The following is a 57,671-nucleotide window of genomic DNA, read 5'->3' on the forward strand; positions in this document are numbered from 1 at the left end:
ACAGAAGTAAGCAACCAATTCAGCGGGGTTGATAGCGTAGGACTCGGCAGGTTAAGACTGTCAGAGACATGTCCTGAAAAAATACCCAATTGATTAATAGCTTGGTTTGCACCGCAACCCACCAGCTCAACTGGACGGTCTGCCGTTAGCACCACCAGCTTTTCACCCGTTAGTTTTGCTTCAGCAATAGCAGGTAAAAGGTTAGCGACAGCGGTACCAGAGGTCACGATCAACGCAACTGGCTGTTTACTTGCCTTTGCAAGTCCAAGAGCCATAAAGCCTAAACCACGCTCATCAAAGTGCGTGTGGATAGTAAAATTTGGGTTATCTGCCGCCTCTACCGTTAAAGGTGTAGAGCGGGAACCGGGTGCGATACAAACGTGGTTCACACCAAAGCGGTTCAATTCTGTCAGGATGGTTTCAGACCAGATGCGATTCAATACAGCTTGATCTGCCTTCATGATGCAACCCCAAGCGGTGGGTGGTCTGAAATAAGAGATAGTAACGTCGACATTTTTTTATCTAACTCGGCCCATTCATGTTCTGCAATGGAGCCAGGAACAATACCCGCGCCAGCAAACAGTTGGACTTGATCGCCCAAGATCAAAGCACTTCTGATTGCGACACAAAACTCTGCACGCTCATGGCTAATGTAACCCATCGAGCCTGCATACCAGCCGCGTGCAAACGGCTCATTATCCAAAATAAATTGCATCGACTCTTTACGCGGTAAACCGGCTACCGCGGCGGTTGGCTGTAAAGCTGAAAGCAATTGAACACCGTTGATGCCTGCTTTCAGATCCGCACGAATATTACGCTTAAGATGTTGAACTTTTCTCAGACGAACAAGTCGAGGCTCTTTTTCTACTTCAACGCTCTCTGAATGTGGCGACAAGCGATCAACAATGTCATCCACCACATACTGGTTTTCGTTCAGGTTCTTTGAATCTTGAGATAACCAGTTCGCTAGCTCCATATCTTGCGTTGCATTGTCACCACGACCAATCGTGCCTGCCAATGCTTCAGTGTGGAGTTCATGCCCAACACGCGAATACAGACGCTCGGGGGTAGAACCCATGAAGCTGTGCTTGCTGTCTAAGCTCAGTAGGAAATGGAAACTATGGTGGTTATTGAGGTAACTCGCTTTCAGGAGTTGCGCAGCAGAAAGTGTCGAATCTAAGCGAACGGTTGATTTGCGAGCTAAAACGACTTTTTTAAAATCGTCGTTCTCAATACCTGTCAGTACTTTCTCTACCAAATCATTCCATTGAGGCTCTGTTGGCGCATGATCAATAGAACGAATATGAGAAGAAATTGGCGCAAGCATAGGCACATCACAAACCAGCTTTTTCAAGCCTGCTAATGTACGGGTTTTATCTTCTGAGATATTCACTGCAAGCGACCATTGCTGATCGAAGCGAATCAACTCGATTTGCGGTAGAAAGAAGAAAGACGGCATGCAGCGGCGGTTTTTCTCGTGCTGACCATCGAATGAACGCCCACCCCATACTCGTTGGCCTTCGCCAAGGATCGTATAGGCAGGTCCTGGCTCAACAAATGAATGGAGCTGACCTAGGGCAACAACTTCTTCACGAGTATCACGGGACTGCCAGTAAAACTTGGGAAAAAGTGGTTGTGCTTCAAGCCAGTCAATAAACGCGAAATTGGGTTTCTCGCTGAGTGGCTCGACTAAACGTGTTTGATTGCCTTCCGTTTGCTGAACTCGCTCGATAATTCTCTTTACGGCTTGATGGAACTGTGACAAATCAACCTCGAAGTCTATGAGGATAAGGGATAACTGACGGCTACTCTAAGTTTAGACCCAAAGCAAATCAAGGTCGTATGCGATCTTTTGCAAAATCCTGTGATACCAACAGAACAAAAGTTAGCCACTAAACGGATAATTTACAGATTTTTATTCTAATAAAAAACAAATTATTGTACTTTAATAAAGAAATTAACGATTTTTTAGGAATTATACAATGCAAAATATCGGGATGTCGTCAAAACTCGACAATGTCTGCTACGACATTAGGGGTCCTGTACTCAAACATGCTAAGCGCATGGAGGAAGAAGGGCATAAAATCCTAAAGCTAAACATTGGTAACCCCGCCCCATTTGGTTTTGACGCCCCTGATGAGATTTTAGTAGATGTAATCCGCAATCTACCAACTTCTCAAGGCTACTGTGATTCCAAAGGCATCTACTCTGCGCGTAAAGCCGTTGTACAACATTACCAACGTAAAGGCATCCGCTCACTCGATGTTGAAGATGTATACGTAGGTAACGGCGTTTCAGAGCTAATCGTGATGGCAATGCAAGCACTACTAAACAACGGCGATGAAATGCTGATCCCGGCACCAGACTACCCACTGTGGACCGCATCTGTTGCTCTGTCTGGTGGTAAACCTGTGCATTACATCTGTGATGAAGGCGCAGACTGGTATCCTGATCTAGAAGACATCAAAAAGAAAATCACCCCAAAAACGCGTGGTATTGTTCTGATCAACCCGAACAACCCAACGGGTGCTGTATACAGTCGTGATTTTCTACTAGAAGTTATCGAGATTGCCCGCCAACACAACCTGATCATCTTCGCTGACGAGATCTACGACAAAGTGCTTTACGACGGAGCAACACACACCTCAGTCGCGACACTAACAGAAGATGTGCTAGTGATGACTTTCAACGGTCTGTCAAAAGCATACCGTGTTTGTGGCTTCCGTGGCGGCTGGATGTTCCTAACCGGCCCTAAACATCTGGCGCAAGGTTACATCAACGGTCTTGAGCTGCTTTCGTCTATGCGTTTATGTGCCAACGTACCGATGCAACACGCGATTCAAACCGCATTGGGTGGCTACCAAAGTATTAATGAGCTGATCTTGCCGGGTGGTCGTTTGCTTGAACAACGTAACCGTGCTTACGAGCTTATTAATCAGATCCCTGGGGTTTCTTGTGTGAAGCCGAAAGGCGCTATGTACTTGTTCCCGAAAATCGACACCAAGATGTACAACATTAAGAATGACCAGCAGATGGTGCTCGATTTCTTGAAGCAAGAAAAAGTGCTGCTCGTGCAGGGTTCAGGCTTTAACTGGCCGAAACCGGATCACTTCCGTATCGTTACCCTGCCGCACGTAGAAGATCTCGAAACCGCGATTGGCCGCTTTGAGCGTTTCCTATCAACGTATAGCCAGTAGTAATTACTGCTGATCTCTCATATGCTTAGAGGAGCTCCTAGTGAGCTCCTTTTTTTGTATCAGAATCAAAATTGGAGACAGCAATGAAAGAAAGCCATTTTTTCGCCCACTTGGCACGAATGAAGCTAATCCAACGCTGGCCTTTAATGCGCTCAGTATCACCAGAAAACGTTTCTGAACACAGCCTGCAAGTCGCGTTTGTTGCTCATGCCCTTGCCCTAATCAAAAACAAAAAGTTTGGCGGTACACTGAATCCCGAACGCATTGCTATTCTTGCGATGTACCATGACTCCAGTGAAGTATTAACGGGTGACCTTCCAACCCCAGTTAAGTATTACAACCCAGAAATTTCTAAAGAATATAAAAAGATAGAAGCCGCAGCCGAGCAAAAGCTACTATCCATGCTGCCAGAAGAATTCCAAGACGATTTTGCACCGTATCTGCTTTCACACTCTGCACATGAAGAAGATGCCTTGATCGTTAAGCAAGCCGACTCCATCTGCGCGTACTTAAAATGTCTCGAAGAACTGAGCGCAGGTAACCACGAGTTTGCCTTGGCTAAAAAGCGCCTCGACATCACGCTGCAAGAACGCAAAACACCAGAAATGGAATACTTCCTTCATACCTTTGCCCCAAGTTTTGAATTATCGCTGGATGAAATCAGTTAGTTGATGGAGAGAAAAGTGTCGTTTGAATTAGATGCCTTGTGGCAAGAACGCCATGATGATGAACATAAAATCCGCCGTGACGATCATCGTAGTCCTTATCAGCGAGATCGCGCTCGTATACTGCATTCTGCGGCATTTCGTCGCCTACAAGCGAAGACTCAAGTCCACGGCAACAGCTTAGAAGATTTCCACCGTACCCGTTTGACCCACTCTCTTGAAGCGGCGCAATTGGGCACGGGCATTGTGGCTCAACTGAAAAAGAAGCAGCCGGAGTTCCGAGACTTACTGCCCTCAGACAGTTTGATTGATTCGCTCTGTTTGGCCCACGATATCGGTCAATATACGAAAAAATCCTGATCACATCACTTTTTTCTAATGTCTACTACAATACTCTATATGGAATTTACATATTGCATCACTAAATTGGATTGGGTGGATAAACCATGGCAAAAAAGAAGGCTAATAAGAAGATTACCAACATTGCAAAGTCATCCAATAAGGTGATATCTCTTCCTGTAGTTGAACGGTATAACTTATCTCCTTACAAACATTACGTTGATTCGCCAACAAATAGTTATCGTCTATTTTTTGAACACCCAAAATCTAAAGATGAAGTGAATAGCGACAAACATTCAAAAAAGAGCTTTTTTTATGCAGGGCAATACTCTAGACGAGTGGCTCAAGGCAAATTTTGGATTGTGGAATCAGGAAAAGAACTTGTAGGTGAAGAAATTGCTAAAAAATTTGCGCAACTACTAACTAAGAAAATCTTAGTATCTAATCTGGCCAAAGGGTCAATTAAAAAATTTCAATCAGTAATAAAGAGTTTCTTTGTATACCTCTCCTCTCAACCATCCCCTCCTGCATCCTTCACCGAGTTAAATATTAATCACTTCAGTCGATGGTGCGATACCTTTCCTTCCAAAAAAGCAGCTAGTTATCTGGGCCATATGAAAACGCTTTTTGAAGGTATTCCTTTTATTAATCTTAAGTCGATACGAATAAGAAAAGATGAGATTGTCCAACCCGCTCCATTAAGAGACATCAACTTTGACGAACTAGTTAGGCCAGCTGACTACAGTGACGTCGAGTTAATACAAATTCTTTCCTACGTGTTCTATGAAATCGAACGCTCAAGAGAACAATTTGAATTGCTTGAAAATGTCAGTCCGGAGGTGCTCGGTCAGGACTATCTACAACTCCATGAAATTAAGAGTCTTAATCCTACATTGACTCGTTTATTTAATAGTGGAGAGGATGGACATAGGGCTTTGATGGCAAACCTCACATTGTTGTTTAAGCACAATAACAATGACATAAGAATAGGTAGCTATGCCATTCCATCCTTATTCCAAAAAAAATTAAATTCTGTGAGTAAGACTAAAATCTGGAAGCACCTAGATCCATATGAAAAATATATGTCCTTTTTGTTATCTCAATGCTGGCCTACATCTACTGTAGCTAAAGGAATTACCCCGAATTACAAATGGCTAACATTGCAATCATATCATCATGAGTTTGCTATCCTTATTTATTTTATGATAACGACGGGAGTTAACCTAGAAGCAGCTTTAAGCTTGGAATGGATGGTAAATGGAAAGCCTTGGTATAAAAATTTTGATATCCAGATGGGAATCACTGAAGACACGGCACCTAGAGATCAATCAATTGTATTGGTTGGAAGGAAAATAAAGGGACAAGCCAGAAAACGAGCAGCTAAACCTATCAGCATCCCAGTAAGTGTTACCAGTCCAATATATAGTTATCTAAAATTTCTTGATAAAACTCGATCTCCTGAACGCAAGTTTATTTTCACGATCGGTGAATCATATGCGCATAGGTTATGCGTATCCTTTTGTTCCCACTATCCAATATTTAACAATACTGGGGAAAAGTTATCTTCACTACAAACACAGCGCTTTAGAAAAACATTTGTAGGACACGAATTGCTTAAGCTGCTGAAAGATGTCAAAAATGCCGATGAACTAGTCAGCCGATTGAAAACGGCCCTCAACCACGAACAATTTGATACAACATTTTTCAGTTACATAATGAAAAGTGGACTAAGTAATCTTACGATGGATAGTGCAATTGTTGCACTTACTACTGACATGCTCGAAAAAATGATGACTTTTCAGGGACAGATAAAGCTTGATAACGAGCGCGAGGCTGGCGCCACTCAAGTGTTTTTGTGCGACTGTTCAGACCCCAGTAAACCGTCACACAATCTAGCCGTTGCAGATCAATGTAAGACATATGACTTATGCCTTGGATGTAAACGCAGTGAGGTCTACGCAGAACATTTGCCTGCGATTTGCTACCGTATATTTCAATACGAACAGCAACGTAAATCTGATCCTGATATTTTTAAAGCAACACTAGATGATAGGCTTCATACTGCCTTAGATACAGTTAATCAATTCAAAATTCGTCACCCGAAAGGGAAAGAGTTGGTTGAACATGCCTATGCCACAGCAAACCTAGCGCTAAAAGACAATATCCCATTATTACCTCCTATTCTGCAAAGTGGTGTAAGTTCATGCAAATCATTGAAATAAATCAACCTAATAAACAATCTCTAACAGAATATGGTTACCAACAGTGGTCAGTATTACATGCTCTTGAGAAAGAATACGAAAATATTGATATGAGCAAAATATCAGCCACATCAACTTTCCATGATGATACTTGGGAGCCCCATGGTGGATCACTGTACAACTTTCGGTGGAATGACTGGTTTCCCGATGAAACAGACTTGCCACTAATGCTTGTTTGTAAGCTGGTTTGTTATCACCAATTGAGCTTTGCAAACTTAGCAATTTCAACGGTAAAAAACTCAGTAGCAGGATTTGTTACGACATTTCGTGATCTTTTTCGTTCGAAAAATATATTAATCAGCAAACGTAACCAACCATTTAATACTCTACTGCAATTAACTAGCAATGATATTTTGCTCACAGCTCTAAATCATCTTGCAAAAGAAAATGCACTTAGTCATGGTCCATTCGAGTTCTTAAATCGGATAAAACACATTTATTCAGAGGCATACAGCAATGCCTATTTTTTAACTTCTGGGCTAATATTGCCATGGAATACGCAGAATATTAGCGTGCAGACATGGGTAAAAAAGCTAAGACAAACACATGGCTTGGATACATCCGTAAAATCATACCCTCCCTTGGATTTAGCGGTTGTAAGCCAGTTGGTTAAAAATGCTTCTCCATTTATTGAAGAATATTTTGATCTTCTCTGTGGTGTCTTTGATGAAATCGAAATAATTCAGAAACATAGTACCCAAAATAAAAATGATCTAACTTGGAAAACAAGGAGGCACATAAAAATAAAATTTGGCGACGAACTTTCTAATATTCTTCCTCTTCAATTTGATAGTAAAGGTGGTCTGACATCAGATTGGTTTAGAAGATTGGAGCAACTTATTCAAGGGGCTGCAGCTTGGATAATTTTACTGACGACAGGCCTTCGCAACGTTGATATGAGAAATTTGGAAAAAGGTTGTTGTCAAAACTCCAAACGGCATGACTTGTTGCATTACCTAATTACTGACATCAAGAAAACGCATCTAAAGCGCTATATTCTACCAGTCCCAAATCAAACTCATAAAGCGGTGATACTTCTTGAACAATGTAAGCGCTTTGCTCGTGCGAAAGAAAGCCGCTATCTCATAACTTGTACCTCTTCTTTATCCAATAACAACCTTATTAATGAAACTGACGGTTATAAAATGGATGCCTGTGGTACTTTTAACCGCCTCATACGGAACTTTGCTTCTCACTACAATATTAAGTTGTTCACACTTTCGGATGACAATGATGAGGCCAGTTGTCACTGCGTACGGGCAACCTTGGCTGGGTGGATTGGTACTCACAGTGCTGCAGCTATTTTACTACTGAAAAAGCTTTTTGGTCACTCTAATGCGCTAATGCCTGATGCATACCTAGCCAACAATCCGGTAATTATTAAGGAACGTAACAGACAGATTTCAGAAGGCATCAACAAAATGTCCGAAGAATTATCTGATGCAATCGTCCGAGGGAAAGTAGCAGGAAAAGCAGGAGATCGCCTGCTAGCTGGTGCAGAAGACATTCGATTACAAATCGCAAAAGATAATTCTGAAGACACGGATGATACTTCCCAATCTAACCCAAAACCGATTACTTCCTCCGGTTCAGCTACTGCCACTTCAATACACCATCACCAGATTACGGAAATGGATATGCGAGTTCAGCTTAAGGAACGTATCAAGGAGTTATTACACACCAGAATAAAAGACCAACAGATATATGCACTCAAAACCCCGATGGCGGTGGTCTGTGTTAGAAATACTAGCAACAGCAGTGACGCTCCTTGTGCTATTGCGGGTAATCACAAAACACGCCAAAGTCTAAAGCTTAGTAAGCTCATTACTGATGCACTTGGAACACCACCATGTCCAGCCAACTGCGTGGGAAAAGCTTGTGGTGATGCACTGTTTGGCGATACCTGGAGCCGAGATCTACTTCTAAGCTTTGATTACTATATTCGTTATTTAGAAGGAGTTGGTCATCAATCTATAGCAATAAGAGACCAAGCCAAGAATTTCATATCAACATACGGCTCAATATTAAAAGAACTGTACTCTGATGAAAGAGAACCCGGATATTTTGAGTGATATCATGACAGACACACGAAAGCCCCGAGACAAACGTACTCATGACGAAAGACTGGAAGATCTTCGTAGTAATTTTGAACAACTCAAAGCTCAAGCGATCGCTAGCGGCAAAATCAACGATTGTTCAATCACAAAAATTTGCCACAAGGCATCAGTATCCACGTCATACATGGCTGGAAATAAGCTTAAAAACGATGGTTTGAATAAACGATATAAGCAGATCGCTAAGGACATTAACGATTTTAGAAATGACTTTGAAAAACTCCAGGCTGATTCTGACCTAACATTAATCACTAAAGAAAAACAAGCTTTAGAAGATCAACGAGATAAAGCTCAAACGGGCTACCTAGAAGCTCTCAAGTCAATTCAAGGACTCAAACAATTACTAGAAGACAAAAATAAACAACTCAAAAGTCATCAACAGCAAGCAGTTAACATTGCTTATCAAAATTTACAGACACAGTCGTTAACCAAAGACCCCAGTCAGTTAGCCAATTTTTCAACAGCGCAAGTCATTTCACCAGACAAATATTTGTTTAAAAATGGCAAATACACTTTTCATGATGAAAGAATGAGGGAAGCTGCTTGGATAAGTGCAAAAAATGAACTTGAAACACTACTGAAACGCCCATTACCTACACGAGTATATCTGTGCGTAGGAATGCCATGTTCAGGAAAAACAACTTGGACTAAAGGTTCCCACTACTATCCAGATCGACACCCAGTGGTAATTGATGCAACGAACCTCACTAGATCAGACCGAAGCCGGTGGTTCAACCTAGTTTATAAATATAAGTATCAAGCCGACATCAAAATGTGTGCTGTTTACTTTGAAGTCCCCTATATAGTAATACAAGAAAGGAACTGTCAACGAACCCCTGACCGACGCATCCCTGATGATAAACTTCAAGATATGCACCGCCGACTCGAGTCTGCAGATATATCTGAAGGTTTTGATGAAATAATAGTGATCCGATATGAGTGACATGAAATATATTTGATTCTATGAATCACAATCAATTGATATGTAAGTATTAAAAACCACCTCAATAACTAAACAGATTGAATGGTGCTCTAAATATGATCTACAAACCAACGAGACGAGTAATCCTTACTCAACTCAGATTTGATAGTTGGAGTATTGAAAGACACAATGAGACGTATTGAATTTAATCACAACCTACCAGATCCAGTACCGTTCCCATACTACAGCGACAATGGTGAAGTCCAAAAAGACCTACTTGGCTTTCTATTATGTCGGTACTATCACTACTCACGCTTGAATAATTTTAAAAGAATTACATCATTCGACAGTGTTACGCCAACAACTATCCGGCAAATTGCTCATCGCGTAGCTTTTCTATTAAACAGACTCGAAGAGAATCAGGACGACGTAGGCAATCCTGAACCTATCCATTACTTGGAGGCAACATATCAACACATAGCGCAATTAATTGAGCACCTGTATGAAAAAGAAAGTTGGAAGGGAGAGAGTCTTGTTAACTATGTCTCTTCATGGCGACTTTTTTACGAATTTCTGACTCTTGAAAACATAACACATAACTTAGTTTTTCCGGATAAAATTTTAAACTATCGTAAAGTGGATGAGGATGATTACTTTCTTTCCCACACAAGTTCTTTTTCATCTGTAGAAGAAGTTGAAATCGAAAGTGCCGTACCTCTAAGGTATAGAGTTCAAGTAGATGACTATAAGGACTCGATCATATCAATGAATGACTGGTTTAAGTTATACAATGCGTTATATGAAGACGATGTGGTTTACGCAACAATGGCCGCAACAATAATGCAAACATTCCTACGCATAGCTGGTATTTTACAGTTTCCGTTGAGCCCTACAGAAATGAATCCACATTGGAAACGCTATATTGAGATGGAACGAAATAGTGATGAATTCCAATATCTTTATTACATAAGTAAGGGGCAAAAATTAAAGCGTTGTCAAGTTCACCTCTGTACCATGAAGTTGAACCACGACGACTATATTGACAGCGTTTATGATGAAAGATTTAAATTGTATCAAGAAAATTACGTTAAAAGTAAACATGCTAAAAAACAGCAGCGTTCATCTGGGCAGCGCTTTACTTGGCTAAACAAAAATGGGACTCCTGTTTCTCGAAGGGAACTCCAAGCAGCCTTTCAAAGAGCGAGTGAAAAGATAGGGGTAAGTGTCCATCCTCACTCTCTGCGTCATACAGGTGCAACACATTTATTATATACATGGGCGGAGAAAAAAGGGATTGAAATCACAGAGGCAAATGCCACTGATATTCATTTATGGTTAAAGTACCAATTGGGGCATGAAAATATAAAAACCACTCTGTATTACATCAGAACCATTATGCGTCTGAGGAGCGAGAGATTAATCAGTGAACTCTTACCGCTCGCACTCCCTAAATCTTTAAATCACATCCCCCAAAGTGCCAGAGACGCCTATAAAAGGGGAATGCAAGCTCACGTCTGACCTAATACTCGTCAGCTCTATATGTAACCCTCGCCAAAAACCAGAGTTAGATTAGAACTGAAAAATACTTCCTGTATTGACTGACACTACTCCACCATCGTTTCAGCATATCTCTGCGTACTATGCGTCAAAGCAGTTTCAAACGCCGTATCTGAAGCAAATAGCTTGTAAAACTCCATGTCTTCTTTACGGCGGCGAAGCATGACTTCCTTGAGTATTCTTTTATACACCAACTCTCGGTTTACCGGATCTGGGTTATTTTTGTATTTAGACTCAAAATCAGGGTGTTGACGGACACTTTCGGCAATTTTGATAAACTTGATACGTTGCTCTTCTGGCGTAGCACTCCACCCTTGGAACCAGCGCTCGTTAAAGGTACGGATGATTTCATCAAGCTCGTCAGTTTCAGAGTCGCCCCCATGAGCACTTCTAGGGTTAGGGTTTTGAGGGTCAACTGGTGTTTCATCAGCATTTAGATGAATAGAGTGATTGAGCTTAACTCTCTGTAATCCATATGAACTCAAATCAACCGACTCCAAAAGCTTATCGAAAGCATCTGCATCTGGGTCATCTACCTTCAGTTTAGGAATCAGGAACTTGAGGAACCAGAACAGCTTTTCCCATTCGACAATTTCATATGGCATGATTGACGCCATCTGGCCGTAAATTTTCACAAACTGTTTGGCTTTAATCTTGAAATCAACCTGTTCTTCAGGCTCTAGGCCCAGCTCATCATCGAATCGAGCTACTGCAGTATCAATGATGGGGCTTAAAGTTTGTGCATCTTCGTTATTAAAATAGCGAGAAACAAAATCTTCAACTTCATACCATTCGTATACACCAACATCATCTAGGTCATCTTTCAACTCATGCAGGACATTAATATCAGTCGCCTGAGAGAGAGATGTGGCGGTATAGAAAGGATCAAATGCTGCTTGGATATCTTCTACGGCGTTAAAGAAGTCTAGGACAAACAAATCTTCCGTTTTCTTACCCCATTTAGGCGCACTACGGTTGAGTCGAGATAACGTTTGAACACACAGAACACCTGCAAGTTTTTTGTCTACGTACATAGAGCAAAGCTTTGGTTGATCAAACCCTGTAAGGTATTTGTTTGCCACTACTAGTAAACGATATTCATCCGTATCAAATTTGTCTTTTGTTTCCGTCTCAGCGAAACCATTCATATCAGCTTCGGTGTATTCAATACCGTCAACTGTTTTTGAGCCAGAAAAAGCAATCAGAACTTTGAAAGGATTACCCGACTCTTCGAGAATACGGCGAATAGCTCGGTAATAACGTATAACAGTCTCGATGTTCTGAGTAACAACCATACCTTTACCCTTCCCTTTTAACTTCTTAGCGTTAACGACTGAAGGAATAAAGTGTTCCAGCATGATTTCAGCTTTCGTATCGATCGTCTGTTGACTGCGCTCAACAAAAGCCCTCAGTTTCTTCTGAGCTTTCTTGGTATCAAACTCAGGGTTTTCAGCTATCGACTTTTCAATCTCGTAATAGCTTCTATAAGTCGTATAGTTGGCTAGCACATCCAGAATGAAACCTTCTTCAATAGCCTGCTTCATCGAATAAAGGTGGAATGGTTTAAACGTACCATCTGGTTGCTGCTGACCAAATTTCTCCAAAGTTGTGTTTTTAGGCGTTGCAGTGAAAGCAAGATACGAGGCATTACCACGCATTTTGCGTGATTTCATTGCCTGTAAAATTTTATCTTGTGCATCTTCTTCGGCTTCAACGTCTTGTTTACCCATTGCCCGGTTCATATTGTCATGTGCGGAACCAGACTGAGAGCTATGTGCTTCATCAATGATCACCGCAAAACGTTTGTCACTGAGATCTTCAATACCGTCGATAATAAATGGGAATTTTTGAATCGTGGTGATAATGATCTTTTTACCACCCTCTAAGGCGCGTTTAAGCTCGGAAGAGGTAAGAGCCGGCGCGATAATGTTTTTAACCTCGGAAAACTCTTTGATGTTATCTCTCAGTTGTTTATCAAGTAAACGACGGTCCGTTACAACGATAACAGAGTCAAACAAAGGTTGTTCCATTCCCTTACCGCCGGAAACGTCGTTATTTTCAGGATACGTTTCTATCAGTTGATATGCAGCCCAAGTGATAGAGTTTGATTTCCCAGACCCTGCGGAATGCTGAATTAAGTATGTATGACCAACACCATAAGTGGATGCATGAGCAATCAATTTACGTACAACATCAAGCTGATGATAACGTGGGAAGAATAAGGTACGTTTCGCCAATGGGGTTTTGCTACCGCCATCAAGACGTACAAAGTGTTGAATAATGTTAGCGATGCTATTTTTGGTAAAGACTTCTTCCCATAGATATGCCGTTCGATGACCGTTAGGGTTTGGCGGATTCCCTTTACCATGGTTATAACCTTTATTGAAAGGCAGGAAGAAAGTATTTTTCCCAGCTAATTTGGTGGTCATATACACTTCATCAGTATCGGCTGTCATATGGACCAGACAACGACCAAACGTCAGAAGTGGCTGAGTAGTATCTCTGTCTTCACGGTACTGTTTTTGACCATGGTAGCGTGCGGTTTGTCCAGTCCACGCATTTTTCAACTCAAGCGTGACAATTGGAATACCGTTGATAAACAGCACCATATCTATTTCTTGCAGTGGATTGGCTAATGAGTAACGAAGCTGACGTATACAACTGAAAATATTAGCTGCAAAATTTTGTTTTACCTTGTCACTGCTGCTCGCTAACGGTGCCGGATACATGAGGTTTAAATGAGCATCATCAACTTTCAGTCCCTTTTTAAGCAGATGCAACACACCATGTTTTTTTATCAGGCGATCATAACGTTCTAAAATCTTGCGCTGCCAATCACTCGGACTGTTCTTTTGTAGTTTAGCCAGCTCTTGTGCCTGAGAGTTTTCAAGAAACTGCCAAAAGAAACGCTCATCCAATGCGTACTGCATATTGAAATCAGAAGGGAAGCCAGATAGATAACCGCAATGTTGCACACCATAAGGCGTAACAGGATCATCAGAAATACCTATCTTTTGATCTTCAAGGCAATGGCCAGTGAGTGCTTTTTCAATACTAGCCTCTAACGCCTGCTCGTTAGTATTACTGACCATCGGTTACTCCTTGTGTGTAATGTGTTTCCAACAATGCCAACATGTTCTGTTGATGTTTTTCTATTTCATTGGCAGACCATTGGTTATCTGATTGAGTGTATGTTTCAAAAATATCTTTCAGCTTCAACGCGTCATAACGTGGTTTAGAATCGAAATCCGCTTTTTTCTTTGCTACCGTTTGGTTGCTGTATGAAGAGTTTTCTCCCGGGCTTAAAAGCACTAAATTACCAAAAGCATTTAATGGGCTCTTTTCAAGCTGGTGATGGTACTCTTCATTTTGAGGATGAACGTGCTCAACCGAGTTTTTCGAAGTGATCCGATAACGTCTTAACTTTTCATCGTTGGCTTTATCACCGTTTTTCCAGAGTAAGTACTCCAGCTTCTGGAACCAATAATGTTCGAATCGAGTTCCCAAAGAGCTTTTAAGATATGTGGCTTGTTCTTCCCAGGGAATTGTTTGTGGCGATATCCCCGATGCAAGTTTAAAACTGGCTTCTTTTTGCGTTTCACGGGTAAGCGACATTTGATTATCGATGCATTCCAGAAGCGCAACCACGTCTTCATCTTTCGTTTTCGGCTCCGCAACCAACCGACTTAGAAACGCTGTCAACCAATACTGGGCTGAACGATCACCGGTAAAGTTACGTACCGCTTGCAACTGTGCCAGTAAACCAAGTTCTTTGGCTTTACGGTTGATATAGGCTTTATTCTTACTGATCGAAGTTAAACGTAACTGGGCATCTTCTCTGTCATCATGCTCGACCCATTTTACAACCCAGGTATCGAACTGATAACGAACCTGCCATAACAACTCTATAAACGATTTAATGGTTCTCTCATCTTCTTGTAATAGCCGTTCAAAGCACAACATCAGATTGCTAGCGCGGATACGAGAGACAAGATCATCCCACGATTTCTGGATACAAAAAATTCTGAGCGTATGAATCAACAGCAATTCAAAACTGATAATTGAACGGCAATAAACAGTCTCATCATCAAAATCATCGCTTTGATTTTCAGGTTGTTCAGGTTCAATATCAAAGTCCAACGATCCTGATGCTATCTCTGCAATTGACTTACCAACTCGTTGAACACTATTACTAGAACTGACTAGAGGAAATCTATCTGCCTGATAATTGGCAAGATCTGCATACTCCAGTTTTTGCCAGTCGGCACTTTTGAATATCTGTCTGAGATTGCGCTCAAAATAGTTATCGGTATGTTCGCAGGCTTGCCAAATACTGCTGTATATAGCTTTGTCAGTTGGAGTTTTAATGTGTTTGAACAGTTTAGCCTTCAATAAATCGACTGGTTCTAGCTGTATACCCCCTGTATTTAAGCTCGAAAACAAGCGATTAAGATCCATGGATGCTGGAACAATATTGTTTACCCACTGCACTTGGTTAAAAATGTAGTCAGCAAAACCATGAATATCGAAGTCTGATTGCTCTGCCAACTTATCGACTTGCTGTCTCAGAATCGTAAGGTTAGCTTCCAGATGTACTAAATACTCATCCTTACGAATATCTTCTTCACCGGGTTTCGTAATCTTGTCCAGTCCCGCGTAGCTGCCAAGCAAGTTACGCACTGACTCTCTGATTTCGAACGTTAACCTTGGATTTTCACCTTTGATACTCACATGAGCCAGCTGAGTCTCAATCCCTACGGCCTTGAAGGCAAGTGATAACAACATCAATGTTGTGGTTCTTTGCTGCCCATCGATCAGCTCATATTCGCTTTTATCACCATTTAACGCACTCAAGACACTGCCAATAAAGTAATGGGGCTCTTTAGCTAAATAAGCATCTCGAACGTCGTCAAATAACTTAATCACTTCTTCTTCACGCCAGACGTAAGGACGCTGATAGCAAGGAATAACGAAGCCCAAATCTTTTGTCGCGATGGTTTGTAATGAAAGCAGCTCTGTTTCAACCTTTGAACTCATGCCGCCTCCGTCATTTCAGTGATATTACGGGTTAATAAGTTAGCAAATGAAGACGCGTACTGTTCTGCTGACAACCCCAGCTGGAAATGCTTAGTCACTTCTGCAATAAAGCGTTTCTTAACACTATTGGTATCGGATTCTAAATTGCTAGGATCGACGACCAAATCAAACGCATCAAAAAAGGCAAAGCACTGCTTTGGCGTATAGCTCAAAGCAATCCAGTCCAAAACGGGATAGTCCTTAACAAAACTTGAAATTGAATTTTCTCTCACTGCTTTCTGATTACTCACTCTGCGGGAGTAAACGACTCTGAATAATTTTTTCGCTGCCAACTCTAACTGGTATTCTCCAAACTGGCTGATGTACATCATCAGGCACGCTTCATAGAGACCTTGTAAATAGCCACAGCCTTCTAACCCTTTAAGCCAGCAAATAAAGCGGTTGTAACCTTCTTGATGGGGCAACGTCGGGTTAACCCAGTATTGCTGATATAGGTTTTGGAAATACGCCAGATAACGAATAGTGTTGATACCCGCATTAAGCGGCTGCCTGACTTCATACCCCTGTTGTGCGGCTTGTTGGACAACGTCGCCACCAATCCCAGTTAACCGCAGTACTTGACCATAAGCAATGTCATCACCTTCGGTTGTTTGTTCACCAAGTTCGGAGACAATTTGATCCCTCACCACTTTTGTCTGCTGATGTGGTGCGAGTTCTCTCATATTCAGCTGTTGCCAATAACGCCCTTTTAAAAGGGATTTGACTGAGTTGTCTAATTTACCCAATCCTTCCCATTGGAGCGCGAATCTTGATTGATGAACCTTAGGTACAGCTCTTAAGTGATGGGCTTTGATAATATCCGGACCACCAAGTCTCACACCGCCAGTGTTTTGCGTTTCAAAAAAGCGGTAAGCATCATCCTCTGATTCAGTGACCACCAATGAAAACTGAATACGCTCAAAATTGATAAGCTTCGCCCAATTGGATTTGCGGTCTGCTAACCAATCAAGATTTGTCTTAATTTGTTGTTGGCTAAGGGGAGATTCAAAACGTAGGTCAAGCTGTTGGTGCTGTTGAGAGAGAAAACTGAATAGCGCTAACGTAGTAATACGCTGTTGACCATCGATGATTTTCAATTGCTGTTCATCGTGGTGAAGAATTAGGCTACCCAAATAATACGGTAGCTCATTATGCTTATGAAAATGCTCTCTTAAATCTTCTAACAAACTATCAATTTGCTGACTTTCCCAGCAATAAGGGCGCTGGTATTCAGGGATGACTAACACTCCAGTAAGTAGCTTGCCATTACTCGCCTGTATTTTTTGGCCTTCAAAAAGTTGTTGTGCTGAACAAGTTGCGACACTTACCGTCATTTCACATCCTTATGTTTTAATCTTTCAGAAGCTTGCAGAAGTGATGCCTTAAGTGCCTTTTCCAGTTTAACCATATGCTCAAGATGCCAGGTAATATGATCATGCCAAATGTCTTTGTTAAAACCTTCCACTTTACAGGAGAACTGGATTCGAGATTGTTTCTTGTCATCTAGACGAAGCCACTCAAGATGTTCTCCAAATGCAGAATCAATCTGATCTTTTTGTTCGAACAATTGATCAAATAACCATTTGTTTTCTTCACCGTGGCTACGACTTAACCACAACTCAACACGAAGTTCCTTTTGATTAAAAATCAGGCTGAACGGGCAACCGGTTACACCGGAACCTGCGCATAGCCAGTGATCTTTGGTTGTGCTGATATTGTCATACAGGTTGCAATCGCTCTTTTGAAACACTTCTAAAGCCTGTTCCCAATACTCTCGCCTTACCGAGTGACGATTTTTCAAAACCACTTCTGTCGTTTTCTCTTCCGCTTCTTTGGCATTAATGCCAATCATCAGCTCTTTAGCTTCTGGGGTAGGAATAATCTGATCGATATTGATAAGAAGCTGTTCATCGAGGGCATAAGGGGTAACTTTAAAGCACTGGATACTGAGCCCTTGACCAAGTAACCACAACGCTGTACTGGTCACTTCTTTACGGAAATTGGCGGCCACTAACATCAGGCGCTGACTGTTACCCAAGTTGAGTTTGATTTCATCCAAATCAGGCGCATCTAAGAATTCACAGATACGCTGCACTGCGTTTTGTGGCTGGTTTAATAAATCACGTTCGCCTTGCAGCGGTTCATAGCGGTCCAAATACTGCTGGTAAATATCAACAATCTGTCCCTTAGTCAGGCTGGCACAGTATGAAGCATACTTAAGTGCCTGCCACACTACATCTCGCCCAGAGTCATCGAGTTTGTTCTCGATAATGACCAGATTGCCATCTTTATCCAGAGCCAATAAGTCAAGGCGTTCACGGGTATCATCAAAGCCATCGAACTCTTTTTGAATAATCAGGAGCTCTTCCCCTAACGCATCCGGCTGATGGGCCAGCCACTCCTGCAAATGCTTTCGTTCAGTAAAGCCCAGCTCACTAAATTTCTTTGTTTTTACCGGACTAATTCGGTTGGTTTGATGATTGACCGTGAACATAACGCCTCCTTTTAGCCTTCTACCATTTCAGGCGTTATTATGATTTTTCCGGTAACTACAGAATTAATTAAAGACGTTTTAAACTCTTTTAGCTTAACTATCTGATCATTCTGGACGTTAACTGCATCATCAATAAGTTGCGTTTGTTCATCTAGATAAGCAATAATTTCATTCTGTTCATCTATAGGTGGATATCCTATTTTCATTGCAAACAGCATATGACCATAGAAACGCAATCGAGAAGAGTGAAGACCAGTAGAAACTTTGTTGTAGTACTCTACATATTTGGTACTTTTTAGTAGGTACTCCAAATAAACCGGATTGAAAGTATCTTTCACTTTTTGTCTATAAACACCATACGATGGGCTAACGATTCCGACTTGGTTAGAGACTCCCAAAGCTCCCATCCATGCCCACATAATATTAATAACTAAATCATTTTCTCTACATAGCTTGGAGCCTGAGTAATCTTCGGCCATAAACATGTTTACATTTTTTTCAGAACGCGGGGTTACACCCGTCATATGAGAAACCGACAATAACTCTTCATCACCAGTTTTCGAACGTTCATCCACTTCATCGAAAATATACTTAGCCCGTTTTACTTCCCAGTGTTCGGGAATCATGCCAATCCAATCAATACCCGAGTCTCTCATTGATAGGTTTTGGTAAATACCTTCCGTAACGGCTTTCTCAATGACAATCTCTTTCTGCTCTTTTAAAAGGCAGACTTGCTTCTCTTTGATAGAAATCGCTTTATCAAGTAGCTTTATTTTTCTATCTAAGTATTTAACTATTAGTTCTTGCTCTTTTTCATCTGCAAACCAAACTTTTGTACCCTTCAAAATATTCTGCGTTATACTGAATACTTTGACACCTTTTACAGCTCTGCGAACTTGTAATCGAAAAGCCATCGATTCTAGAACATAAGCCAAATACCTTTCATTTAGATCCATTTTCAAACGAGCTATTAATGTATGGTACCCAGCAAAAACTTGAGCATCTGCTTTTAGATAAGTGAAATTTCCTGAACCATCAAAATCCTCAGAAGTATCTGCAAAAATAAAATCCCCACGTTTCAGTAGAGACTTTTCATTTTTATGTAAATACCCCTCATCCACACATTTTAATGGATGAACACTGGGATCAAGTTCAAATCCATACTTGGAATGTATCTCCCCATAATTTATGCAATAAATACCATCATCCTGTAGATTTTCTTTTGTTATATTTAGCCCTTTACCAAATTTAAAAACGTCATGAAAGCGAGCGATATTCCAATGCGATGGTATTGTCCCAAGCGTGTCAACTCCAGAACACTTAAAAGATTCATATTTAGGCATTTCAGTAATACTTTCCATATTAGCCTCTTATTCCTGAACCTTATCAACACGACTAACGTATTCTTTTGATACGCCAAGGATCTGAGCAATTAGACCTTCAGCCTTTTGCTCAAGATTAATAATGTCATTGGCAACGTTATCAAGATTGCGTAGTTTCTTATGGCGATAGAAATATTTATTAAAATTGATCTCACAACCAATTTTAACTGTCTCTAAATTGATCCAAGCTTCTGTTATATTTGGTTTTACTTCATCAAGAAAATATTGGTAGATACTCTGCTTAAGAGGCACAGATTCACTATCACGTAGGTCAGAGCTACTTTCGTAAGTCGTAAATTCGTGTTTTTTACCGGTTGGGTAATAACCAAAGTCAGGTAAATCTGCTTCTTCACATTCATAACGTTCAAGTAAATCTTGCAGTTTTTCATCATTCAGTTTTACAACTTTCTTGACCACTTTTTCGGCATTTTCGTCATACCAGCTGACGGCATTTAAAATGGCATTCTTCTCTGGTGCCGAGAGTTTCACTTTGCTAGCTTTAAGCTCTTGCTCTATTTTTGATTTAAACACGTTGTAATCATTAAACTCATCACTGCCAATCGTATTCATCAACTGTTCTGCTGTTTCAACCAGCGCTTTTAGCGATAGCCAATATTTAACGTCCAGTAGTTTAGTTTGTACCTTCTTATTAAGGTTGATATCGTTGTCTTCACACCAAGCGACAATTACTTTTTTCATCGATTTTAAGAAGCTCTGCTTCTGGTCATCGCCATAACCTTTGGCGTCATAGACATTGTCACCATACTTGGAATACAGATATTCCATTACCTCAGACAATTGCTTATCAAAACGCAATGTAGCAATTGCTTCTTGGGTAAACTTCGCTTTGCGACGGTCGGGGCGTTCGATCGTGACTTTGTAGTAGCCAAAATCGTCATTGTCGAATACCTGGCTAGCAATACCTATAGGATTGTTATGCTCATCTAATTGGCGTTTAACTTCGGTGCAATCCAGATAAGCTCGAGTAATTTCATCGATCTGTTCCGGTGAAAATTCACAGTTTTTCTCCCCCAGATTTTTACGCAGTTTCCGAAAGAGTAAGCTTGCATCGATGAGTTGTATTTGACCTTTACGATTATCCGGTTTGTTATTATTTAACAACCAGATATAAGTAGTAATACCAGTGTTGTAAAATAAGTTGTTTGGCAACTGGACAATAGCATCTAACATATCATTTTCAATGATATAGCGGCGGACATTACTTTCACCTCCTCCTGCATCACCGGTAAACAAACTTGAACCATTGTGGACAGAGGCTATACGAGAGCCGATCTGAGTTTCTGTTGACGATGGTTCTTTCATCTTATTAACCATCTCCATCAAGAACAGTAGTTGACCGTCACTAGAGCGTGGTATGGCGTCTTGTTCTGCTTCGTTACCCCAGAAATCTTTCAGTTTGACTTTAAAGCGAGGGTCAATCACATCCTTACCATCTTTGATGTACTTTTGCTCAGACGACCAGCTCTTACCATAAGGTGGATTAGACAGCATAAAATCAAATCTAGTCCCCGAGAACTCATCAGTTGAGAGTGTCGAACCCACTTTAATATTCTCTGGGTTATTGTTCTTGATCATCATATCCGATTTACAGATGGCATAAGTCTCATCGTTAATTTCTTTACCGTAAAGGTAGATGTCTCGATTAGCCCCAAGACTAGGGTACTTCTCTTCAATAAACTTCTGCGATTCGGTTAGCATGCCACCACTACCACATGCCGGATCATAAACAGTCATCACACTAGGTAGGTTATCTTTGATCGGATCAAAACTAGATGGGTCATTAGCTCAATCACTTCACGTGGCGTAAAGTGCTCACCAGCTTCTTCATTGTTCTCTTCGTTAAATTTACGAATAAGTTCTTCGAACACGTACCCCATACCAAGGTTAGAGAGTGCTGGTAGCTTATAACCGTCAGGATCAGTGCTTTCATTGGGGGTTAAGTTAATCTTAGGCGAGATAAATTTTTCGACCACATCCAATAGCACATCTTTCGATGCCATATGTTTGATCTGATCTTTAAGCTTAAAACAGTCAATAATCTCTTTAACGTTATCGCTAAAACCAAGCAAGTATTCTTCGAAGTTTGCCAGAAGGATTTGCTGGTTGTTCGTTGCTGCGTTATATAAGCTTCTTAACGTCCATTTCGACGTATTGTAAAACACATAACCTGACGCATCTCGTAATGGGTCGCCATCCAGCTCCACTGCATTCATTTCTTCTTTTTGGAAACGAACTTCTTCCAGTACGGCGTCTTTACTAGGTTCAAGCAGCGTATCTAAACGTCTTAACACTACCATAGGCAAAATGACATCGCGGTACTTACCCCGAACATAAACGTCACGCAGACAATCGTCAGCGATGTTCCAGATAAATGAGACAAGTTTATTATGTACGCTGTGGTCCATCTGTTTATCCTAATTCTGTTGAGCGTATGGCTCGAAATTCTTCTTGTTGTGAGTTCGTTATGCCTTTGGGGCAATATCGAGCTCTGCAATATCTTTTAACTGACTGGCATTACGCAGCCACAATAAATGTTCTCGCCCTGTCAGGCTGTGATCTTCCGTACAATCAACATTCCAGTAACGCAGATAATAGCCAGCAAGCGGAAGCCTTAACTTAATGCTGCGATGCCAATCCGGTGAGGATTCCATAGAGAAATCCAGGGCAATAGCATGATGGGATGATTGCGATGGATGGGGAACTAACTCAAGTTCAACCGACTGATTCCAACTATCATCGCTTTCTCTCAGTTCACTTTCTGGGACGTGTTCTTCTAGATTTTCAATCTGAGTAAACCGAGTACAGACAAAGTCCCGAAACTGTTTATGTTTGCGGTCAAACGCTCTGACATGCCAACGTTGTCCATTATTAACCAGTGTATGCGGTACGATAATGCGTTGTGTCTCGCCTGAACTTAAAGACCAATAAGTCACTTGAATTGGTTGCTGATGGACAATACCGCGCATTAGTCCCGCGACAATATCACTGCTCGGATTCAGTTGACTGAAAGACTGAATGCACACTTCAGAAGGCTTCACGGGCATAGATATACCGTCACCAAAACCTTCCACTAAGCGTTGTAGTATGACACTGCTATTATGCTCAAAAAGTGGCTGAAATTGTTCTGTGCGGTAGTAACGTTTATCTTCATGCTTGAGGATTAGGTTATCCGGCATTAACTCACGATAGAGAGTAAAGTCACGCGAACAAGACGCCAGTCCTGTTTTAAAATGCTGGATAAGGTCTGTTCTTGCAACATCACCAAAGTACTGCAAGCAAAAGTCGATAAAAGCCAAGCGCTCTTTTTGCGCGTAACTCAAATCAACCAAAGCTTTATTTTTCTGAGATTCCATGCCATACCTTGATATTTGCAACTTGATGGATATATTAAGGCATGCAACCTATAGGTGCAATCATTTTGATAGGATGGTTTTGATATTATCTGTGTCAGTTCAAAAAACAGGCTGTACTACTGTTTTCACAATACAAAAGGCAAGTAATGAAAGTTTACCTCGATGACGAACGACCAACTCCAGAAGGATGGCTCAGAGTTTACTGGCCTGAAGAAGCCATTGCATTACTCAAGCAAGGGACGGTAACGGAAATTAGTCTTGATCATGATCTTGGTGATGATGAACACGGCACTGGCTATGATGTGGTTTTGTGGATTGAAGAGGCAGTTGCAACTCAAGGTTTTCAACCGCCTATAATCCGGGTTCACAGTGCTAACTCATCTGCAAGGCAGAAAATGGAGTTCGGGATTGCTAATATCAAACGTTTGAATATGTTGGCTTGAATCAATATGATAAAAGAATCGCCACGCTCTATTTATCTACATAAGTTGAATTACATACACAGCACTGATGAATCCCCTAATGATTTTGGTAAAAATCATTAAGTTAAGGTGGATACACATCTTGTCATATGATCAAATGGTTTCGCGAAAAATCAATAATCAGACAACAAGATGTGCGAACTCGATATTTTACACGACTCTCTTTACCAATTCTGCCCCGAATTACACTTAAAACGACTCAACAGCTTAACGTTGGCTTGCCACGCATTACTTGACTGTAAAACTCTCACTCTTACCGAACTTGGCCGTAACCTGCCAACCAAAGCGAGAACAAAACATAACATCAAACGAATCGACCGATTGTTAGGTAATCGTCACCTCCACAAAGAGCGACTCGCTGTATACCGTTGGCATGCTAGCTTTATCTGTTCGGGCAATACGATGCCCATTGTACTTGTTGACTGGTCTGATATCCGTGAGCAAAAACGGCTTATGGTATTGCGAGCTTCAGTCGCACTACACGGTCGTTCTGTTACTCTTTATGAGAAAGCGTTCCCGCTTTCAGAGCAATGTTCAAAGAAAGCTCATGACCAATTTCTAGCCGACCTTGCGAGCATTCTACCGAGTAACACCACACCGCTCATTGTCAGTGATGCTGGCTTTAAAGTGCCATGGTATAAATCCGTTGAGAAGCTGGGTTGGTACTGGTTAAGTCGAGTAAGAGGAAAAGTACAATATGCAGACCTAGGAGCGGAAAACTGGAAACCTATCAGCAACTTACATGATATGTCATCTAGTCACTCAAAGACTTTAGGCTATAAGAGGCTGACTAAAAGCAATCCAATCTCATGCCAAATTCTATTGTATAAATCTCGCTCTAAAGGCCGAAAAAATCAGCGCTCGACACGGACTCATTGTCACCACCCGTCACCTAAAATCTACTCAGCGTCGGCAAAGGAGCCATGGATTCTAGCAACTAACTTACCTGTTGAAATTCGAACACCCAAACAACTTGTTAATATCTATTCGAAGCGAATGCAGATTGAAGAAACCTTCCGAGACTTGAAAAGTCCTGCCTACGGACTAGGCCTACGCCATAGCCGAACGAGCAGCTCAGAGCGTTTTGATATCATGCTGCTAATCGCCCTGATGCTTCAACTAACATGTTGGCTTGCGGGCGTTCATGCTCAGAAACAAGGTTGGGACAAGCACTTCCAGGCTAACACAGTCAGAAATCGAAACGTAACTATTCACCCAGGAGCTATTGACAGCAAATTTATGTGACTGAGTTAACTTGATCCCACATTCAACTTGAGTGATCTTTTTGTGGTGGCAATCTGGAGGTATGAATAAGAAAACATTACCTCCACCGCCAGATTTCGATTCGCCTGAAGAGGCGAAAGATATCATCCACTTTTTATGGAATAAGTTGGCTGAGCTTGAAGATAGGCTAAACCAAAATAGTCGCAACTCTTCTGTGCCATCATCTCAACAACCCCTGCATAATAAAGCTAAAAATACTTCGCCGAATCGGAAGAAATCTGGAAAAAAGCAAGGAGCTCAACCAGGTCATAAAGGCAATCGCCGACTGCTTCATCCTATTGAAGAGAGCGCCTCGGTTGAGCAATATTTACCGAATAAGATATGCCACTGCGGTGGGTGTGTTATTCCAAATAGAAAACCTTATAAACGACACCAAATCTTTGACTTGCCAGATATCTCATACACGCTTGTTGAACATCAAATTTTTAAAGGCGAGTGCTCATGGTGTGGTGATAAGCATCAAGCGGAGCTTCCAGAGTCTGTGCCCGATGTTCAAATGGGGCCAAATCTACATAGCTTTATCGCAATCCAAGCGACGCAGCACCACCAAAGCATAGGTAAAATACAATCTATGCTGAAAGACGTCTTCCAGCTTAACTTCTCAACAGGTGCAATATCTGCGGCGCAAGGACGAGTCACTGAATACTTAGCTGATACTCATACTCAAATCCATGACACAGTAAAAGCATCTAAACTGATTATGGCTGATGAGACTTCACATCAGCGCAATAATGATAAACGCTGGATGTGGGCCGCACTCAGCAATAACGTAGCCTTTTTCCAAATTAACAGCGGAAGAAACCAACATGCTGCCAAACGACTACTTGGTGAAGCGGTTTCACACCTTTTAGTGACTGACCAATATTCTGCCTACAAATATATCGACGAATCTAAGCGCCAATTATGCTGGGCTCACATATTAAGGAACGTCATCGCTATCGAGGAAAGCGTTTGTCCTGAAAACCAAAAAATCGGAGACAAACTCGCTTTAATCGCTCATAGCGTATTCAGGTGTCATCACCGATATATCGAAGAAGAAATTACCGAAAGCCAATATTACCGCCGACTCAGGCGGTTACGAAAGAGCTGGCTTCATTGGCTCAAATTGGGTAGTTATCAATGCTCAAAACGATATCGAGGTAGATGTCGAAATCTCATCGCTGATGATGCTATGGTCTGGCGGTTTATGGACGACTCCGAGTGCCCGTTAACAAACAACGCAGCGGAGCGAGTTCTCCGTAATTACATACTGATGAGGAAGTGTTGTTACGTGACTCGCTCATATCGAGGCGACCAGTTCCGCGAACGAATGTTCTCGCTGATAGAAACAGCCAAACTTCAGCAGGTCTCTGCTTATAAATGGCTGCGTGAAATCGTCGAACATCACATGTTGAAAGTTGATTATCAGGCGCCAGTATTTTTAGCGTAAACCGTCGTCAATAGCTCATGGGTGAATAGTTACATCGAAACGTACTCTCAACAGTTCGCTTAGGCATGGAAGTTTTGCGGCATTCTGGCTACACAATAACAAGGGAAGACTTACTCGTGGCTGCAACCCTACTAGCTCAAAATTTATTCACACATGGTTACGCTTTGGGGAAATTATGAGGGGATCTCTCAGTGCATTGCCTCCAATTCCCATAATTTATTACGCCGATAATAACTTGGTGTAACCTTAAAAATGTACTTAAATCGACGTGTAAAAGATTGTTGGGAATCAAATTGATATTTTAATGCGATCTCAAGGATAGTTTTTTTCGTCAACCTCAACTCAACAGCCGCTTTCGTCAAACGACGAGCACGAATATAGCTAGCCAGTGTGACCCCTGTTACTTTTTTGAACAGCCGCTGAAAATACCACTTGGTATAACCCGCTTTATTCGCCACATCATCAAGCAGTAAAGACTGATCTAAATTATGTTCAATCCATAATAGAACATCTTTGATAACCGTTGTATGAAACTGCTTATCATCATATCTTAATTGGATGTTATTAGCTTTATTTTGATAGCGAGAATGCTGTTCAATATACATAAAATAGGCTTTGTTTCCTAAATCAGGGAACTAAATCATCAGCCTACGATCTGATCAGCTAAGCTCATTCAAATAATTAGACCAATGGCCAAACCTCACTACAAAACAACCAACTGGAAACACTATAACCAAGCTTTAATCAATCGCGGTTCACTGACATTTTGGATTGATGAAGACGCTATCCAGTCATGGAAACAAATCAAGCAAGGCAATCGTGGAAGGCCTCGTTTGTTTAGTGACTTAGCGATTACAACAGCTCTTATGGTTAAACGAGTATTTTCAATGCCGTTGAGAGGTTTGCAAGGATTCATCAACTCTATTTTCAAGCTCGCACAACTGCCGTTGTCATGCCCTCATTACTCATGTATTAGTAAGCGAGCCAAAACGGTTAACGTCGCATTCAAAACAAAGACTAAAGGAACAATCCAGCATCTAGCCATTGATGCTACAGGACTAAAGGTCTACGGTGAAGGCGAGTGGAAAGTTAAAAAGCATGGTTCTGACGGGAAGCGCCGAGTCTGGCGAAAGCTACATTTAGCGGTCGATACAGACACGCATGAAATCATTGCTGCTGAGTTAAGTTTATCGAATGTGAGCGACGGTGAAGCGCTTCCCAATTTGCTAAGACAGACTCGCCGAAGAATCATTGAGATATCTGGCGATGGAGCTTATGACACAAGGTTGTGCTACGAAGCGATTCACCTCAAGCAAGCTATTCCGCTCATTCCACCGAGAGAAGGCGCAGCCTTCTGGGAGCAGGGCCATCCTCGTAATCTAGCTGTCGGGTGCCAGAAACTCTATGGTTCAAATAAGCATTGGAAAAAGAAGTACGGCTACCATAAACGTTCGCTCTCAGAGACGGCGATGTTCCGTGTGAAGAAACTGCTCGGTGGGACATTAAGCTTAAGAAATTACAATGCTCAGGTTGGTGAGACTTACGCCATGATAAAAGCGTTAAACAAGCTCACAGGGCTCGGTATGCCTGAAACGATGGTGATCGCCTAACAATTAGTCATGTTAGGGGCGTTTTTAACTGAACGTGAATTAGGAAACAAAGCCCATAAAATAACCTAAATGTTCTTAAGATTGTCACGACCACATCATCATGATACCATAAACATACTGACGGTATGTTATTTTAAATCTATCATGGAAAATAAAAATCATCAACAAGAAAATTTTAAGAGTACCTATCAATCACTGGTTAACTCAGCACGAATATTGTTTGTTGAAAAAGGCTATCAAGCTGTTTCAATAGATGAGATCTCGGGAAAAGCGTTGGTGACCAAAGGTGCCTTTTATCATCACTTTAAAAATAAAAAACAATTACTCAGTGCCTGTTATAAGCAGCAATTAATTATGATTGATGCCTACATCACAACAAAAACTGATTTAACAAATGGTTGGTCTGCCTTAGAAAGTATATTTGAACATTATCTTGATTATATTATTGATAATAATAAAAACCTTATCCCTATCCAAGAAGTGATGCCTATCATTGGTTGGAATGAACTTGAAAAAATTAGCCTTGAATACATTACTGGTAAGGTAAACGCCATTGTCAGCAAATTGATCCAAGAGAACCAACTTAAAGCTTATGATGATGATGTGCTTAAAAACTTACTCAATGGCTGGTTTATGCATATCGCAATACATGCGAAAAACCTAAAAGAGCTTGCCGATAAAAAAGGCCAATTTATTGCTATTTACCGCGGCTTTTTATTGAGCTTGAAAGATAAATAAAATAGATAGGTTTTATTTGAAGCTAAATCTTCTTTATCGTAAAAAATGCCCTCTTGGGTTATCAAGAGGGTCATTATATTTCGCGGAATAACATCATTTGGTGACGAAATAACTAAGCACTTGTCTCCTGTTTACTCCCCTGAGCTTGAGGGGTTAACATGAAGGTCATCGATAGCAGGATAATAATACAGTAAAACGCTAAACCAATAATCCAAATCCAGCCATCCCAAATTGGTAGTGAATGATTATAAATAACAGCAAACAGTAATGGGCCAATAACACCGGTTGCATTGTTAAGGCTCACCAATAATCCCTGTAAAGCACCTTGCTGATGACTCTTTGTTTGGATAGACATCACTCCCTGTAATGCAGGTAAAGCGATCCCACCACCAGCCAATAAAATTAAAACAGGGAAAACTAACCAACCTTCAGATATAAACGCTAAAAAGGCAAATGCACTACTATCTGCAATAAATCCGAGCAGTACTGCCGTTTTTTCGCCCCATTTAGTGGCTATTCTTCCTGCCACAAAGGCTTGGAATACTGAGTGTAAAAGACCAAGACCCGCTAATGAAAAGCCAACCATCATGCTATTCCATCCAAAACGATTTTCGGTAAATAGCACCCACACCGTTGCGGGAATTTGGCCTATCAATTGCGCTGAAAAATAAATAATCAACAAAATGGGCATCGTTTTAAATAAAGTGATGTATACCGAATTCGATTGCGTCTCAACCCCTACTTCGGTATCTGTATTATCACGTGTATTTTTGGTTTCACGGAACCAAAACATAACCACAAGGAAAGCGACAATATTTAGCAACGCAGCGATAAAAAAGGGACTATGCGGTGAAATCTCTCCTGCAAAACCACCAATAATAGGCCCCGCTATTAAACCAAGCCCAAAACTTGCCCCTAACCAACCGAACCACTTCACGCGTTGAGAAGCTGAGGTGGTATCGGCAATGACCGATGCCGCGACAGCCCCAGTAGCTCCTGTGATCCCTGAAAGCAAACGGCCTAAATACAGCATCCAAAGCGCACTTGAAAAAGCCAGCAATAAGTAATCCAGCGATGCGCCTATTAATGACAACAACAGCACTGGGCGCCGACCAAATCGGTCAGACATTTTTCCAAGCCAAGGAGCAAAGATAACCTGCATTAACGCATAAAGTGCAAGCAATACGCCAAAGTGGTTAGCGATATCTTCCGAAGCAATAAATTCACGTAATAACGTTGGCAAGACTGGCATGATAAGGCCAATCCCCATGGCATCGAGTAACGTAATTACCAATGCGATCTTTGTCGAACTATTCATTTCACTTTTCTCTATCACTGATAGGGAGTGGTAAAATAACTCTATCAATGATAGAGTGTCAACAAAAATTAGGAATTAATGATGTCTAGATTAGATAAAAGTAAAGTGATTAACAGCGCATTAGAGCTGCTTAATGAGGTCGGAATCGAAGGTTTAACAACCCGTAAACTCGCCCAGAAGCTAGGTGTAGAGCAGCCTACATTGTATTGGCATGTAAAAAATAAGCGGGCTTTGCTCGACGCCTTAGCCATTGAGATGTTAGATAGGCACCATACTCACTTTTGCCCTTTAGAAGGGGAAAGCTGGCAAGATTTTTTACGTAATAACGCTAAAAGTTTTAGATGTGCTTTACTAAGTCATCGCGATGGAGCAAAAGTACATTTAGGTACACGGCCTACAGAAAAACAGTATGAAACTCTCGAAAATCAATTAGCCTTTTTATGCCAACAAGGTTTTTCACTAGAGAATGCATTATATGCACTCAGCGCTGTGGGGCATTTTACTTTAGGTTGCGTATTGGAAGATCAAGAGCATCAAGTCGCTAAAGAAGAAAGGGAAACACCTACTACTGATAGTATGCCGCCATTATTACGACAAGCTATCGAATTATTTGATCACCAAGGTGCAGAGCCAGCCTTCTTATTCGGCCTTGAATTGATCATATGCGGATTAGAAAAACAACTTAAATGTGAAAGTGGGTCTTAAAAGCAGCATAACCTTTTTCCGTGATGGTAACTTCACGGTAACCAAGATGTCGAGTTAACCACCCTTTAGATTCATAAAGCGAAAATAATGCGGCTCCAACGTACCCACCTAAATGGAAACGGCGTTCACTCCAATCTAAACACGCACAACAGATTTTACGTGAATGTTTGGAAGGAACGTCAATTCCCATTTCATGAAAATATTGAATACCACTTAATGTGATCATTGAACCATTTTCAGTGATCCATTGCTGTTGACAAAGGGAATCATAGATCTTAACGGCAACTTCGCCAGCTAAATGATCATAGCAAGTACGTGCTTTTCGTAAATGCACTGGCGTGGAAACTTTGGCATGTACGCCATGGTTTAAGGAGATCCCCATCATACTTTCCATCAATTCAGCAATATCTTTTCCTGCTAGCCGAAAATAACGATGCTTGCCTTGAGCTACTACTGTGATTAGCTGGCAATCTAATAATTTAGATAAATGACTGCTCGCCGTTGAAGCTGATATATTCGCCACAGAACTTAGCTCAGTGGCCGTCCAAGCTCGCCCATCCATCAAAGCACTGAGTATTTTAACTCGTGAAATGTCAGACATAGCCGCCCCTATCGCGGCTATTGAGGACTCAAAGGTAACCTCTTTTCGTATTAAATTAGCCATCGCAAGTTCACTTTATTGCCCAAGGGAGCGTAACAGATGCAGCCATACTATCATTGTCCGTTATTAATATCAGTTGGTTAGCATGGTCACTGTATTGCACTAAAATATTAATGTTATTCTCCGCCAATACTCGTGCTATTTCGCCAAGTTCCCCCGGTTTTTCCTGTTTTAACTTACGAATTAATGGTGTCCGGATCGCAAGTACTAACAGTCCAGCTTGCTCTAGCGCTATTTTAGCTTCCTTTCCTTGTTCAACAAGAAAATGAGCATGGCATTCATCACCAACCGTAAATATCCCTCCCCCTTCCAATCCAATACCTTTATTACCTAATGTTTTTCCGGCTTTGTTGCCGAATTCGAGTGAACTAAATCAGAATCTTACGATCAGATCAGTGACATTCACTCACTAACGACGATTCCATGCCAAAACCCCGCTATAAAACCACTAACTGGCATCAGTACAATAACTCTCTGATTAAACGTGGCTCGCTTACATTTTGGATTGACGAAGAAGCGATAAATCAGTGGAAGCAATCAAAACAGTACAAACGGGGGCGTCCACGACAGTTTAGCGATCTCGCTATTACGACAGCACTCATGGTGAAACGTATCTTCTCTTTACCTTTAAGAGCGTTACAAGGCTTCATCGACTCCGTATTTAAACTGGCAAATGTCCCCTTGGTTTGCCCACATTATACCTGCATAAGTCGCCGAGCTAAGGAGGTCGAGGTTTCTTTTCATACGTCTTCGAGAGGAGTGATTCAACATCTTGCCATTGATGCTACTGGCCTCAAAGTATACGGTGAGGGTGAATGGAAAGTGAAAAAGCATGGTACCGATGGTAAGCGTCGAGTCTGGCGAAAACTCCATCTTGCCGTTGATACTGATACTCATGAAATTATTGCTGCCGAGTTAACACTGTCAGGAGTAACGGATGCGGAAGTGCTTCCTAGCCTGCTCAAGCAAACTCGTCGAACCGTCAAAGTGATATCGGGCGATGGCGCTTATGATACAAGAGACTGCCATAGGGCAATCTTCATAAAGAAAGCCACTCCGCTAATACCTCCGCGAGACGGTGCAGCCTTCTGGGAAAAAGGACATCCTCGTAATCACGCTGTTGGTTGTCAAAAGCTCTATGGCTCAAACAAAAAGTGGAAACAAAAGTATGGTTACCACAAGCGCTCACTGTCTGAAACCGCCATGTATCGAGTGAAGCAGCTACTCGGAGCCTCGCTGACTCTGCGTCACTACAACGCACAAGTTGGGGAGTGTTACGCCATGATTAAGGCATTAAACAAGCTTACAGGGCTAGGTATGCCCGAAACTCAGTATATTGTTTAAAATATAAGCTATTTAGGCAGGGTTAACTCTTAAACTGAATTCAGCAACAAAGCCTGTTTTTCCTAGTAATGCTAATTGTCCTATTTGATTATCTAAAACAACGTGAACATCAAACATTATCCTTGTCCTTTTTAAATGAATATTCGCGAGTAATATGAGCAATACTAATTTTGTAAAAATCAAATATTGACTCTCGCCCTTCTTGTTGAGCTTTCGCATGTAAAAGGCTTTGTTGCCGAATTCGAGTGAACTAAATCAGAATCTTACGATCAGATCAGTGACATTCACTCACTAACGACGATTCCATGCCAAAACCCCGCTATAAAACCACTAACTGGCATCAGTACAATAACTCTCTGATTAAACGTGGCTCGCTTACATTTTGGATTGACGAAGAAGCGATAAATCAGTGGAAGCAATCAAAACAGTACAAACGGGGGCGTCCACGACAGTTTAGCGATCTCGCTATTACGACAGCACTCATGGTGAAACGTATCTTCTCTTTACCTTTAAGAGCGTTACAAGGCTTCATCGACTCCGTATTTAAACTGGCAAATGTCCCCTTGGTTTGCCCACATTATACCTGCATAAGTCGCCGAGCTAAGGAGGTCGAGGTTTCTTTTCATACGTCTTCGAGAGGAGTGATTCAACATCTTGCCATTGATGCTACTGGCCTCAAAGTATACGGTGAGGGTGAATGGAAAGTGAAAAAGCATGGTACCGATGGTAAGCGTCGAGTCTGGCGAAAACTCCATCTTGCCGTTGATACTGATACTCATGAAATTATTGCTGCCGAGTTAACACTGTCAGGAGTAACGGATGCGGAAGTGCTTCCTAGCCTGCTCAAGCAAACTCGTCGAACCGTCAAAGTGATATCGGGCGATGGCGCTTATGATACAAGAGACTGCCATAGGGCAATCTTCATAAAGAAAGCCACTCCGCTAATACCTCCGCGAGACGGTGCAGCCTTCTGGGAAAAAGGACATCCTCGTAATCACGCTGTTGGTTGTCAAAAGCTCTATGGCTCAAACAAAAAGTGGAAACAAAAGTATGGTTACCACAAGCGCTCACTGTCTGAAACCGCCATGTATCGAGTGAAGCAGCTACTCGGAGCCTCGCTGACTCTGCGTCACTACAACGCACAAGTTGGGGAGTGTTACGCCATGATTAAGGCATTAAACAAGCTTACAGGGCTAGGTATGCCCGAAACTCAGTATATTGTTTAAAATATAAGCTATTTAGGCAGGGTTAACTCTTAAACTGAATTCAGCAACAAAGCCCATCAATATCTGATAAATAGAAAAACTTAACACCACTAAAATGCTTAGCTAAAGCCATAACACTTTCTCTTGGAAACGAAGCATCTGTAGCTACAATACCATCAAGAGAAATACCAAACGTATCTATTGATTGGTGATTTTCAACTAAATGAAAAAGATCAGAATAAACAGCCTTACCCTTTACATTTCCGTTTGGGTGAGCATCTTTTGTATAGTCGATTAGCTTTAACAACATATGATTTCTGATTAAGGTATTTTATTTAACGAGACTATAGCACATCAATCTATATAAAAGTCAAAACAGATGTGTGTTCCCTCAAGTTTTTTGAGATCTGTACGATAGAAGTAATCATCTAGCTTTCCATCTTTATACTTTAGTGTCAGCTCGAATTTTTCCTGCCTAACACAAATTTTCGCATCAAATTTCGCAGCATTTTTGGCGCTAAGTTTTAATCCTAAACCTCGAGCTTTATAGTTCTCATCACGCGCGCCACTAACTCCTCCTTTTTCAAGAACCTCTTTTAACAACAAAATATCTGAGTCGCGTTTTTTTAAAGGGTACTTACTGTGTAATCGAGGGTATCGTTCTGCCAACACAGGTCTCAATGTCCCCACAATCCCTTCACCGCTGTCCGAGAAAACTGTTTGAACTTTGGTCCTCGTTTTTCCATAAACTTGTAACGCAGCTACGCCTGGAATCGATGTTTGAGAATGTTCAATGATATTATTGATATACTCAGACATGAACCCAAAGGCGGAGTTTGCATGTTCCTCACCTGCGAGTTCAATGAACGCATTTTTCAATTTAGTTGGTAAATTTGTCTCTTGGGTATTAGCCTCTATAGTTACAAATTCCATTACCTTTTTGTTTTGCCCGTAGTGGCAGGACAAATCTTCAACTTCAGGTATAATTGCTACTGATGGGTCAACTGTTTCAAATAGCCCAACACGACATAAATAGGTAAAAGAGTCACGGCAATCAGAGAAATCTAAAACTACCTTTTTCCCGCTTGCGGCCAGTTGGTTTACTAAGCAGAGCAACCGTGCAACAGCTCCTAGTAAAATGGCACACTTTGAAAATTCAAATCGAACAGTATCAAAGTCATCAGACCAAACGTCTTCACATTTAGTGAGTAAATCGTCTAAATCAGATGTAGTTAACCATCCGTTTTTTGCTATTCTCACAGTAGATTCTTTAATAGCTAATGACCACTGATTGTCATTTTTGACGAAAGTGCCACTCTCATCATGATGCAAAAATGAGTTTACAGCTTTCTTGTCAAAGCCCAACGTTTTAGCGATCTCCCGGCCTTTTAGCCCTGGAGATTTGGTCAGCAAAGCTATTATCTTTCTTTTCATTGATATACCAAAATCCTTCTGTAAGTAGCAAAGACGGTTTGTAGGGACATTTAGCCGACTCCACCACCATTAAAAAAAATGAATGGCAGAGCTTCGGTTAAGAAAATTGAGACTATCTCCATATACCACAAAAATTAGCCCATCAATCAGACATCTCATCAAGACTAACCAAACAGTTGTTCTCAAATAAGTCCATAAAGACGCCAACCTCTGGCATATCATCCTTGAAGTTTTCTATTTTCTTACCCAACCGATCTTTAACTGTCACAAACTCTGGGTTTTGATATTTCAGCTCATCGCAAGCTTTAAAATACGCTGCAATCACGTCAGCAGCTTTAACTAATTGTTTATAAATAGGATCTACTTGTTTTTGAACTAAAAGTTCTTCAAACAAAGGTTGAAGACGGGTTGGCAGAGATTCTAAACATTTTACTTCCGCCATATCCTCAAGCTTCTTAATCTCTTTTGTAAAGGAAGGCGAGCTGTACTTAGTTATGTGGTTAATATCTTGTAACTTTGTCTCTGAAACTTCATGATAGAGCGCAATAGTGGCCGCTTTCTCAGGATCAACATTACCGCTACAATAAGCATTTTTAACAGTTGCTAGTAAATGAGCAATTACTGCAACCTGATGGCTGTGCTCTGCAACATTCTCAAGCTTTACTAAGTGCATAGGAGACCAACGAGCAACAAGGTTCATCCTAAGTATCCATGCTAAAAAGGAGCTATCTTTCATAAATATTTACCCACATAATCAAAGAGTTGTACTAAAACCAATATCCATCACTATACTCTGTAAATAAATTCCTCTCTACCGAACTAACCGCAAGAATTCGTAAGTCGTTATCCTATCATCCAGTATCCAACCGTGAAATCAGAAGTGATGTGTTTTAGAAAGTACATTTCTATATTCTGACTTTTCTACGAAGTTTATATAGAAAAAAGTGATGCGAAGTTATGTTTTAAGCTTCAAAAATACAAATCACTTTTTGTCACATCAATCCCTTCATATATCTAAGTTTATATTAAGTGAGTTGAAATATATTTTCATATACCGGTAACCCACCCTATGGTCATGGTGGCGAAGTCGCGCTGAACTACATGATGCGTGAACATGGCGGCTTTGAAGGCAATGCCCAGACGTTTCGTATTGTCACCAAGCTAGAGCCATACACCGAACACTTTGGCATGAACTTATCACGCCGCGCCTTACTCGGTTTGATTAAATACCCTGCTCTGCTCAGTCAAACAAGAGCGCTTTGCATGCCCGAACCTGTCGAGCATCAACGCAAACTCAAAGCCAAAGACTGGAGCCCCGCAAAAGGCCTTTATGACTGTGATAAAGACTTGTTTGATTGGGTCATTGCACCACTGACGGACAATGACAAAGCCCTGTTGAGTCAAATGCGCTGTCGTCCGGAGTCAGACCTAGAACACTGTAAAACCCGCTTTAAATCGCTCGACTGCTCGATCATGGAACTTGCGGACGATATCGCTTACGGCGTACATGATTTGGAAGATGCTATAGTGCTTGGCATGGTCACTCGCCAGCAATGGCAAGAAGGTGCAGCCAGTCAATTAGCGGATTGTGGTGACCCGTGGTTTGAGGAGCATATTGGTTCTATCGGACAAATGCTCTTTAGCGGCAAACATCACCAACGTAAAGATGCGATTGGTGGCATGGTGAATGCGCTGTTGACCAGTATTTCAATCAAAGTGGTGGATGAGCCATTTAATAACCCGCTCTTAGCTTGGAATGCCTGTTTAGAGCCACACATGGCCAAAGCACTAGAAGTACTCAAACACTTCGTGAGCCAATATGTGATTCAAGTGCATCAAGTACAGATCGTAGAGTACAAAGGCCAGCAGATCATCATGGATTTGTTTGAAGCTCTAAGTGCGGACCCTGAGCGTCTGCTGCCACCGCACACTCGCTCACTATGGCAAGAAGCAAGCTGCGAAAGCGCAAAGATGCGCGTGATTGCAGATTACATCTCAGCAATGACCGATGGCCACGCACAAAAGCTGCATCGACAGCTGTTCTCTTCAATAGTCCTTTAGAGAAGTACTCTATCGCTTCGCTACTCGTCTTTCAGATAGTTCTTTTCAAACACGCCCGGAGGCATCTGGGCAATTTGAAACTCGATCATATTCTCAAACGCCGTTAGCAAAGGCGTGAAATCTTTCCCAGACTCCATCAAGCTCAGAGCATGAAAGCCGGCTTCCACTGTTGATAAGCTGTTGTTCGATGGTGCCTTACGAATGGTGTAATGACCTTGCAGATCCTCTGGCAGTTTAACCGTTGGGGTAGAATGCAAGTTGGTCGAAAGTTGCCACATCTTGTAGGCTTTCTTCCAAGTACCATCGAGTAAAATCAAACGTATTTTCTTATCTACCGTCTCACCAACCGTCGCCAACTCTGAAAGGCACAACGAGTGTTCTGAAGGGTAAAGAATGAAATGCTGGTAAGCGTCGTCCTCAAGCAACGTATTCAACGCTTCATTGTTAGAAAAGTCTTCTCCAATCAGGCAAGTACAATGATTTAGGCTCAAATTGAGAATCCGTGCCGTACCAAGAGGACGATGTTCTTCACTCGTATGCTGAAGGATGATAAGTTCAACCTCGTTTGCTAGCGGTACAATCCATTGGCAAATACAAGCTTTGCGCGACTTTCCACACTGAGAACAATAACGAGACATAGAGTGAACCTTTATACATTGCTGAGCATCATCAGCGTTATCTGTTTAATACTGCAATTCGAACCAATGGCAAGCCTAACCGAATGGCACGCTTACAATATACGCCATGGCGAATGGTGGCGAATCGTAACAGGAAATCTGACGCATACCAACTTTGCTCACCTAGGGATGAATTTAGCGGGCTTATGGGTAATTGGATTCATCTTTCGCCCTTCGGTGCGTAACTTCTCTATCGTCTTTCTTGCCCTATGTACCTTCGTCGGTGCAATGAACTTATTCACTAATATGTCGGTTTACGTTGGACTGTCTGGTGTGCTGCACGGATTGTTTGGTTTCTGGGCTCTGGCAGAGGTTTTCGACGGTAGAAGAAGCAGTTTAGTACTGGTAGGCGGTTTAATTGCAAAAGTCGCTTGGGAGCAGTTCTACGGCCCTTCAACAAGCACGGCGGCAATGATTGGTGCTCGCGTCGCTGTTGATGCTCACCTATTTGGTGCTATCGGGGGTATGGGCATGGCTTGGCTAGAAAAACTAACGCATCGTCGTATATTCGGTTAATACGCTTCAATCTGAGTGAGCACAAACCTCGATAAAACAAAAAATCCCGAACCAGAAAAACGCTTTGGTTCGGGAAAGCAGTAATAGGAAACAGAACTTCGCTTTTCAAATCAAAGCGTGAATCAAAGTAAGATACGATCTTGGTTCTTTTTCACCGTCGCTTCACCAATGCCTTTCACTTTGCTTAAGTCCGCTGCGGTTTTAAATGGGCCATGTTCATTTCGGTACTCAACAATGTCTTGCGCTTTTTTCGTCCCAATACCATTCAGTAGTGTCGCAATTTCTTCCGCGGAAGCCGTATTCACATTAACGGTGATTTCAATGCCTTCATACTTGGCCGCTTTTGTCGTTACCGACTTGCCTTCTTCCGCCCAACTCATTGGCGCCAATAGCAGCAAGCACAGTGTTAACATCCATTTCATTTGAGTGTTCTCCCCTAAATCGAATTATCAAAAACGAGGATCACTCTAGGAAAAGTGTTGCTGTCATAGAAGTTGGTTCAGACAAAAATAAAACGGGCCGCTAATGCGACCCGTTTTAGTTAACATGCAAATTACATCAGTAATGCTTAGTTGCTCACAACAAAGTATTCGATGTCAGTGTTTGCGCGCAGTACCGCGATTACTGAAGAAAGGTCTAGCTGAGAAGAAGCACGTTGCATTTGTGTCGCAACTTGCTCTTCTAGAGCGCTGTCTAGCTCTGCGTGAACCGCGTCTAGCTCAACAACCACAATATTGCCTTCTAGGTCTTTCGACTGGCCGTATACAGGCTTACCATCGATTGGTTTCGCCATCGCAAATACTGTTGATGCTAGCGGAGAACGACGGTCTACAGACTCTTGCTCACCAAACGTTAGGTTGTTTTCAGCAAGAATGTCTTTGTTACCTTCTTTCAGAGCCGCAACGACTTTAGTACCTAGTTCGATTGCGCCTTGCTCACCTTTAACGCGAGATAGCTCAGCAACCACTTGGTCTTTCACTTCGTCTAGAGGAAGTACAGTCTCATCACGAGCATCTTCAACGCGAACAACAATGATGTGCTCTGGTGCAACTTCGATTGCTTCAGAGTTTAGGCCATCTTCTTTCACTTCAGGGCTTAGAATCGCTTGCATTACCGCTTGGTTCTTCAGCACTTCTGGAGCATCAGCTTGAGAGATGAAGTCTGTTGTCTTCACTTTTTGGCCAACAGCTTTAGATGCGTCATCTAGAGAATCAGGGAACTCAAACGCCACTTTTTCAAGTTCGTTTTGTAGTTCGTAGAATTGATCAACCGCTTTCTGGTCAATCATCTCTTGTTTGATTTCAGCCGCAACTTCTGAGTAAGGCTTAGCAACCGCACCTTTTAGCTCTTCAAGCTTGATGATGTGGTAACCGAAGTCAGACTTCACTAGGCCAGTCATGTCACCTGGATTCTTAAGAGCAAATGCCGCTTCTTCGAATGCAGGGTCCATTACATCGCGCTCAATCCAACCTAGGTCGCCGCCGTTTTCTGCGCTACCAAAGTCGTCTGATTTTTCTTTCGCTACTGTTGCGAAGTCAGCGCCTGCGTTTAGCTCGTCAAGAATCGCTTGTGCTTTCGCTTCGTCATCACCCTCAACAAGGATGTGCGCTACGCGACGTTGCTCTTCTGTAGAGTACTTGTCTAGGTGCTCGTCGTAGTATTTCTTAACGTCTTCGTCAGAAACTTGAACTTGCTTCTTAAGCTCTTCAGCTGAAAGCTCAATGTAAGCAACTTTAACTTGCTCAGGACGAGTGAACATGTCTGGGTTTGCTTTGTAGTAGTCTTGAATTTCTTCATCAGTCAAATCTACTTTCTTAGCAAACTCATTCAAATCGATAGTGATTGTGCGAACGTCACGAGTTTGAGTGAACAGTTTACCTTCTGCCTGAACTTCGCCAGGTAGTGTGAATTCACTTGTTTGAAGTGCGTTCAATAGTTGCTCACGAACCAATTCACGGCGCATGTACTCTGCAAATGAGTCTGGAGAGAAACCAGCACGACGCAGAGACGCTTGGTAAATGTCTTGATCAAATTGACCGTTAGATTGGAACTGAGGCATGTCTAGAATCATGCTACGTACTTGTGCATCGCTAATGCGTAGACCAAGCGCTTCTGCTTGTTGGTCAAGCAGCACGTCGTTGATCATGCGATCTAGAACAGATTTGCGGAAAGATTCAACGTATGCAGGGTCAGCCAGCATTTGAGAGAAGTAATCACCCAATTGAGCTTGCATGCGGTTGCGCTCATTTTGGTATGCCATCTCGAACTCACCACGAGCAATCTCGGTGTTACCTACTTTCGCTGCTGAGTTGTTGTTGCCACCAACGATGTAGCTACCTACACCTGCAAATACGAAAGATAGGATGATAAGTCCAAGGATAATTTTGACCGCGATGCTGTTCACGCCTTCGCGTAGTCGATCCATCATAATTTAACTGCTCTCCACAATTGAAGCCGACTGCTTCTAATAGAAAATGTAATGTCGCGATAATATCAGAAAAAGAAATGCGCATCAGTAGGATGCGCATAATTTAAAAAAGTTCGGCTCTTAGTTTGTAAATTTTTGTTCAAATTTGACTATTTGAGCAAAAGTTATGCAATGGCCGTCAGCAGAACTAGCTTTGTATCGGTGACACAAAGAATTAGTTACAAGCGTCTTTTAGAGCTTTACCAGCTTTGAAAGAAGGTACTTTAGCTTCTGCGATTTGGATTTCTTCACCAGTTTTTGGGTTACGACCTGTGCGTGCTGCACGAGTACGTACGCTGAACGTACCGAAGCCAACAAGAGCAACTTGGTCACCAGACTGAAGCGTACCACTTACTGCTTCGATGAATGCGTCTAGAGCGCGACCAGCTGATGCTTTAGAGATGTCTGCGTTTTCTGCGATTTGTTCTACTAGTTGAGTTTTATTCACTGTGATTTCCCCTTTGTGTCATCTGTGATTATTTTTGTGATGACGTTCGTTCCATAATTAAGAAAATATGCTCCACCCCTTATTCTTCAAGGGCTGGAAGCTATCGAACTTAACTTAGCCTCCAAAAAAAACGCTGACAAGCCTTTTTAGGCCTATCAGCGTAAAGTTTTACTTATTTTTGCTGCACATCACTATTTTTGAGACTCAAACTCAACGCCTGTCGGGTCTCGCTCTAGTGCAACTTTAAGAACTTCGTCGATCCACTGTACTGGGATAACCTGCAGATCCGCGATAACATTTTCTGGAATCTCTTCCAAATCACGCTCGTTGTCCTTCGGAATCAGTACGGTTTTGATGCCACCACGGTGTGCCGCAAGTAACTTCTCTTTTAGACCGCCGATAGGTAGAACTTCACCACGTAGCGTGATCTCACCTGTCATACCCACTTCTGCTTTTACAGGGTTACCCGTCAAGCTAGAAACCAGTGCTGTACACATTGCGATACCCGCACTTGGGCCATCTTTTGGTGTCGCACCTTCAGGTACGTGTACGTGGATATCACGTTTCTCGTAGAAGTCTGAGTTGATACCCAGTTTCTCGGCACGTGAACGAACAACCGTCATTGCAGCTTGGATAGACTCTTTCATAACGTCGCCAAGAGAACCGGTTTGCGTTAGCTTACCTTTACCTGGCATCGCTTCCGTTTCGATCGTAAGAAGGTCACCACCCACTTGTGTCCAAGCTAGGCCAGTTACTTGACCGATACGGTTACTGTCATCCGCTTTACCGAAATCATGACGTTGAACACCTAAGTATTCTTTTAGGTTTTCCATCGTAACTGTCACTGACTTCAAGCTCGTATCCAGCAGGATGTTTTTCACTGCTTTACGACAGATCTTAGAAATCTCGCGCTCTAGGCTACGTACACCCGCTTCACGCGTGTAATAACGGATAATGCCGATGATTGCAGAATCTTCGATGGTAATTTCGTTTGGCTTCAGACCATTACGCTTAACTTGTTTATCAACAAGGTGACGTTTTGCGATGTTTAGTTTCTCGTCTTCTGTGTAACCAGACAGACGAATCACTTCCATACGGTCTAGTAGAGGACCAGGAATATCCATCGAGTTAGACGTCGCAACGAACATAACGTCAGATAGATCGTAATCTACCTCTAGGTAATGGTCGTTAAACGCGTTGTTTTGTTCTGGGTCTAGAACTTCCAATAGTGCTGAAGATGGATCGCCACGCATGTCTGAAGACATCTTGTCGATTTCATCCAGAAGGAACAGTGGGTTTTTCACGCCTACTTTCGACATCTTCTGAATAAGTTTGCCTGGTAGCGAACCAATGTATGTACGACGGTGACCGCGGATTTCAGCCTCATCACGTACACCACCCAGTGCCATGCGCGTGTACTTACGACCCGTTGCCGCTGCAATAGAGCGACCTAGCGATGTTTTACCAACACCAGGAGGACCAACAAGACAAAGGATTGGACCTTTCAGTTTGTTGATACGGTTTTGTACCGCCAAGTACTCAAGAATACGTTCTTTAACGCGCTCTAGGCCGTAGTGGTCTTCGTTCAGAATCTCTTCTGCTTTCGCAAGATTCTTCTTAACTTTAGAACGCTTGTTCCAAGGCACGCTTACCATCCAATCGATGTAGCTGCGTACCACTGTCGCTTCTGCAGACATTGGAGACATCATCTTAAGCTTTTGCAGCTCTTGCTCTGTCTTTTCACGCGCGTCCTGAGGCATTTTAGATTCTTCAATCTTTTGCTTCAGTGTCTCGAATTCGTCAGGCGCATCTTCCATCTCGCCAAGTTCTTTCTGAATCGCTTTCATTTGCTCATTCAGGTAGTACTCGCGCTGAGATTTTTCCATCTGCTTCTTAACACGACCGCGGATGCGTTTCTCAACTTGAAGAAGATCGATCTCTGATTCCATCTGGCCCATCAGGAACTCTAGACGCTCAGTTACATCAATTATTTCAAGTACTTGTTGTTTGTCTACAAGCTTAAGAGGCATGTGCGCTGCAATGGTATCTGCTAGGCGCGCTGCTTCGTCAATACCGCTAAGCGAAGTTAGCACTTCTGGCGGGATCTTTTTGTTTAGCTTGATGAAGCCTTCAAATTGGTTGATCGCGCTGCGAACAATCACTTCTTGCTCACGCTCTTCAAGTTCAGGCGTTACCACAAACTCTGCCTCAGCAAGGAAGAATTCGCTTTCTTTAAAGTGGTTGATCTTCGCGCGTTGCTGACCTTCAACCAGCACTTTAACCGTGCCGTCAGGTAGCTTAAGAAGTTGGAGGATGGTTGCAACTGTACCTACTTCAAATAGGTCGTCAACCGTCGGCTCATCAGTGTCCGCTTGCTTTTGTGCCACAAGCAGAACTTGTTTGTTTGTTTCCATCGCTGTTTCTAGACAGCTAATCGATTTTTCACGACCAACAAACAATGGAATAACCATGTGTGGGTAGACCACTACGTCACGTAGAGGTAATACCGGGATCTCGATACGCTCGGAACGTTCCAAGTTCATATAATTCTCTCTTCCGCTTTCACGTTTAACGTATTACTTAAGGCAGTATATGGGGTCTAATTATTTGGATTCAATAAGAGAAATAAAAAAAGGAGGTAATTACTTACCTCCTTTCTATTCATGGCTGAATTTACTCTGCTCCAGCAGCCTGATTGTCGGCGTTGCTGTAAATGAGCAATGGTTCTGATTCACCGTTAATCACTGATTCATCAATCACGACTTTACTTACGTCCGTCGCTGATGGTAGTTCATACATGGTTTCTAGCAGAACGCTTTCTAAGATTGAGCGTAGACCACGAGCACCCGTTTTACGCTCCATTGCTTTCTTAGCGATAGCACGTAGCGCGTCTTCACGGAACTCAAGTTCAGCGTCTTCTAGTTCGAACAATGCTGCGTATTGCTTGGTCAGTGCGTTCTTCGGTTCACATAGGATCTGAATTAGCGCTTCTTCATCAAGCTCAGTCAGTGTTGTTGTTACTGGTAGACGACCGATAAACTCAGGGATCAGGCCGTATTTCACTAGATCTTCAGGCTCCACCTGAGTAAATAGTTCACCGACTGTTTTGGTTTCGTTCTTAGAGCGCACTTCTGCGCCAAAACCAATACCTGTGCCTGTCGCTACACGCTGTTCAATCACTTTATCTAGGCCAGCAAATGCACCACCACAGATGAACAGGATCTTAGACGTGTCCACTTGTAGGAATTCTTGCTGTGGATGCTTACGACCACCTTGTGGTGGAACCGATGCAACCGTACCTTCGATAAGTTTTAGTAGCGCCTGCTGAACACCTTCACCAGATACGTCACGCGTAATAGATGGGTTTTCAGCTTTACGAGAAATCTTGTCAATTTCGTCAATGTATACAATGCCGCGTTCAGCCTTCGCTACATCGTAATCACATTTTTGCAGAAGCTTCTGGATGATGTTTTCAACGTCTTCACCTACGTAACCAGCTTCGGTTAGTGTGGTAGCGTCGGCCATTGTAAATGGTACATCCAAGAATCGAGCTAGCGTCTCAGCAAGCAGAGTTTTACCACTACCCGTTGGACCAATTAGAAGGATGTTACTCTTACCAAGCTCCACACCTTCGCTCGTTGTATCACCATTGCGTAAACGCTTGTAGTGGTTATATACCGCAACTGCGAGCACTTTTTTCGCGTAATCTTGTCCGATCACATAGTCATCAAGGTGTTCACGGATCTGTTTTGGCGTTGGTAACGCTTCAGATTCTTTCTTAGGGAGAACATCCTTGATTTCTTCGCGAATGATATCGTTACATAAGTCGACACACTCGTCGCAAATGTAAACTGACGGACCTGCGATTAGCTTGCGAACTTCGTGCTGACTTTTGCCACAGAAAGAGCAGTACAGCAATTTGCCGCTGCCGCTTTCTTTGCTTTTATCTGTCATTCGCTAACCTCTTAGCCTTTACTCTTTATGAATGAGTGTATATCAAATTTAGCCAAAATGCGCTGGCTAAATTACTCGCCGCGGTGGCTCAACACTGCATCCACAATACCGTATTCTACAGCCTGATCTGCCGACATGAAGTTATCACGATCAGTATCGCGTTCAATCACTTCAAGAGGCTGGCCTGTATGCTCTGCCAATAGGTTGTTTAGCTTCTGCTTGATGGTCAGGATTTCCTGAGCATGGATTTGGATATCAGAAGCCTGACCTTGGAAGCCACCAAGTGGTTGGTGGATCATCACACGTGAGTTAGGCAGAACGTAACGCTTACCCGGCGCACCACCTGCAAGCAGGAACGCACCCATTGAGCAAGCTTGACCCATACATACTGTGCTCACATTTGGCTTGATGAACTGCATGGTGTCGTAAATAGACATACCTGCTGTTACGCTGCCGCCTGGTGAGTTGATGTATAGGAAAATATCTTTATCTGGATTTTCAGATTCTAGGAAAAGTAGCTGAGCCACGACAAGGTTTGCCATGTGGTCTTCCACTTGACCGGTTAAAAAGATCACGCGCTCTTTAAGCAAGCGTGAGTAAATGTCGTAAGAGCGTTCGCCGCGGGAAGTTTGTTCAACCACCATTGGCACTAGCGCGTCAATAATTGGCGACATTGCATTTTTTTCTTGGTAGCTCATATTCTTATGTCCCTAAAATAAATGGCCCGGATGATGTGTATCATACGGACCATTGTTAGCAGAATAGTCGACGTTAAGTCAACCTTCTACGCAAGATATTGCTTATTAAGCAGCAGGTTGTTGGTTAAGTAGCTCGTTGAAGCTTACTTCTTTCTCAGTAACCTGTGCTTTAGCGATGATCGCGTCGATTGCTTGCTCTTCTAGAGCAACGTTACGCATGTTGTTCATCATTTGCTCGTTTTGCTCGTAGTAAGCAATAACTTCTGATGGATCTTCGTAAGCTGTTGCCATCTCTTCGATTAGCGCTTTAACTTTCTCGTCGTCAGCTTTTAGCTCTTCAGACTTGATTACTTCACCTAGAAGAAGACCAACTACAACGCGACGTTTAGCTTGCTCTTCGAACAGTTCACGTGGAAGCTGTGCAGCTGCTTCTGGGTTGCCACCGAAGCGTTGAGAAGCTTGTTGACGAAGAACTTGGATTTCTTGGTCGATAAGTGCAGCTGGTACGTCGATTTCGTTTTGCTCAACTAGACCGTCGATAGCTTGCTCTTTGATGCGGTTCTTAACAGCTTGCTTAAGTTCGCGCTCCATGTTCTTACGAACTTCAGCTTTAAGTGCTTCAACGCCACCTTCAGCAACACCGAACTTAGAAACGAACTCGTCGTTTAGTTCTGGTAGTTCACGAGCTTCAACTTTGTTCACTTTGATTGCGAACTTAGCTGCTTTACCTTTTAGGTTTTCAGCGTGGTAATCTTCTGGGAAGTTTACGTCGATTTCGAATTCCATACCTTTAGTTTTACCTTCGATACCGTCTTCGAAACCTGGGATCATGCGACCAGCGCCCATTTCTAGTGGGAAGTTCTCAGCTTTACCGCCTTCGAACTCTTCACCGTCGATAGAACCAACGAAGTCGATGCTCACGCGCTTACCAGCTTCTGCAGCTTCTTCAACTTCTGCCCAAGTAGCTTGTTGCTTACGTAGAGTTTCGATCATCTCTTCTACGTCTGCATCGTTAACTTCTGTTGTTGGTTTTTCAACAGTGATGCTTTCTAGGCCTTTTAGTTCAACTTCTGGGTAAACTTCGAAAGTTGCAGTGAATACTAGATCTGCGCCTTCGTTGTTTTCAACTGGAGCGAAAGTTGGTGCGCCAGCTGGGTTGATTTTCTCTTTTACGATCGCTTCGATGAAGTGACGTTGCATAACTTCACCAAGAACGTCTTGACGTACTGCTTTGCCGTACATCTTAGCAACCATTTTTAGAGGCACTTTACCCTTACGGAAACCATCGAAACGACGGTTTTTAGCGATGTTGCGTAGTTCAGCTGTTACAGCGTCTTCGATGTTTGCAGCTGGAACAGTAATGTTTAGACGGCGCTCTAGGCCTTCTAGCGTTTCAACAGTAACTTGCATTATATATAAACCTCTAAAGTGGCCCGGTCTTCCCGAGCGTATGAGCGAGACTCTGTGAGTTCACGCTTCATCCTTGTGTAGTGTCCTGTCCGAACACCTAATTTAAAATCGAGTATCGATGTTGAATCTCAACACCGGACTAATCAGTGATATCTTCGGCGTCATCACCAAAGGTATCTCCTATTAGCCTCAGGACAGAATTTTTAGACGCGACATTCTAGCGATCTGTCGCAACCCTGTCGAGCCAATAGCCACTATGTGGACATTGTCTGCGCTAAATTCTCGAATACCGACTCAAAAAATAGCGAAAAATGCGATTTAAATACCGCTTCAACGCTGCCAGCATATCTAGAATGGGGACAATAGCGACTTTTTCAAGAGAATCGACAGCTTTTTTTATTGAAAAGCCTAAAAAGAGATCTTGCTCTTGTTTTACTCCACAGAGTTGGAAACTAAATCCCTATTCATTCCTACAAACCATTAACATTTTCTTATGTGGTAAAAGGGAAGGTAGCAAGGAGCGTAAGGATGTCGCAAAGAAACCGTATTCTACTGATTTTTTTCGCCTTCTATTTCCTTTGCGCGTTCGCCGGCGGACATTGGGTTTGGAATGCCAGCTACCAGTCCTTGCTCGATAAACACCAATCCCAATTGGAACGTTTTTCTAGCCATATTCAAAACAAGTTAGACAAGTACGCCCACATCCCTCACCTGCTTTCAAAAGACGAACCGTTAGTTGAAGCGCTGCTCAATCCGAACAACAGCGCACAGCGAGAAATCACTAATCGGTACTTGGAGTCCGTCAATGATGTTATTGCTGCGGCGGACACTTATTTAATCGACAAATGGGGCACAACGATCGCAGCCAGTAACTGGCGTAAAGAGCGTTCGTTTATTGGCCGCAACTTCGCTTTCCGTCCTTACTTCAAACAGGCGATTATTGGTCAGCGAGCGGAATACTATGCACTGGGTTCTACCTCAGGAAAACGTGGCTACTACTACTCCTATCCTCTTGTGTATGCAGGAGGCGTTTTAGGCGTCGTTGTAGTCAAAATGGATTTAAGCAAGATAGAAGACAATTGGCAGCAGCCGAAAAGCATCTTTGTTGCGAGTGACCCAAACGGCATTATTTTTATGAGCAGTCGTAGTGATTGGCTTTTCAAAAGCTTACAGCCACTCGATGAACCAAAAGCTGCTGAAGTTTGGGCAAGTCGCCAGTATTTAGATACCACGATTGAATCTCTAGGTTTTGTTGGCGACATGGGGTTAACCCACACAGAGGCGAAGCAAGGCTACCCATACAACAAAGGCACCTTAGTGATCTCTTCTCTTCCTTTGAAAGATCTCAAACTCACGATTCGAGTATTGTCTCCAAAGCAGTCCGTGGTTTGGATAACGATGGGCTATTTGCTCGTCTTGACGCTTGTCTTCACTGTGTTGTTTTTGGTTGGTCAACTTATCTATCACCGCCAACAGCGTCACCTTCAACTTGAACGTATTCAACAAGAAGCCAATCAAAAGCTGGAATATCAAGTGATGGCTCGAACGGCCGAGTTACAAGCAGAGATTGCTCAACGAATTGAAACCGAACAAACCCTTCGTCTAACCCAAGATGAATTGGTGCAAGCAGCGAAACTGGCGGTGTTGGGACAAATGTCAGCCAGCATCAGTCATGAACTCAACAACCCATTAGCAGCCATTCGCAGCTTCGCTGAGAACGGTAAGTTGTTCCTAGAAAAAGAAAAATTCGAACGTGTCGAGGACAACCTCACTCGCATTTCTGCCCTTACCGACCGGATGGCGAACATCAGCCAGCAGTTGCGTTCTTTTGCCAAGAAAACCAGTGGCAATGAATTGGTACACACTCACCTATTGCCGATTATCGCTTCAGTAAAAGAGTTGATGAAACCAGCACTGAAATCAGCTCGCGTAACCTTGGATACGAATTTGCTGGAGCAGGATGTAGAAGTGCAGATCAATACCATCCAGTTAGAACAAGTGTTAGTAAACTTACTCACCAATGCGATAGAGGCGCTTAAGGAGCGTGACGACAAACAAGTTGTGCTCTCTGTAGAGCAAGACAGCGAGGCCAAACTCGTCTGGATTCATGTGGATGACAACGGCACAGGACTTGGCGATTTTACCCTTTCAGAACTGTGTGAACCTTTCCTCACCAACAAACAAAACGGCTTGGGGTTGGGGCTTTCTATCTCACAACAAATCTTAGCCGGAATGAACGGCAAATTAAGCGCTCAGAATCGAGAACAAGGCGGTGCTCGATTCTCACTCTGCTTACCTATTGTTTCACCAATCGCCGCACAACCAGAAGGATGAGACCATGTGTCAGGTGTTTTTTATTGACGACGAAACCGATCTCAGACTCGCCATCGAGCAAACCTTTGAACTGGCGGATATCAATGCCAAGTTTTTCCCGGATGCAGAATCGGCTTTAATTGCGATGCAGCAAGGCGAAGAAGTTGGCGTCGTGGTAACCGATATCTGTTTGCCGGGCATTTCTGGTATGGATTTGCTGACCACACTCACTCAGCGCGATTCACACCTACCCGTCATCATGATCACCGGACATGGTGATATTTCTATGGCAGTGCAAGCCCTCCATCAAGGCGCTTACGACTTTATTGAGAAACCTTTTGCGCCAGAACATTTGGTGGAAACCGTTAAACGGGCAATCGAGAAGCGCAAGCTAACCAATGAAAATGAAAAACTGCGCCAGTCACTCAAAGCCAGTAAAACCCTTGGCCCGCGAATCATTGGCGAAACCGCAAGTATCCAAATGCTGCGTGAAACTATCACTCACATTGCCGATACCGATGCGGATATATTGCTGTTTGGAGAAACGGGCACAGGTAAAGAGCTGATTGCCCGTTCATTGCATGAGCAAAGCGCTCGTCGCAACCATAACTTTGTCGCCGTAAACTGCGGCGCCGTACCAGAAAATCTGATTGAGAGCGAGTTGTACGGGCACGAGAAAGGTGCATTTACTGGAGCAGAAAGTCGCCGAATTGGTAAGTTTGAATTTGCTCAGGGCGGCACACTGTTTTTGGATGAAATCGAATCTATGCCGATTCAGGCACAAATCCGTTTGCTACGGGTGCTTCAAGAAAGAGTGATTGAGCGTGTCGGCTCCAACGAATTGCTGCCGTTGGATATTCGCGTCATTGCCGCAACTAAGGTCGACTTAAAACAAGCCGCAGAGGAAGGAGCATTTCGTCAGGATCTCTATTATCGCCTTAATGTGGTCACGCTCGATCTACCTCCAATGCGCCAGCGCAAAGAGGATATTCCTGCGCTGTTCCATCACTTTTTATTGGTTGCCGCATCTCGTTACGGAAAAACCTCTCCCAGCCTCTCCTCACAAGATTTGACTCAATTAATGGCGCATGATTGGCCGGGTAACGTGCGCGAATTACGAAATGCGGCTGAACGGTTTGTCCTACTGGGCAAATTAATCCAATTGGGAGATACCGCCTCGACCTCACCATCTTCATCTAGCCTTGCTGAACAAGTGGCAGAATTTGAAAAAGCCGCGATAGAAAGTGCATTACTGGAGAACAGCGGCAGTATCAAACAAACCATGGAACAATTGAATGTGCCTCGAAAAACCCTGTACGACAAAATGCAACGCTATCAGATAGATAAGGATCTATATAAATAAAACGTCGTTTACGGTTTGTCGTTATATCCAACTTGAATCATACTTTTTGTAACAACGGATTGATGGTTCATACGGATATGACAGAGAAAATTAGAATCCCCGTTATCACCGATACCGTGATGATCGATGGGCATTATCAAGAAGAGAGGCGTTCGGGAGAAGACCGGCGTAAGAACAAAAAGAAGTGGCATGGTTACGAGCGTAGAGTGAAGCCTGACCCGCGCAGACCAACCTACAAATCAATAGACGAAGAGGTGTGACTAATCACACCTCTTTGGTTTTCATCAACAGCGAATTAGGTTTACTTTCTATTTCGTTACTTAGTGATGATTTCTGGTCCCATCAACGTCGTTGGCAGCCAAGTGGATACCCAAGGCACGTACGTTACGATAATGAGGAAGAGGAACATCACCGCCACCCATGGCAGTGCCGCTTTCACCACATTCATCATCGACATCTTCGCTACCCCTGCGGTCACAAACAAGTTTAGCCCTACAGGTGGCGTTATCATGCCTATCTCCATGTTCACCACCATCATGATGCCAAGGTGGATCGGGTCAATACCCAGTGCAATCGCGATTGGGAACACCAACGGCGCGACGATGATGAGCAAGCCAGACGGTTCCATAAACTGACCGCCAATCAGCAGCAACACGTTAACCACAATTAAGAAGGTAATCGGCCCAAGCCCCGCTGATAGCATAGATTCGGTGATCATTTGCGGGATGTGTTCTTCGGTAAGCACGTGTTTAAGAATCAAGGCATTAGCAATAATGAACAGCAACATGATGGTCAGCTTGCCTGCTTCATACAGTGTATGCTTGGTATCTTTATGAACAAAAGTTTGGAAGATCTTAACCAATGCAGGCTTTGTATTCTGCTTGTCAGCAAATGGCCCCATGTCTTTGTAGACAAAGTTGGCGATGAAGAATGAATACACCGCCGCTACCGCAGCAGCTTCTGTTGGCGTGAAGATACCGCCGTAGATACCACCAAGGATGATAACCACCAGCAATAAACCCCAGCTTGCGTCTTTGGCGGCATCGAAGGTTTCTTTCCAACCGACAAAAGGTTGTTTTGGCAGGTTCTTGATTCTCGCGGCAATGTAAATCGCGATCATCAACATCACACCCGCAAGCAAGCCCGGAATGACGCCACCAAGGAACATACGCCCAACCGACACATCCGTTGCGGCGGCATACACCACCATCACGATCGAAGGTGGGATCAAAATGCCCAGCGTGCCTGCATTACAGATAACACCCGCCGCAAACTCTTTCGAGTAACCATTCTTGATCATACCAGCGATAACGATGCTACCAATCGCCACTACCGTTGCAGGAGACGACCCCGATAGCGCAGCAAACATCATACATGCCACGACCGATGCCATGGCTAAACCGCCGCGGAACCAGCCGACAATAGCAATTGCAAAGCGGATAATGCGCTTGGCAACACCGCCGGTAGACATAAAGCTTGAGGCCAAAATAAAGAAAGGAATCGCTAACAAAGTGTAATGGCCAGCAAACGCGTTAAACAGTGTTTGGGCAACGGAAGCCAAAGACGCATCCGAGTGCATTAGTAAGAAAAGAATACTGGAAAGGCCCAGCGAGACAGCAATTGGCACACCGATCAGCATGAAGCCAATCACCATCAAGAATAAAAACAGAATATCCATGATTTATTGCTCCTTGCGATCTGATGATGAAGAACCATTCGGAATCGCATCTGCGGCATCACTAAGTTCTTCTTTTAGCGCTTCTAACTCTTCCTCTGCTTCATGGCCTGCAATCAAGCGATCCAGTTTGCCTGTTGCGATCTGCCAAGTGATTTGCACAAAACGGAAAGTGAGTAGCGCCATACCAAGGGGCAAAGCAAAGTAAGGAATGAACCGAGGCAGCTTCTCATAGCGCTCACCTTCATTGAGCCAGTCGGCGAGAAACTGAAACATCTCTGGCATCGGAATATCATCGGTCTCATACCACGCTCGCTCGGTGACAAACGGATACCAGTAATTCCAGGAGCCGACCAAAAGCAGAATAGAAAACGCTAGGCAACCAGCGGCTGCGAGCAGTGCGAGGATTTTTCGTTTCGGCTCCGACACCATATTGATGATGACATCGACACCGATGTGAAAATGCTTCTTCACACCGTAAGATGCGCCGACCAACACCATCCATGCGAACATGAACACCGTCAGTTCCAGCGCCCAAAGAATATTGTCGTTGAAGACATAGCGAAAAATCACATTGGCAAACGTCAGCAATGTCATCGCGCCAAGAAAGAACGCAATTAACGTCTCTTCAATGGCGTCGGTGATTCGCCCTGCCTTGGCAAAAAAAGTCTGTTCCATAATTACATCACGTCATTATTGGGAGAAAAGGGCCCTCTTCCCCATGAATGAGTACATGAGGGCCAATCGTAGTGCTTTGTATTTTTACTTGTTCACCCAAAGAGCTTGGGCGAGCGGATTATTGGTTGGATGCGAGTGCTGCATCGATAAGGTCTGAACCAATGTCTTTCTCGAACTTCTTCCATACAGGTTGCAGTGCAGTTACCCACTCTTGGCGTTGTTCTGGCGTTAGAGTACGCACCACACCACCTGCTTCGATGATGTTGTTCTTGTTTGCTAGGTTCACTTGGGTTGACTCAGCGTTACGTTGAGCCGTCACTTCTTGAATGATGGTATTAAGCTGTTCACGCTGGTCGTCTGGCAGGTTTTTCCAGAAGTCGTTCGATGTCACCACGAGGTAGTCCAGAATGCCGTGGTTGGTTTCGGTAATGCCATCTTGTACCTCGAAGAATTTCTTACCGTAAATGTTCGACCACGTATTTTCTTGGCCATCGATAACCTTAGTTTGAAGACCACCGTACACTTCTTTGAAAGACATCTTTTGTGGGTTTGCGCCAAGCTGTTCGAACTGAGCAACCAATACGTCTGAAGCTTGTACACGGAACTTCAATCCTTCTGCATCACTTGGCACCATCAATGGCTTGTTGGCAGACATTTGCTTCATACCGTTATGCCAGAAAGCCAAGCCCTGCAGACCACGTCGTTTCATTGCATTTTTAAGCTTTTCACCTGATTCCGAGTTTTGGAAACGGTCAACAGCCGCCACATCCTCGAATAGGAAAGGAAGGTCAAAGATGCGGTACTTCTTGGTGAATTTCTCAAACTTTGAAAGAGAAGGGGCAGCGAGTTGAACATCACCATTAAGTAGCGCTTCAAGCACCTTGTTGTCATCGTACAGTGTCGAGTTAGGGAAAACCTGCATACAGACTTTGCCATTCATCTCTTCGTTCACACGCTTTTCCAGTAACGAAGCTGCAATGCCTTTTGGATGCTTATCTGTGTTGGTTACGTGACTGAACTTGATCACGGTTTCACCAGGGTCACAGTTTGCGGCAGCGTTAAAGCTAGTGATAGCCAGAGCAGAAACAGACAATAGGGTTAGAGGCTTAAACATTATTATTCTCCTTGTTGAATCACATCCCATCCTTTCCATGAGTACCTAAATCGGTAGTGGGTAATGGGTACGGATGTTCAACAAAGAGCAAGTTGCAGACCAAGTTAGTTATTCTTTATTAGTCAACCACTTAAATAACAATGAGAAATCATGGGTGAAGATAAGGGGTCAAATCCACCCACACGAACCAACGAGATGGGTGGAAAATGACACATTAGGAAGAGCAGCTGATTTCCATCTTCTTGCCCCACTCAGGAGGCAACTTGGCGTAATCATCAAACTCGGGTTGTTCATCATACGGGCGCTTTAATAGCTCAGCCAGTCGGTTTACCTCACTGAAGTCCCCTTCCTCTGCCTTATCGATGGCAAGTTGAGCTAGGTAGTTACGTAGGATGTATTTCGGATTCGTTCGACGCATCTTTTCACAACGAGTTTCTGCTGATACGCGCTCACCGTACTCGTCCACTTCTAATTCACAGCGAGCGAGATATAAGTCTACCCATGCACTTGCCGCTTCGCGATCAATAAACAAATCAATCACCGATTGAGGCGACTTAACATCAAGGTTAGACAACTCACGGAAGAAGCGAGTGTAGTCAGCTTTATTTTGGTTCAACAGCTCAAACATGGCTTCGAACAAGCGGCCGTCTTCGTCCACTTTGGTATGAAGACCGAGTTTGGCGCGCATTAGTTCACTGAATTTTTGACTCAGACGCAGTTCAAATTTCCCTAGTACAGCCTCAAGATCTTCTCTCTGTACAAGAGGCGACAAGGAGTGCGCCAAAGCAGAGAGATTCCACAATGCAATGCGTGGCTGCTGTTCAAAAGCATAACGGCCTTGGTAATCCGAGTGGTTGCAGATGTAATTAGGATCGTAGTCATCGAGGAAGCCAAACGGCCCGTAATCAAAGGTTTGCCCCAGAATCGACATGTTGTCAGTATTCATTACGCCATGGGCAAAACCATAAGCTTGCCAGTACGCGATCATCTCTGCGGTTTTCTCCACAACAGACTCAAACATGGCTGCGTATGGCTTTTCCGCTTGGGAGCACTCAGGGAAATGCCACTCGATCACTTTGTCAGCGAGCAGCTTTTGCTCCGCAAGTTGGTTGGTGTAGAAAAAGTGCTCAAAGTGACCAAAACGGATGTGGGTTTCTGCAACACGAATCAGTAGTGCGCCGTATTCCATCTTCTCGCGGTAAACGGGTGTATCACTGTCCATCATACCCAACGCTCTGGTAGTGGGAATGCCAAGCCCTGCCATGGCTTCACTGCACAGATATTCGCGTATCGTAGAACGCAATACCGCTCGACCATCGCCCATTCGAGAATAAGGTGTAAGACCGACCCCTTTGAGGTGAATGTCGAACCAAGTGCCATCTTGGTGCTGCATTTCAGCGAGCAACAAGCCACGACCGTCACCCAAGTCCGGGTTGTACACACCAAATTGATGACCCGCGTACTTCATTGCCAGAGGAGCAAATGGCGTAAATTCTTTTTGTCCGGCAAACACATTCAACAACTCTTCGTTTTCGATTGCTGGTAAACCAAATTGCTGCGCGAACTCACCATTCCACACCACCCAGCGAGTGTTATCTAAAAGCTGCGGCGTAACATAGGTAAAAAATGCCGACGGCAGTTCACTGAATCGATGGGTAAAATTCACACCTTCCCAAACGGACATAGCAGTTCCTTAATAAACGACTTCCTAACCAACAGTATAAGCTGTTTGCAAGGTCACCTTCAGCCACGAATTATTCATGGGTATTTACGATTCACGAAGAAGTTTGGGTTACTAGGAGAGGAAAAGAAGTTGGAAGCATGCCCCAAGAACCATCGGTAATCATGGGGCAAGTATGAGTTTCAATTAACCACGAAACTCATAAGCATCGCTTTGAGAGTCAGGCACACCTTTGAATTTAGCGCGCTCAATGTTCAGAATCGTTCGGTAGCTTAAAGACAAAAGTGCTATTTGGTAAGCACCAAAAATACCGAAGATCACGCCAGACACAACAAATGCCAATATGTGATTAAACTCGGCAAAAATGAACTGGTTAACAGCGCCAACTATCAGAGGAATGAGCCCCATCAAGACAAATATCTGCTTGTTATAAGGCTTACTTTGTCTCCATGCGTCGCCAAGGCTTCTAGGTTCACGATCTAGCGCCGTCGCTGGCAAAACTAACGACCAACGCGAAAGGATCCAATGACCTGGGATACTGGCAAGTAGGGTAATGATAGTGAAAGTTAACTCACTCGCTTCTCCACCTTCTGCCGCATACAAAAAGGTGACGATGAATATAGGAAGCGCCAATGTAAACATCATCGACAAACCAAACAAAATCCACCAACCAATAAAGCGCAGCTCGCGCATCGATAATCGCATCACATCTAGAGCAGAATGCATGTACTCATGTGCAAGGTAGATACGATGGATGCGTACTACCGCCATTGCCGCGACCAGTGGATACAGCAGGAACGTCGTCACAAAGAAGCCGGCACCAACGTTCGAAAAGTCAGGTTCTTGCGATCCTTGAACCAAGGCTCCTTGGTATTGAGTAATAAATATCGTGTGAACCACGATCAAAGGAATACACGCTATTACAATCGCGAGTAAGTTTGCCCTGACCATGCCCACTGCCTCTTGGCAAATAGCAGCAACAGAAAACGAATTATCAGACATAAAAATATCCTTACTTTTTATAA

Annotated in this window: 44 protein-coding genes and 9 pseudogenes (1 of these 53 running past the window's edge); 21 read left to right on the forward strand and 32 right to left on the reverse strand. The window is 43.0% G+C overall.

The window, feature by feature from the left end:
- On the reverse strand, window positions 1-461 hold the start of the coding sequence (gene menD / locus KJB05_RS13025; protein WP_208445884.1) for a 2-succinyl-5-enolpyruvyl-6-hydroxy-3-cyclohexene-1-carboxylic-acid synthase. 1,258 nt of this gene lie to the left of the window's left edge; only the first 461 of its 1,719 coding nucleotides appear in the window; its start codon is at window positions 459-461; its stop codon lies off the left edge, out of view.
- Window positions 458-1,765, reverse strand: coding sequence for an isochorismate synthase (locus KJB05_RS13030; protein ID WP_208445885.1), 1,308 nt, complete (start codon window positions 1,763-1,765; stop codon window positions 458-460). The genes menD and KJB05_RS13030 overlap by 4 nt, the downstream gene beginning before the upstream one ends.
- A 217-nt stretch (window positions 1,766-1,982) precedes the next feature.
- On the opposite strand from KJB05_RS13030, the gene KJB05_RS13035 reads away from it, so the two are divergent.
- The 7 genes and pseudogenes from KJB05_RS13035 to KJB05_RS13065 all read left to right on the forward strand — a co-directional run bounded on the left by KJB05_RS13035 (window position 1,983) and on the right by KJB05_RS13065 (window position 11,016).
- Entirely contained in the window at window positions 1,983-3,197 is a 1,215-nt protein-coding gene (locus KJB05_RS13035) for a pyridoxal phosphate-dependent aminotransferase (protein WP_005437583.1), read from the forward strand.
- Between the two features lie 83 nt (window positions 3,198-3,280).
- Window positions 3,281-3,865: a 5'-deoxynucleotidase gene (gene yfbR, locus KJB05_RS13040; RefSeq protein ID WP_009707166.1), complete on the forward strand. Its 585-nt coding sequence runs from the start codon at window positions 3,281-3,283 to the stop codon at window positions 3,863-3,865.
- A gap of 3 nt (window positions 3,866-3,868) precedes the next feature.
- Window positions 3,869-4,201: pseudogene (locus tag KJB05_RS13045) on the forward strand (dGTPase); the annotation flags it as partial.
- A 107-nt stretch (window positions 4,202-4,308) separates the two neighbouring features.
- Window positions 4,309-6,423, forward strand: coding sequence for a hypothetical protein (locus KJB05_RS13050; RefSeq protein ID WP_208445886.1), 2,115 nt, complete (start codon window positions 4,309-4,311; stop codon window positions 6,421-6,423).
- Entirely contained in the window at window positions 6,405-8,534 is a 2,130-nt protein-coding gene (locus tag KJB05_RS13055) for a site-specific integrase (protein WP_208445887.1), read from the forward strand. Before KJB05_RS13050 ends, KJB05_RS13055 begins: the two co-directional genes overlap by 19 nt.
- Window positions 8,506-9,519 (forward strand): AAA family ATPase, encoded by a 1,014-nt coding sequence (locus tag KJB05_RS13060; RefSeq protein WP_208445888.1) that lies wholly within the window; start codon window positions 8,506-8,508, stop codon window positions 9,517-9,519. Before KJB05_RS13055 ends, KJB05_RS13060 begins: the two co-directional genes overlap by 29 nt.
- A 168-nt stretch (window positions 9,520-9,687) precedes the next feature.
- Complete coding sequence (locus KJB05_RS13065) at window positions 9,688-11,016, forward strand: site-specific integrase (RefSeq protein WP_208445889.1); 1,329 nt, start codon at window positions 9,688-9,690, stop codon at window positions 11,014-11,016.
- An 86-nt stretch (window positions 11,017-11,102) separates the two neighbouring features.
- On the opposite strand, the gene KJB05_RS13070 is transcribed toward KJB05_RS13065, so the two are convergent.
- From KJB05_RS13070 to KJB05_RS13100, 7 genes and pseudogenes are all read right to left on the reverse strand, one after another.
- A complete protein-coding gene (locus KJB05_RS13070) occupies window positions 11,103-14,147 on the reverse strand; it encodes a type I restriction endonuclease subunit R (protein ID WP_208445890.1) in 3,045 nt (1,014 codons plus the stop codon).
- Entirely contained in the window at window positions 14,137-16,092 is a 1,956-nt protein-coding gene (locus KJB05_RS13075; RefSeq protein WP_208445891.1) for a DUF262 domain-containing protein, read from the reverse strand. The genes KJB05_RS13070 and KJB05_RS13075 overlap by 11 nt, the downstream gene beginning before the upstream one ends.
- On the reverse strand, window positions 16,089-17,465 hold the full coding sequence (locus KJB05_RS13080; RefSeq protein ID WP_208445892.1) for a DUF262 domain-containing protein: 1,377 nt from the start codon (window positions 17,463-17,465) through the stop codon (window positions 16,089-16,091). The genes KJB05_RS13075 and KJB05_RS13080 overlap by 4 nt, the downstream gene beginning before the upstream one ends.
- Complete coding sequence (locus tag KJB05_RS13085) at window positions 17,462-18,625, reverse strand: DUF4268 domain-containing protein (RefSeq protein ID WP_208445893.1); 1,164 nt, start codon at window positions 18,623-18,625, stop codon at window positions 17,462-17,464. Before KJB05_RS13085 ends, KJB05_RS13080 begins: the two co-directional genes overlap by 4 nt.
- A gap of 11 nt (window positions 18,626-18,636) precedes the next feature.
- The gene (locus KJB05_RS13090; protein ID WP_244142958.1) at window positions 18,637-19,986 is read right to left on the reverse strand and encodes a restriction endonuclease subunit S; all 1,350 of its coding nucleotides are present in this window, start codon (window positions 19,984-19,986) and stop codon (window positions 18,637-18,639) included.
- 9 nt (window positions 19,987-19,995) lie between these two features.
- Window positions 19,996-22,433, reverse strand: a pseudogene (locus KJB05_RS13095) (class I SAM-dependent DNA methyltransferase).
- Between the two features lie 57 nt (window positions 22,434-22,490).
- Window positions 22,491-23,381, reverse strand: coding sequence for a WYL domain-containing protein (locus tag KJB05_RS13100; protein WP_244142959.1), 891 nt, complete (start codon window positions 23,379-23,381; stop codon window positions 22,491-22,493).
- 146 nt (window positions 23,382-23,527) lie between these two features.
- On the opposite strand from KJB05_RS13100, the gene KJB05_RS13105 reads away from it, so the two are divergent.
- From KJB05_RS13105 to KJB05_RS13120, 4 genes and pseudogenes are all read left to right on the forward strand, one after another.
- Window positions 23,528-23,824, forward strand: a complete 297-nt coding sequence (locus KJB05_RS13105; RefSeq protein ID WP_208445895.1) for a cyclic-phosphate processing receiver domain-containing protein — start codon at window positions 23,528-23,530, stop codon at window positions 23,822-23,824.
- 171 nt (window positions 23,825-23,995) lie between these two features.
- A pseudogene (locus KJB05_RS13110) lies at window positions 23,996-25,069 on the forward strand (IS4-like element ISVsa5 family transposase); the annotation flags it as partial.
- A gap of 100 nt (window positions 25,070-25,169) precedes the next feature.
- Window positions 25,170-26,576 carry an IS66 family transposase gene (locus KJB05_RS13115; protein WP_208446529.1) on the forward strand — a complete coding sequence of 469 codons (1,407 nt, stop codon included), beginning with the start codon at window positions 25,170-25,172 and terminating at the stop codon, window positions 26,574-26,576.
- A 32-nt stretch (window positions 26,577-26,608) separates the two neighbouring features.
- Window positions 26,609-26,755 (forward strand): annotated as a pseudogene (locus KJB05_RS13120) (IS4 family transposase); the annotation flags it as partial.
- Window positions 26,756-26,764: 9 nt separating this feature from the next.
- Here the strand turns inward: KJB05_RS13120 and KJB05_RS13125 are convergent.
- Complete coding sequence (locus KJB05_RS13125) at window positions 26,765-27,181, reverse strand: helix-turn-helix domain-containing protein (RefSeq protein ID WP_000275180.1); 417 nt, start codon at window positions 27,179-27,181, stop codon at window positions 26,765-26,767.
- 84 nt (window positions 27,182-27,265) lie between these two features.
- On the opposite strand from KJB05_RS13125, the gene KJB05_RS13130 reads away from it, so the two are divergent.
- Entirely contained in the window at window positions 27,266-28,186 is a 921-nt protein-coding gene (locus KJB05_RS13130; RefSeq protein ID WP_112403799.1) for an IS5 family transposase, read from the forward strand.
- A gap of 144 nt (window positions 28,187-28,330) precedes the next feature.
- Window positions 28,331-28,924, forward strand: coding sequence for a tetracyline resistance-associated transcriptional repressor TetC (gene tetC / locus KJB05_RS13135; protein WP_000428546.1), 594 nt, complete (start codon window positions 28,331-28,333; stop codon window positions 28,922-28,924).
- Window positions 28,925-29,036: 112 nt separating this feature from the next.
- On the opposite strand, the gene tet(B) is transcribed toward tetC, so the two are convergent.
- Entirely contained in the window at window positions 29,037-30,242 is a 1,206-nt protein-coding gene (tet(B), locus tag KJB05_RS13140; protein ID WP_114200720.1) for a tetracycline efflux MFS transporter Tet(B), read from the reverse strand.
- An 81-nt stretch (window positions 30,243-30,323) separates the two neighbouring features.
- Between tet(B) and tetR(B) the strand changes: the two genes are divergently transcribed.
- The gene (gene tetR(B) / locus KJB05_RS13145; protein WP_000088605.1) at window positions 30,324-30,947 is read left to right on the forward strand and encodes a tetracycline resistance transcriptional repressor TetR(B); all 624 of its coding nucleotides are present in this window, start codon (window positions 30,324-30,326) and stop codon (window positions 30,945-30,947) included.
- Here tetR(B) and KJB05_RS13150 read toward each other — a convergent pair.
- Together KJB05_RS13150 and KJB05_RS13155 are read right to left on the reverse strand one after the other, a co-directional pair.
- Window positions 30,925-31,611 (reverse strand): winged helix-turn-helix domain-containing protein, encoded by a 687-nt coding sequence (locus KJB05_RS13150; RefSeq protein WP_001284954.1) that lies wholly within the window; start codon window positions 31,609-31,611, stop codon window positions 30,925-30,927. The two genes, tetR(B) and KJB05_RS13150, sit on opposite strands and share 23 nt — an antisense overlap.
- Window positions 31,612-31,618: 7 nt before the next feature.
- A pseudogene (locus KJB05_RS13155) lies at window positions 31,619-31,951 on the reverse strand (amino acid-binding protein); the annotation flags it as partial.
- 80 nt (window positions 31,952-32,031) lie between these two features.
- Here KJB05_RS13155 and KJB05_RS13160 point away from each other — a divergent pair.
- The gene (locus tag KJB05_RS13160) at window positions 32,032-32,952 is read left to right on the forward strand and encodes an IS5 family transposase (protein ID WP_208446540.1); all 921 of its coding nucleotides are present in this window, start codon (window positions 32,032-32,034) and stop codon (window positions 32,950-32,952) included.
- A 54-nt stretch (window positions 32,953-33,006) separates the two neighbouring features.
- On the opposite strand, the pseudogene KJB05_RS13165 reads toward KJB05_RS13160, so the two are convergent.
- Together KJB05_RS13165 and KJB05_RS28705 are read right to left on the reverse strand one after the other, a co-directional pair.
- A pseudogene (locus tag KJB05_RS13165) lies at window positions 33,007-33,069 on the reverse strand (amino acid-binding protein); the annotation flags it as partial.
- A pseudogene (locus tag KJB05_RS28705) lies at window positions 33,062-33,178 on the reverse strand (antibiotic biosynthesis monooxygenase); the annotation flags it as partial. The pseudogenes KJB05_RS13165 and KJB05_RS28705, both read right to left, overlap by 8 nt.
- A 79-nt stretch (window positions 33,179-33,257) precedes the next feature.
- On the opposite strand from KJB05_RS28705, the gene KJB05_RS13170 reads away from it, so the two are divergent.
- The gene (locus KJB05_RS13170; protein ID WP_208446540.1) at window positions 33,258-34,178 is read left to right on the forward strand and encodes an IS5 family transposase; all 921 of its coding nucleotides are present in this window, start codon (window positions 33,258-33,260) and stop codon (window positions 34,176-34,178) included.
- 40 nt (window positions 34,179-34,218) lie between these two features.
- Here KJB05_RS13170 and KJB05_RS13175 read toward each other — a convergent pair whose 3' ends face one another.
- The 3 genes from KJB05_RS13175 to yfbR (KJB05_RS13185) all read right to left on the reverse strand — a co-directional run bounded on the left by KJB05_RS13175 (window position 34,219) and on the right by yfbR (KJB05_RS13185) (window position 36,327).
- A complete protein-coding gene (locus tag KJB05_RS13175; RefSeq protein ID WP_208446091.1) occupies window positions 34,219-34,467 on the reverse strand; it encodes a hypothetical protein in 249 nt (82 codons plus the stop codon).
- Window positions 34,468-34,511: 44 nt separating this feature from the next.
- The gene (locus tag KJB05_RS13180; RefSeq protein ID WP_208446092.1) at window positions 34,512-35,591 is read right to left on the reverse strand and encodes an ATP-binding protein; all 1,080 of its coding nucleotides are present in this window, start codon (window positions 35,589-35,591) and stop codon (window positions 34,512-34,514) included.
- A gap of 142 nt (window positions 35,592-35,733) precedes the next feature.
- A complete protein-coding gene (yfbR, locus tag KJB05_RS13185; protein ID WP_191686041.1) occupies window positions 35,734-36,327 on the reverse strand; it encodes a 5'-deoxynucleotidase in 594 nt (197 codons plus the stop codon).
- Between the two features lie 320 nt (window positions 36,328-36,647).
- Between yfbR (KJB05_RS13185) and KJB05_RS13190 the strand changes: the two are divergent.
- A pseudogene (locus KJB05_RS13190) lies at window positions 36,648-37,652 on the forward strand (anti-phage deoxyguanosine triphosphatase); the annotation flags it as partial.
- A gap of 20 nt (window positions 37,653-37,672) precedes the next feature.
- Here KJB05_RS13190 and KJB05_RS13195 read toward each other — a convergent pair.
- Entirely contained in the window at window positions 37,673-38,290 is a 618-nt protein-coding gene (locus tag KJB05_RS13195; RefSeq protein WP_208446093.1) for a DTW domain-containing protein, read from the reverse strand.
- 3 nt (window positions 38,291-38,293) lie between these two features.
- On the opposite strand from KJB05_RS13195, the gene rrtA reads away from it, so the two are divergent.
- Window positions 38,294-38,845, forward strand: a complete 552-nt coding sequence (gene rrtA / locus KJB05_RS13200; protein ID WP_208446094.1) for a rhombosortase — start codon at window positions 38,294-38,296, stop codon at window positions 38,843-38,845.
- Between the two features lie 122 nt (window positions 38,846-38,967).
- Here rrtA and KJB05_RS13205 read toward each other — a convergent pair whose 3' ends face one another.
- From KJB05_RS13205 to KJB05_RS28955, 8 genes and pseudogenes are all read right to left on the reverse strand, one after another.
- The gene (locus tag KJB05_RS13205) at window positions 38,968-39,267 is read right to left on the reverse strand and encodes a helix-hairpin-helix domain-containing protein (protein WP_020196004.1); all 300 of its coding nucleotides are present in this window, start codon (window positions 39,265-39,267) and stop codon (window positions 38,968-38,970) included.
- A 146-nt stretch (window positions 39,268-39,413) separates the two neighbouring features.
- Complete coding sequence (ppiD, locus tag KJB05_RS13210) at window positions 39,414-41,273, reverse strand: peptidylprolyl isomerase (RefSeq protein WP_208446095.1); 1,860 nt, start codon at window positions 41,271-41,273, stop codon at window positions 39,414-39,416.
- Window positions 41,274-41,487: 214 nt separating this feature from the next.
- Window positions 41,488-41,760 carry an HU family DNA-binding protein gene (locus KJB05_RS13215; RefSeq protein WP_005430934.1) on the reverse strand — a complete coding sequence of 91 codons (273 nt, stop codon included), beginning with the start codon at window positions 41,758-41,760 and terminating at the stop codon, window positions 41,488-41,490.
- Between the two features lie 191 nt (window positions 41,761-41,951).
- Window positions 41,952-44,303 (reverse strand): endopeptidase La, encoded by a 2,352-nt coding sequence (lon, locus tag KJB05_RS13220; protein ID WP_005437599.1) that lies wholly within the window; start codon window positions 44,301-44,303, stop codon window positions 41,952-41,954.
- A gap of 130 nt (window positions 44,304-44,433) precedes the next feature.
- Window positions 44,434-45,714 carry an ATP-dependent protease ATP-binding subunit ClpX gene (gene clpX / locus KJB05_RS13225; RefSeq protein WP_005430932.1) on the reverse strand — a complete coding sequence of 427 codons (1,281 nt, stop codon included), beginning with the start codon at window positions 45,712-45,714 and terminating at the stop codon, window positions 44,434-44,436.
- 71 nt (window positions 45,715-45,785) lie between these two features.
- The gene (gene clpP / locus KJB05_RS13230; RefSeq protein WP_005430931.1) at window positions 45,786-46,412 is read right to left on the reverse strand and encodes an ATP-dependent Clp endopeptidase proteolytic subunit ClpP; all 627 of its coding nucleotides are present in this window, start codon (window positions 46,410-46,412) and stop codon (window positions 45,786-45,788) included.
- Window positions 46,413-46,517: 105 nt separating this feature from the next.
- Window positions 46,518-47,822: a trigger factor gene (gene tig, locus KJB05_RS13235; protein WP_005437602.1), complete on the reverse strand. Its 1,305-nt coding sequence runs from the start codon at window positions 47,820-47,822 to the stop codon at window positions 46,518-46,520.
- 274 nt (window positions 47,823-48,096) lie between these two features.
- Window positions 48,097-48,309 (reverse strand): annotated as a pseudogene (locus KJB05_RS28955) (hypothetical protein).
- A gap of 41 nt (window positions 48,310-48,350) precedes the next feature.
- Here KJB05_RS28955 and KJB05_RS13240 point away from each other — a divergent pair.
- The 3 genes from KJB05_RS13240 to KJB05_RS28710 all read left to right on the forward strand — a co-directional run bounded on the left by KJB05_RS13240 (window position 48,351) and on the right by KJB05_RS28710 (window position 51,758).
- Window positions 48,351-50,156: an ATP-binding protein gene (locus tag KJB05_RS13240; RefSeq protein WP_208446096.1), complete on the forward strand. Its 1,806-nt coding sequence runs from the start codon at window positions 48,351-48,353 to the stop codon at window positions 50,154-50,156.
- 4 nt (window positions 50,157-50,160) lie between these two features.
- Window positions 50,161-51,498 carry a sigma-54 dependent transcriptional regulator gene (locus KJB05_RS13245; RefSeq protein ID WP_208446097.1) on the forward strand — a complete coding sequence of 446 codons (1,338 nt, stop codon included), beginning with the start codon at window positions 50,161-50,163 and terminating at the stop codon, window positions 51,496-51,498.
- Window positions 51,499-51,575: 77 nt separating this feature from the next.
- On the forward strand, window positions 51,576-51,758 hold the full coding sequence (locus KJB05_RS28710) for a hypothetical protein (RefSeq protein ID WP_020196008.1): 183 nt from the start codon (window positions 51,576-51,578) through the stop codon (window positions 51,756-51,758).
- Between the two features lie 56 nt (window positions 51,759-51,814).
- Here the strand turns inward: KJB05_RS28710 and KJB05_RS13250 are convergent, their stop codons facing one another.
- The 5 genes from KJB05_RS13250 to KJB05_RS13270 all read right to left on the reverse strand — a co-directional run bounded on the left by KJB05_RS13250 (window position 51,815) and on the right by KJB05_RS13270 (window position 57,648).
- Window positions 51,815-53,176, reverse strand: a complete 1,362-nt coding sequence (locus KJB05_RS13250; RefSeq protein ID WP_208446098.1) for a TRAP transporter large permease — start codon at window positions 53,174-53,176, stop codon at window positions 51,815-51,817.
- A 3-nt stretch (window positions 53,177-53,179) separates the two neighbouring features.
- Complete coding sequence (locus KJB05_RS13255) at window positions 53,180-53,851, reverse strand: TRAP transporter small permease (protein WP_020196009.1); 672 nt, start codon at window positions 53,849-53,851, stop codon at window positions 53,180-53,182.
- Window positions 53,852-53,969: 118 nt separating this feature from the next.
- The gene (locus KJB05_RS13260) at window positions 53,970-54,965 is read right to left on the reverse strand and encodes a TRAP transporter substrate-binding protein (RefSeq protein WP_033005572.1); all 996 of its coding nucleotides are present in this window, start codon (window positions 54,963-54,965) and stop codon (window positions 53,970-53,972) included.
- A gap of 214 nt (window positions 54,966-55,179) precedes the next feature.
- Window positions 55,180-56,649 carry a protein adenylyltransferase SelO gene (locus tag KJB05_RS13265; RefSeq protein ID WP_208446099.1) on the reverse strand — a complete coding sequence of 490 codons (1,470 nt, stop codon included), beginning with the start codon at window positions 56,647-56,649 and terminating at the stop codon, window positions 55,180-55,182.
- Window positions 56,650-56,832: 183 nt separating this feature from the next.
- Complete coding sequence (locus KJB05_RS13270; RefSeq protein WP_061009966.1) at window positions 56,833-57,648, reverse strand: hypothetical protein; 816 nt, start codon at window positions 57,646-57,648, stop codon at window positions 56,833-56,835.
- Window positions 57,649-57,671 lie beyond the last annotated feature (23 nt).

This window comes from Vibrio sp. B1ASS3 (assembly GCF_905175355.1).
Classification (GTDB): domain Bacteria; phylum Pseudomonadota; class Gammaproteobacteria; order Enterobacterales; family Vibrionaceae; genus Vibrio; species Vibrio owensii.

Excerpts from the sequence above, each read along its gene's own strand:
- KJB05_RS13085 (WP_208445893.1), bottom strand. The coding sequence starts at position 18,625 with ATGTTCACGGTCAATCATCAAACCAACCGAATTAGTCCGGTAAAAACA.
- lon (WP_005437599.1), bottom strand. The coding sequence starts at position 44,303 with ATGAACTTGGAACGTTCCGAGCGTATCGAGATCCCGGTATTACCTCTA.
- KJB05_RS13065 (WP_208445889.1), top strand. The coding sequence starts at position 9,688 with ATGAGACGTATTGAATTTAATCACAACCTACCAGATCCAGTACCGTTC.
- KJB05_RS13075 (WP_208445891.1), bottom strand. The coding sequence starts at position 16,092 with ATGAGTTCAAAGGTTGAAACAGAGCTGCTTTCATTACAAACCATCGCG.
- KJB05_RS13255 (WP_020196009.1), bottom strand. The coding sequence starts at position 53,851 with ATGGAACAGACTTTTTTTGCCAAGGCAGGGCGAATCACCGACGCCATT.
- KJB05_RS13150 (WP_001284954.1), bottom strand. The coding sequence starts at position 31,611 with ATGGCTAATTTAATACGAAAAGAGGTTACCTTTGAGTCCTCAATAGCC.
- KJB05_RS13175 (WP_208446091.1), bottom strand. The coding sequence starts at position 34,467 with ATGTTGTTAAAGCTAATCGACTATACAAAAGATGCTCACCCAAACGGA.
- KJB05_RS13035 (WP_005437583.1), top strand. The coding sequence starts at position 1,983 with ATGCAAAATATCGGGATGTCGTCAAAACTCGACAATGTCTGCTACGAC.
- KJB05_RS13205 (WP_020196004.1), bottom strand. The coding sequence starts at position 39,267 with ATGAAATGGATGTTAACACTGTGCTTGCTGCTATTGGCGCCAATGAGT.
- KJB05_RS13250 (WP_208446098.1), bottom strand. The coding sequence starts at position 53,176 with ATGGATATTCTGTTTTTATTCTTGATGGTGATTGGCTTCATGCTGATC.
- KJB05_RS13170 (WP_208446540.1), top strand. The coding sequence starts at position 33,258 with ATGCCAAAACCCCGCTATAAAACCACTAACTGGCATCAGTACAATAAC.
- KJB05_RS13080 (WP_208445892.1), bottom strand. The coding sequence starts at position 17,465 with ATGACGGTAAGTGTCGCAACTTGTTCAGCACAACAACTTTTTGAAGGC.
- tetC (WP_000428546.1), top strand. The coding sequence starts at position 28,331 with ATGGAAAATAAAAATCATCAACAAGAAAATTTTAAGAGTACCTATCAA.
- clpX (WP_005430932.1), bottom strand. The coding sequence starts at position 45,714 with ATGACAGATAAAAGCAAAGAAAGCGGCAGCGGCAAATTGCTGTACTGC.
- KJB05_RS13130 (WP_112403799.1), top strand. The coding sequence starts at position 27,266 with ATGGCCAAACCTCACTACAAAACAACCAACTGGAAACACTATAACCAA.
- KJB05_RS13245 (WP_208446097.1), top strand. The coding sequence starts at position 50,161 with ATGTGTCAGGTGTTTTTTATTGACGACGAAACCGATCTCAGACTCGCC.
- clpP (WP_005430931.1), bottom strand. The coding sequence starts at position 46,412 with ATGAGCTACCAAGAAAAAAATGCAATGTCGCCAATTATTGACGCGCTA.
- yfbR (WP_009707166.1), top strand. The coding sequence starts at position 3,281 with ATGAAAGAAAGCCATTTTTTCGCCCACTTGGCACGAATGAAGCTAATC.
- KJB05_RS13060 (WP_208445888.1), top strand. The coding sequence starts at position 8,506 with ATGAAAGAGAACCCGGATATTTTGAGTGATATCATGACAGACACACGA.
- KJB05_RS13090 (WP_244142958.1), bottom strand. The coding sequence starts at position 19,986 with ATGGAAAGTATTACTGAAATGCCTAAATATGAATCTTTTAAGTGTTCT.
- KJB05_RS13115 (WP_208446529.1), top strand. The coding sequence starts at position 25,170 with ATGAATAAGAAAACATTACCTCCACCGCCAGATTTCGATTCGCCTGAA.
- KJB05_RS13180 (WP_208446092.1), bottom strand. The coding sequence starts at position 35,591 with ATGAAAAGAAAGATAATAGCTTTGCTGACCAAATCTCCAGGGCTAAAA.
- KJB05_RS13240 (WP_208446096.1), top strand. The coding sequence starts at position 48,351 with ATGTCGCAAAGAAACCGTATTCTACTGATTTTTTTCGCCTTCTATTTC.
- KJB05_RS13125 (WP_000275180.1), bottom strand. The coding sequence starts at position 27,181 with ATGTATATTGAACAGCATTCTCGCTATCAAAATAAAGCTAATAACATC.
- tig (WP_005437602.1), bottom strand. The coding sequence starts at position 47,822 with ATGCAAGTTACTGTTGAAACGCTAGAAGGCCTAGAGCGCCGTCTAAAC.
- KJB05_RS28710 (WP_020196008.1), top strand. The coding sequence starts at position 51,576 with ATGACAGAGAAAATTAGAATCCCCGTTATCACCGATACCGTGATGATC.
- KJB05_RS13265 (WP_208446099.1), bottom strand. The coding sequence starts at position 56,649 with ATGTCCGTTTGGGAAGGTGTGAATTTTACCCATCGATTCAGTGAACTG.
- KJB05_RS13055 (WP_208445887.1), top strand. The coding sequence starts at position 6,405 with ATGCAAATCATTGAAATAAATCAACCTAATAAACAATCTCTAACAGAA.
- KJB05_RS13070 (WP_208445890.1), bottom strand. The coding sequence starts at position 14,147 with ATGGTCAGTAATACTAACGAGCAGGCGTTAGAGGCTAGTATTGAAAAA.
- ppiD (WP_208446095.1), bottom strand. The coding sequence starts at position 41,273 with ATGATGGATCGACTACGCGAAGGCGTGAACAGCATCGCGGTCAAAATT.
- KJB05_RS13195 (WP_208446093.1), bottom strand. The coding sequence starts at position 38,290 with ATGTCTCGTTATTGTTCTCAGTGTGGAAAGTCGCGCAAAGCTTGTATT.
- KJB05_RS13270 (WP_061009966.1), bottom strand. The coding sequence starts at position 57,648 with ATGTCTGATAATTCGTTTTCTGTTGCTGCTATTTGCCAAGAGGCAGTG.
- KJB05_RS13160 (WP_208446540.1), top strand. The coding sequence starts at position 32,032 with ATGCCAAAACCCCGCTATAAAACCACTAACTGGCATCAGTACAATAAC.
- KJB05_RS13105 (WP_208445895.1), top strand. The coding sequence starts at position 23,528 with ATGAAAGTTTACCTCGATGACGAACGACCAACTCCAGAAGGATGGCTC.
- KJB05_RS13260 (WP_033005572.1), bottom strand. The coding sequence starts at position 54,965 with ATGTTTAAGCCTCTAACCCTATTGTCTGTTTCTGCTCTGGCTATCACT.
- KJB05_RS13050 (WP_208445886.1), top strand. The coding sequence starts at position 4,309 with ATGGCAAAAAAGAAGGCTAATAAGAAGATTACCAACATTGCAAAGTCA.
- yfbR (WP_191686041.1), bottom strand. The coding sequence starts at position 36,327 with ATGAAAGATAGCTCCTTTTTAGCATGGATACTTAGGATGAACCTTGTT.
- KJB05_RS13100 (WP_244142959.1), bottom strand. The coding sequence starts at position 23,381 with ATGGAATCTCAGAAAAATAAAGCTTTGGTTGATTTGAGTTACGCGCAA.